Here is a 55408-nt window from a genome sequence, read left to right as displayed (position 1 = left end):
CCCAGCCATCGGGAGGCGCTCTGGGAGCTCGAGTCCGCCTTCGACCGCGGCGACCTGATCACCGTCTTCGGCGAGTGCAGCGTCGAGTACGAGGGTCGCGCGGCCTCGACGCTGGGACTTGGAAACCGGCTGCTCGTGCTCAAGCCGGACGGGTCGGCGCTCGTTCACACCGACGAGAAGCGCACGCCGGTCAACTGGCAGCCGCCGGGGTCGACCCACCACGCCGCCGTCCGCGATGGGCGGTTGCGGGTTCGATCGGAGCGAACCTCGCCCGACGAGACGCTCACGGTTCGGTTCACGGCGGTCCACCAGCTCTCGGCGATGGGCGTGACCGGCGGCCGCGACCTCGAGGTGACCGGCAGCGAGGCCGACCTCCGGCGGCGGATCCTCGAAGATCCCGACCTCGTCGAGCCCGGCTTCGAGCCGACCGCGGTCGAACGGGACAGCGCCGCCGGTCCGATGGACGTCTTCGGCGTCGACGCGTCGGGGACGGCCGTCGTGCTCGAGTTGAAACGCCGGCGCGTCGGGCCGAGCGCCGTGAGCCAACTCGCCAGATACGTGGATGCGGTTGCCGAGGAGCCGGACCGCGACCCGGACGCGGCGGTCCGCGGGATCCTCGTCGCGCCGTCGATCACCGACCGCGCGGCCGAGCTGCTCGCCGACCGCGGGTTCGAACACGTCGCGCTCGAGCCTCCGGAACCGGAGACGCCGGGAGCGGAAACGAAAGCGACGGATTCGGCGGAGGCGGCGGAGCCGAAGGCCGAAACGACGGAGCCGGAGGAGCCGAAGGCCGAAACGACGGAGCCGGAGGCCGAAACGCTGGGAACGGAGACGGCGTCCGATGACGACGAACCCATCGAGGCCGACGCTCCGGAGCCGTCCGGCTCGGCGAGCCGAGAATCGCAGCAGTGACGCGCTCCGCCGGGCCACGCCCTTTCGGTCCGGACGGCGCCGAACCGGCCGTGGGACCGCCTGACGGGGCGATATCCGGCGGTCCTTTCGAAGGGTTTATTCGCGCAGCGGCGGGTATACTCGACAAGTAACCATGTCAGACAAGCCGGCCTCCATGTACCGGACGATCAGCAAGCCCTCGTACACGCGCCGCGAGTACATCACGGGCATTCCGGGTTCGAAGATCGCACAGCACAATATGGGAGACCTTCAGGCGGACCCCGACGACTACGAGGTCGAGATCAGCCTCCGCGTCGAGGAGAAGCTCCAGATCCGCCACGGATCCCTCGAGAGCGCCCGCCTCTCCGCCAACCGCCACCTCCTCAAGGAGATCGGCGAGGGCGAGTACAAGATGGTCCTCCGGAAGTTCCCCCACCAGGTCATCCGGGAGAACAAGCAGGCGACCGGCGCCGGGGCCGACCGCGTCTCCGACGGGATGCGGCAGGCGTTCGGCAAGCCGGTCGGGACCGCGGCGCGGATCAACGACGGCGAGGCCGTCTTCACCGCCTACTGCGACCCCGAGGACGCCCCCGCGGTCAAGGAGGCGTTCCGTCGCGCGTACAACAAGATGTCTCCCTCCTGCCGGATCACCGTCGAGCGCGGCGAGAAGCTGCTCGTCTCGTAAGGCCGGCGCCCCGTCCCGACAACGTCCGGGTTGGATCGGCGTTTCGACGCGAGGCCCGTTTCTCCGAGGTCGCCGTCCGTGACCCCCGCAGCCGCCGCCATCGTCGCGAGGCTTATCCCCCTCGGCCCGCTCGTGCGGATCGATGCTTCGGCTCGCGATGACAACCCGGTCGGAGACCTTCGAGCGCGTCCGTGATCCCCTCGCCGAGCGCGGGATCGAGGTGGTTCATCTCCGTGCGAAGGGACGCACGATCCGACTCACCGGCAGCCCCGATGCGCCCGCGGACCCGGTCGATCCCGCCCCGGAGACGGTCGACGTGGGGTTCGTCTACCCGACGCGGCTGATGGAGGGGGCGGCGCTCGACGCCCGCCTCGGGGTGCCGTGGGTGAACGACCGCGACGCCGTCCTCACCTCGCGCAACAAGGGCGGCGTCACGAGCGCGCTCGACGCGGCCGGGATCCCGGTGCCGCGGAGCGTGATGGTTTCGAATCCGGTCAACGAGGCGACGATCCACGAGGCGGTCGCCGACGCGGGCCTGTCGTACCCGCTCGTGATCAAGCCGAACTCCACGACCCGCGGCGTCGGCGTCGCCAAGGCGGTCGACCCGGACGACCTCTCGGGGACGATCGACTATCTCGATCTGGTTCACGACTTCCGCGCGACCGGCGACAAGTCCTACCTGATCCAGGAGTTCCTCCCCGACGCACGCGACCACCGGCTGATGGTGGTCGACGGCGACTGCCTGGGCGCGGTCGAGCGCCGACTGCCGGGAGCCGAGGCCGACGATGACGACACGGAAGGCGGCGGACACGCCGGCACCGAGGGGGGCAGCGGCGAGCACGCCGGCGGCCGCTGGAAACACAACGTCCATCGCGGCGCGAGCGCGGTTCCGGTCGACCCGCCGGATCGGCACCGCGAGCTGGCCGAACGCACCGCCGCCACGCTGGGGATCGACTACCTCGGCGTCGACCTGCTCGAGACGGACGACCGGCTCGTGGTGACCGAGACCAACGCGCGGCCCACGATCGACGCCGCCGAGAAGTACGAGGCGACGTTCTACGACCGGCTGGCGGCGCTCATTCGCCGGACGGCCGAGGAGTGAGCTCGACGGCCGACCCGCTTTGACGGAACCGGCGTCCTCGCGGGGATCGACCCCCGACCGCCGCCCGATCTACAGGAGGTGCGCCTCGACGACGTCGTCGTCCAGTTCGATCCCGAGCCCCGGCTCCTCGGGGACCGCGATGGTCCCGTCCCGGATCAGCGGTTCCGACCGTGTGTGGAGGTCGTCCCACCAGTCCACCTCGAGGGCGTGGTATTCGAGGAGGTCGAAGTTGGGGATCACCGCGCCGAGGTGGACGCAAGCCATCGTACCGACCGGGCTGCAGACGTTGTGCGGCGAGATCGGCATGTACTCCTCCTCGGCACGGTCGGCGACCCGGATCGTCTCGGCGAGCCCGCCCACGGTCGTCGGGTCGGGCGTGATGACGTCGACGCCGTGTTCGTCGATCAGCTCGGAGAGCTCGTGTACCTGGAAGCGGTTCTCGCCGGTGGCGATCGGCGTGCGGGTGTCGCGGGTCACCTCGATCTGTGCACCCATGTTCTCGGGCGGGATCGGGTCCTCGAGCCACATGAGGTCGTACGGCTCCAACGCGTGGGCGAGCCGTTTCGCGCTCTCGACCGAGTAGTCCCAGTGGCAGTCGAAGGCGAGGTCGACGTCGTGGCCGATCTCGTCCCGGACGGCCGCGACGATCCGGCGTTTCTCCTCGATGGCGTCGTTGGTCAACCGACCGTTCGTCCGGTCGGGATGCGTGTCGGACGGGAGGTCGAGATCGAACTTCAGCGCCGAAAAGCCGAGATCCCGAACGCGGGCGGCCTCCCGCGCGTACGCCTCCGGGGAGTAGGCGTCGGCATCGGCGTAGGCCGTCGCGCCGTCCTCGAGTTCGTAGGCCTCCCCGGCGTGGCAGTCACAGTAGATCCGGACCTCGTCGCGATACTTCGAACCGAGGAGCTCATAGACCGGCACGCCGAGGATCTTGCCCGCGAGGTCCCACAGCGCGACCTCGATGCCCGAGGCCGCCGTGACGACCTTCCCGGTCGTCCCGCCGTGGCCCGACATCTCCTGGACGATCCGCCGGACGATCCGCTCCGGATCGAGGGGGTTCTCCCCGATGAGGAACCGCTTCGTGTACTCGACGATCTCGGGGACTCCGCCGCCCCGATACGCCTCGCCGATCCCGGTGATGCCGGCGTCCGTCTCGATCGTGATGAGGTTCCACTCGAAGTTCCCGGCGACGACGCGGACGTCGATGTCAGTGATCTCGACGGTTCGATCGGCGCTTCGCGACGCGTGGTTGCCGTAGTCCCTCATACCCTGAACTCCCGAAGCGCGTTCCCGTCCAGTTCGACCCCGTGTCCGGGGGTATCGGGCAGCTCGATCCGACCCTCGCCGTTCGGCGAGAGGGGATCCGTAACCACGTCGTCGAACACCTTGACGTCCATGTCCCGATAAAAGTACTCGACCCAGAGACCGTTCTCGATCGCGCCGAGCAGCGATGCGTGGAGGTTCCAGTTGTAGTGGGGCGCGATCGGGACGTCGTAGGCCGCCGCGTGGTCGGCGATCCGGAGCCACTCCGTGATTCCCCCGCAGACGGTCGCATCGGGTTGCAGGACGCTCGCCGCGCCGGCGTCGTACAGCGACGCGAAGTTGTGACGGGTACCCTCCAGCTCGCCGGTCGCGACCGGATACTCGAGGGCCTCGTTGACCTGGCTCATCGTCTCGACCCGGTCGATCAGCACCGGCTCCTCGATGAAGTACGGGTCGTACGGTTCGAAGGCGCGACAGGCCCGGATCGCCTCCGGCGCGGACGACCACACGCCGTTGGCGTCGAGCAACAGCGTTCGGTCGGGGCCGATCGTCTCACGAACCGCGGCGACGCGGTCGACCTCCTCGTGGACGGGCCGACGGCCGACCTTCATCTTCACGACGTCGTGTCCCGCCTCGAGGTACCGTTCGATCTCCGAGCGGAGCCCGTCGTGGCCCTTCTCCTCGCGGTAGTAGCCGCCGCTGGCGTACGCGGGGACGGCCTCGGCGTAGCCGCCGAGCAGTTTGTGAAGGGGTTGGTCGGCCGCCTTCGCCTTCAGGTCCCACAGCGCGATGTCCACCGTGGAGATCGCCCGCAGGAAGAGCCCGGTTCGGCCGATCTGGACGTTTCCTTCGTACATCTCGTGCCACAGGCGGGTCGTGTCCCGCGGATCCTCGCCGGTCACCGTCGGGGCGAGCATCGACTCGACCGCGTCCGCGATCAGTTCCGCGCCCTCGTATCCCAGCGAGTAGCCGACGCCCTCCAGCCCGCTCTCGGTGCGAACGCGCGTGATCGCGTGGTCCCGATAGCGGATCGTTCGGTTCGAGAAGGAGACCGGCTCGGCCAGCGGGATCTCGATCGGGAACGATTCGACCGCAGTGATCTCCATAGCGGGGCGGGAATCCAGACCAACAAATAGCCGAAGATACCGGCAAATAGAACCGCATCGTGCGAAGGACGATCGTTCGGCGAGTTGAGATAAGAGATCCCTTTCGATATACCCATTTATTTCGTGTATATAGGAATGAATATATAAATTACATTATTAAACGTTCCAGCCGATCCTCCGAACGGCTATGTCCAGAGGAAACAACGATCGCCGGAGCATCGTCAGCCGCCGACGGTTCGTCGAGCTGGCCGGCGTTTCGGGCGCCGTCTCGATCGCCGGGTGTACCGGCAACGGCGGCGGCAATGGAAACGGCAACGGCGGTGGCAACGGCAACGGCGGTGGCAACGGCAACGGTGGCGGCAATGGTGACGGTAACGGCGGCGGCAACGGCGATGGCAACGGGGACGGAAATGGAGACGGCAACGGCGACCAACAGCTGCAGCTCCGCGTCGGAACGTCCGCCGGCGGGACGCGATCCGTCGGACTCGCCGTGGAGCGTGCCGTCAGCCAGCACAGCGACACCCTCGACTACGCGACCATCGAGAGCCCGGGATACATCGGAACGGTCCGGCGGATGGACCAGGGCCAGTTCCCCGCTGGGATCACCGACAACAACACGCTGGTCAAGGCGATGAACGATCGGGGGACGTTCGCCGACCAGGGGGTCGACAGCGTCCCGTGGTACGGGTTCTACGCGTTCCCGTACTCCATCTACGTCGTCGCCCGGGACGGAACCGGCATCGAGACGTTCGACGACCTCGCGGGCGCGAACGTCTATCCGGCGGAGCCGGGCTACTCGACGCGCGCGACGACGCTGGACGTCTGGTCACAGGACCCGACGGCCGACGTATACGACCAGATGAACATCCAGAACATGGCCGTCGACGATGCCCCCGGCGCGCTCGAGGAGGGCCAGATCGACGCCGCGATCGCCTACGGAACTCCCGGCGTTCGCTACACCGGGTGGGTACAGGAGTACTCCTCGCGCGTGGACGTCCACTACGTCGAACCCACCGACGCGCTGCGCGAGTCGGCGGAGTCGTACGGCGGGGCCGGAACCGGAACGACCGCCTACGACGAGTGGGGGATGGGCCAGGACATCGGCACCGACGAGGTGTTCCACTGGGACCTCCAGGTGAACTACATGTTCAATCCCGCGGCCGAGGACGCCGCCGTCCGGGAGCTGTGTCGCGTCGTCTACGAGCACAACGACACCGTCAACGAAGCCGAGGCCCAGATGAACGACTTCGAGGAGGGCGTTTCGGCGATGCACGCCTCGGCGATCCCGGACATCCCGGTCCATCCGGGTGCCGCCCAGTTCTACCAGGACAACGACGCCTGGAACGACGAGCTGACGGTCGGCGAACGGTAGTCGCCCGGCGGGCGTCCCCGTGACGCCCGTTCGCGGCCGCCGACGGCACCCCGATCCCGGACGATGGATGTGACGTATGAGTGATTCGGCGAAGCCAATGGTACCTAACGAATGAGCACACGAACGGATCGGAACGGACTGGCTGAGACGATACGAGGCGGTCTCGACGTGAGCGTCACGGTCGCGGCCGTCGTGTTCTGGCTGATCGTCCTGGTGTGGGCGCACGCGCAACGGATCCCTCTCGTCGGGAGCGCCGGACGCGTCCAGTTCGGCGTCGTCTTCGTCGGCGGGATCATGACGGTGTACGCGCTCGACCAGACGCGGCAGTCCCTCCAGGACGGAAACCGGATCGACGGCGCCGTGCTGTTGGCGTCGTCGATCGTTCTCATCACGTCGGCGCTGTACTTCGCGCTGAACTTCGAGCTCGTGTATCTCCAGCGCCAGGGGTACGCCACCCCCCACGAGTACATGCTCGCCCGGCTGGTCATCGTCTCGATACTGTACCTGACCTGGCGGGAGTTCGGCAACCTGTTTCTGGGCGTGGTCGGCGGGATGATCATCTACGGCGTGTTCGGAAACCACGTCTCCGGCGTCCTCGGCCACGCGGGGATGCAGGAGCTGACGCTGTTGCAGGTGCTCGTGACCGACCTGTACGGCTTCTACGGGAGCCTCACCCAGTTGACGGCCGCCTGGATCGCGCCGTTCCTGCTGTACGCGGGGCTGTTGTTCGGATACGGCGCCTTCGATCTGATCCTGCGGGTCGCCATCGTCACCTCGAGCTACATCAAGTCCGGGGTGGCACAGACGGCCGTCCTCTCGTCGGCCGTGATCGGATCGATCAACGGCTCCTACACAGCCAACGCGGCCATGACCGGCTCGTTCACCATCCCGACGATGCGGGAAAGCGGCATGGCGAACCACCGTGCGGGCGCCATCGAGGCGGTCGCCTCCACGTCGGGCCAGGTGCTCCCGCCGGTTATGGGCGCCTCGGCGTTCGTCATGGCCTCCTATCTCGGCGTGCAGTACCTCAACATCATCGTCGCCGGCCTGGTGCCGGCAGCGATCCTCGTCGCCAGCATCGGGATCGCCGTCCACTACACGGCGATCAGCGACGCGAGCACGCAGGACATGCAGTTCTCCGAGTTCTTCGAGGAGACGCTCTCCCGGCGCGAGAAGGCGTTCGAAGGGCTTCGATTCGGGATCCCGTTCGTCATACTGGTCTACCTGCTGGGCATCGTCCAGTGGACCGTGATGACCGCCGCGCTGTGGACGATCGTGGCGATGGTCATCACGGGCATCACGTTCCCGGTCATCCAGCGCGGGATCGAGGAGTCCGCCGGCGACGCGGTCGAGGAGTTCGTCACACAGTTCTGGGACACGGTCACGGGGTTCCGACGCGGCGCGATCATCCTCGCGCCCATCGCCATCATTCTCGTCTCGATCAACGGCGTCATCAACATCCTCTCCACCACCGGCGTTCCGAACAAGATCGCGCTGCTCCTGATCGACCTCTCGGGCGGCGTCCTGCTGTACGCGGTGCTGCTGGGAATGGCCGTGGCGATCCTGATGGGGATGGGAATGCCGACGGTGGCGTCCTACGTCATCGTCGCCATCCTGATCGCGCCGACGTTCGTCGCCGACTTCGGCGTCCCCGAGATCGTGGCCCACTACACCGTGTTCTACGCCGCCATCCTGGCCGGGATCACGCCGCCGGTCGCGACCGCGGCCGTGGTCGCCGCGGGCATCGCGGAGGCGAACTTCTGGCGGACCTGCGGCGTGGCGATCAAGATCGCGGCGCCGCTTTTCGTCCTCCCGATCGCCTTCGTCTACAACCCCGGCCTCGTGACGATGGCTCCGACGCTGAGCACGTTGTTCACCGGCGTGCTGGTGCTCGTGGGAGCGGTCGCCATGATCTACGGCCTGAACTATCCGTTCCGGACGTCAGCCGGCCGCCGCGTCCTGATCCGCGGAGCGTTGTTCGCGCTCGGTCTGCTCGTGATGGTGTACCCCGGTCGGTTCCTGAAGGTCGCCGGGATCGTCGCGTTCGGCGCGGTCTTCGCCGCCGAAAAGGTCCTCGAACGCGGCGCGAAACTCCCCTTCCGTCGGGGGGTGGAACGATGAGCGCCTCCGACGACGAGTCGAGCACGATGTCCACCCAGGAGACGGCCGAGCAGCCGATAGACACGGAAAGCGTCAGCGGACTCGGCGAGATCCTGCCGGAGCCGCTCCAGCCGCTGTGGCGACCCGTCGAGCGCGTCCAGCGGTTCCGCCGGACCCACGGGGAGACGTACATCACGGTGTTGGAGGCGATCGTCGCCGTCATGCTCGCCGCGGGGTACGTCTGGTGGGCGTATCTCTACGTCACGGGGTGACGGCCCGTTTCGCCAGACGGAGGACGAAGGCGTGGCGGTCGCTCGCGGGGCGAGAAAATCGAAAACGCGGCCGTGTGCCGATGCGTCAGTGAGATCGCCGAGAACCTTACAGGCGGGTAAGGTTCGTCGCGCGCGGGCCCTTGGGGGCGTCCTCGATCTCGAATTCGACCTCCTGTCCCTCCTCAAGATCGGGGCCGCCGATGTCCTCCATGTGGAAGAAGACGTCGTCGTCCGCGTCCTCAGTCGAGATGAAGCCGTAGCCGCCAGTGTCGTTGAAGAAGTCGACCGTTCCGGTAGACATTGCACCCGTAGGGAGGACGGTAGTCGGCATAAGGATTGTGCATTCGACGCCGCCGCCGGAACGGCCGTGATGGGCCGTCTCGGCGGCTCAGGACCCGCAGTCCTACACGTACTGTCGCTGGAACTCCTCGTCCGACTTGGTGAGATATAAGATTCCCTCAATGAAGCCGATGATGGCCGGGATGAACGTCCAGGAGAAACAGAGGTACAACAGTCCCATCCCGGTCTCGCCGAGATAGAACTTGTGAGCCCCGATCCCGCCAAGAAGGAGTGCGAGGATCCCGGCGGTGGTTCGGTCCTTACTGCTTCCGGCTGCTCCAGGGGCACCGCCCGCTCCACCGGGTGCGCCGGCGCCGCCCGCGGCGCCGCCGCCCTGCCGGACGCCACACTCCGGACAGATCTCGGCCTGTTTCTTGATGATCGTCCCGCAGCTCGAACAGAACTGCTCGTTGGGGGCCGGGCTTTGTCCGCCGCCCCGATCGGGTGCAGCTCCGCCGGCAGCTTCGCTCGTCCCGGCTCCGCCGGCGGCGCCGCCCGCACCGGCTCGGTCGTCGGGATCGGCTCCGCCGGCGTCGGTCGGCTCGCCGGTACGGTCGTCGGACTCCTCCCAGCCGGCGTCATCGGCGGCGCCGGTGCTCGGGGAGGAGCGATCGTCGTCGGTCGATTCCTCGGAGCGTGACCGTCGATCACGGTCCGTGTCGTCGTCGGTGGGACCTGCCATAGTTCCGAGGTGTTTCCGGGAGTATTTATAATTATGTGGCCGAGGTGCGATGCGAGCCACGTCCGAGCGGTATCGGGTGGCGGATCCGATGGCGACCGCGATCGAGCGTCGTCAGGATCCGACGGGCGAGCCGCGATGGGACCACAGCGCCACGGCGACGACCGCGGCGTACCCGAACCCGATCAGGAGGACGCGACGGTCGCCGCCGAGGAGGAGCCGATGGAGTCCGAGTCCGTAGGCGGTACCCAGAAGGAGCCCCGTCGCGGTTCGGACCCGGTTCGATCCGGCCTCGGGTCGACCCGCGGTGAGCGTCCAATCGACGAGCGCGGCGATCGGGAGGACGGCGATCGCGGCGAGTCCGAGGGTCCCTCCGAGCCACCCGCCGGTCCCCAGGACGATCCCCACCGCGATTCCGGGATGGACGCCGGAACAGCGGGCGCACAGATGGATGGTCCGGCTTCCGACACGAAGTCGGTGGCAGCGGTCGTACTCGGCCGGCTCGTGGTGTGAGAGGAGATACCGACGCGTCTCGGCGAGTCCGGCGCGCAGTTCCCGGCGGAGCACGTCGCGATCCACGCCGGATCGGAGGGCACGGGTCGGCAAAAGGTTGCGGGGGACGGACGACGATCGTCGAGACTCGAGGTCGAGTGACGCGACCGCCGATGCGGCGGGGGAGTGACGCTACCGCCGATGCGACGGGGGAGTGACGCTACCGCCGATGCGACGGGGGAGTGACGCTACCGCCGATACGCGGGGCGTCGATGGAAAGGTATACGACGGAGACGCCACCACGCGTCTATAAACAGATGACCGACGAGGGATACGACCACGCGGCGATCGAGCGCCGGTGGCAGGACGCGTGGGAGGCGGCGAACGCGTATCGGACGCCCGACGACGTCGCGGACCCGACGTACGTGCTCGGGATGTACCCGTACCCCTCGGGGAAGCTGCACATGGGGCACGTCCGGAACTACACGATCACGGACGCGTACGCGCGCTACCGTCGGCTGCGCGGCGACGACGTGCTCCACCCGATGGGATGGGACGCGTTCGGGCTGCCGGCCGAGAACGCCGCCAAGGAGCGCGACACGAACCCGCGCGACTGGACGTTCGACTGCATCGAGACGATGAAGGGCCAGATGAAGTCGATGGGGTTCGGCTACGACTGGGACCGGGAGATCACGACCTGTACGCCCGACTACTACCGGTGGAACCAGTGGCTGTTCACCCGCTTTCACGAGGAGGGCCTCGTCGAGCGCCGCGACGCCGCGGTGAACTGGTGTCCCTCCTGCGAGACCGTCCTCGCCGACGAGCAGGTCGAGGGCGAGGCGGAGCTGTGCTGGCGGTGTGACACGCCCGTCGAGACGCGGGACCTCGAGCAGTGGTTCCTGAAGATCACCGAGTACGCCGACGAGCTGCTCGACGCCATCGACGACCTCGAGGGGTGGCCCAACTCGGTCCGACAGATGCAGCGCAACTGGATCGGCCGCCAGTACGGGACGGAGCTGTCCTTCGAGGTCGAGGGGCACGGCGACGTCGAGGCGTTCACCACCCGGGTCGACACGATCCACGGCGCGACCTTCTTCGCGCTCGCGCCGGACCACCCGATCAGCGAGGAGCTCGCGGAGACGGACGCGGACGTCCGCCGGTTCATCGAGGAGGAGGCCGACCCGGACGGCGACGAGCCGAACGGCGTCGAGACGGGACTCACCGCGGAAAACCCGGTGACCGGCGAGGCGATCCCGGTCTACGTCGCCGACTTCGTCCTCTCGGAGGTCGGCACCGGCGCGCTGATGGCCGTTCCGGCCCACGACGAGCGCGACCACGCCTTCGCCGAGAAGAAGGGCATCGAGATCCGGCCGGTGATCGCCCCCGAACCGAAGGCGGCGGACGCGGAGGAGGCGGACGCCGAAGAAGCTGAACCCACGATCCCCGACGTCGAGGAGGCGGCGTTCACCGACGACGGCGTGCTCGTGAACTCGGGCGAGTACGACGGGCTCGACAGCGAGACGGCCCGCGAACGCCTCACGGAGGACATCGACGGAGCCTCGGAGGCGACGCAGTACCAGCTGCGCGACTGGGGAATCTCCCGCCAGCGCTACTGGGGAACGCCGATCCCGGTCGTCCACTGTCCGGACTGCGGCCCGGTGATGGTCCCCGAGGATGACCTCCCCGTGGAGCTCCCCGAGTTCATCAACACAACCGGCAACCCCCTCGATGCCGCCGAAGAGTGGAAGGAGACGACCTGTCCTGAGTGTGGCGGCCCCGCCGAGCGGGAGACCGACACGATGGACACCTTCGTCGACTCCTCGTGGTACCCCCTGCGGTACGTCTCCCCCGACCTCGAGGAGGCGCCCTTCGATCTCGAGCGGGCCAACGACTGGATGCCGGTCGACCAGTACGTCGGCGGGATCGAGCACGCGGTGATGCACCTGCTGTACTCGCGCTTTTTCACCAAGGTGCTGGCCGACCACGAGGGGCTCGAGCACCGCGAGCCGTTCGAGAACCTGCTGGCCCAGGGGATGGTCCAGCTCGAGGGGGAGAAGATGTCGAAGTCGAAGGGCAACGTCGTCTCCCCCCAGCGGATCGTCGAGGAGTACGGCGCCGACACGGCCCGGCTGTTCATGATGCAGGCGGCCCAGCCCGAACGCGACTTCGACTGGTCCGAGGAGGGCGTCCGCTCGACGAACCGCTTTTTGGGCCGGCTGCAGGCCCTCGTCGAGGAGCACGCGGACGCGATCGCGGCGGCGGACGCGGCGACGGCTGGATCGGGGGCCGCGGTCGACGTCTCCGTGGAGGACGATCCGATCGCCGCGTACGTGACCGACGAGGTCGACGCCGCGGTCGCGATCGCGACCGCGGAGTACGACGACCTCACGTTCAACGTCGCGCTGCGGGAGGCCCAGGAGCTCGTCCGCACGCTCCGGAGCTACGCCGACTACGTCGACGACCCCGACCCGGCGGTCCTCGGGCGCGGCCTCTCGGCAGCGGTCCGGCTGCTGGCGCCCGTGACGCCGCACCTCGCCGAGGAGCTGTACGCGCGGCTGCAGGGGATGGACCCGACCGACGACCCCGAATCCGCCGTCACGGAGGGCGTCGTGCTCGCGGCCGCGTGGCCCGAGGCCGCGGTCGACCGCGAGACCGTCCGGAAGCGGCGGCGGCTCGTGGAGAACACCCGCGAGGACGTCCGACAGATCGTCGACGTCGCCGGCATCGAGGACCCGGAGTCGATCGACGTGGTCGTCGCCCCCGACTGGAAGTACGACGCCCTCGAGATCGCGATCGACAGCGACGCCGACAACCTGATCGGCGAGCTGATGGCCGAGGACCACATCCGCGAGCGGGGCGACGCGGCGGCCGCCTACGGACAGGACCTCCAGGCGGAACGGGAGGCGCTCTCGATGACGCTCCGCGGCGACGCGGAGTACGAGGCGCTTCGGGCCGCAGCCTGGCTGATCGAGCGCGAGTTCGACGCGCCGGTCACCGTCGTCCGCGCCGAGGCGACGGCCGACGACGTCGCGCGCAACGCGGAGCCGGGCCGGCCCGCGATCGACATCGAGGAGTAGGACGGTACGGCGTCGGGTCCCGGTCGACCGCCCGTACACGATGGCCGGTGGGCGTCGTCATCGATGGTCGTCGATCCACTCACACCACGCGTGGAAGTCATCAGCGCCACACTGTTCCGCGATCCGTTGCAGCGTACCGATACGAACGCGATCGTGGAGCGGTACGGTGACCGTTCGTTTCGTTCCGGTCTCCGGATGAGTATACTTCAGGACGGCGTGGTCACCGTTCGTTCGATCGTGTCGGTAACCGAACGAACGGAGCACGGAAACGATATCGTCCCCTGAAAAGTCCCGCGAACCCATTTCAGTCCTCGAACCACGGAGCGTCCGGTTCGGGTGCTGCCGACTCGTCGCGTTGAGCCCGTTCGGTGAGTTCGACCGCATCATCGAGGTTTTCCAACGCCCGTTGGCGGGTTGGGCCCTGGCTCGCAACCCCCGTTCCCTCGTCGACCGCCACCCACCAACCGTCGTCCGCCTCGGAAAGGTGGATCTCACGTCCGGTGCTCATACATCCCGTTAGGTCGCCATCACTCATAAACGTTGGATGGGAACCAGCCGACATCCGCGACGAGACCCGGAATCGCCGCGCTCCGGCACGTTTTTCCACCCCGCCCGGCTACTCCGGACGATGAACGTTGTCACGCTGGGTCCCGCCGGCACCTACTCGCACCGCGCCGCGCGGGCCGTCGCAGACGACGTGTCGTTCCGCGAGTCGGTCACGGCGATCGTCGAGTCCGTCTCCGACGGGTCCTTCGACCGCGGCGTCGTCCCCATCGAGAACAGCATCGAGGGGTCCGTCACGGAGAGCCTCGACGCGCTGGCCGACGAGGAGGTCGCGGTCGTCCAGGAGATCGTGACGCCGATCCGGCACGCGCTGTTGGCGCAGGCGGAGGACTTCGACGTGGTCGCGAGCCACTCGCAGGCGCTCGCGCAGTGCCGCTCCTACCTCGAGCGGGAGTATCCCGACGTCGACCGGGAGGCGGTCGCCTCGACGGCCCGCGGGGTCGAACGCGCCCGCGAGGACGCCCGCGTCGCCGGGATCGGGCACCCGGACAACGCCGAGCCGCTCGACGGCGAGGGGACGAGCCTCCGGATCCTCGCCGAGGACATCCAGGACCGCTCCTCGAACGCGACCCGGTTCCTCGTCGTCGCGCCCGAGTCGGCCCGCAGCGAGGCCGGCGGGAAGACGACGCTCATCGTCTACCCCGACGCGAACTACCCCGGGCTGCTCCTCGAAATGCTGGAGGCGTTCGCCGACCGGGACGTCAACCTCTCGCGGGTCGAGTCGCGCCCGAGCGGGAACCGGCTCGGCGACTACCTGTTCCACTTCGACGTCGAGGCCGGCCTCTACGAGCCGCGCACGAAGGACGCCCTCGAGACGCTCGAGGAGATCGCGGCCGACGGCTGGGTGCGCGTGCTGGGGTCCTACGACACGACGCACGTGGTGTGACCACGCCGCGAGGTGGATCCCGCAGCATCGGACCACGGATGGCCGCCGACTGCGTCCGACGCCGCCGACCGCCGGCAACGTTCAAGTCGATCGGCGGCCTATGATCACGGTATGACACGTCGAGACCCCTTCGAGGAGATGGAACGGTTGTTCGAGCGGATGAGCCGCGAGTTCGAGCGGATCGGGGAGGACCTGGAAGCCGGCTTCGGCGACCTCGAGACGGGTCTCGGACGGGGGATCACCGTCGACGTCGCCGAGGACGAGTCGACGGTCACGGTCACCGCGGATCTACCCGGGTACGACCGCGACGACATCGACGTCACGGCGTCGGACCGAACGCTCACGATCGCGGCGGAACGCGACGAGTCGGTCGAAAGCGACGCCGGCGGGGACGACTCCCTCGAGTACCACCGGCGCGAACGGCGTCGCCGGTCCGTCTCCCGGCGGGTCCGGCTCCCGAGCGACGTCGACGAGACGGCCGCGGAGGCGACGTACGCCAACGGCGTGTTGACGATCGAGCTCCCGAAGACCGACGCCGACGGGGACGGCCACCGGATCGACGTCGAATAGCACCGGACCGGCGTCAAATAGCACCGGATCGGCGGTGAACGGCGTCGGATCGGCGGCGAGTTGTGGACGAGTCCGGAGGGGAGCCGAGCACCCGCCGAACCGTGCCGCATCGTTCCCTCGAATATATTTCGGAAACTGATCGAATGGGCGAAGTATATTCGTCGAAGTCAGCAGAAACCGTCGGCGACGGGACGCGACCGGACCGACGGCGGGCCGACGGCCTCGCGATCAGTACGGCGGGTCGTCGACCGCCATATTGACCGCCTTCGTCCGCCGGTGCTCCTCGATCGCCTGCTGGGCACACTCGCGGCCGAAGCCGGACTGCTTGAATCCGCCGAAGGGCGTGCCGGGGACGGTCCCGAAGTACCGGTTCACCCAGACGCTGCCGGCCTCCACGTCGGCGGCCGCGCGGTGGGCGACCGAGGGATTCCCGGTCGCGACGCCGGCGGTGAGGCCGTAGTCGACGTCGTTCGCGATCTCGATCGCCTCCTCGTACTCGGAGAAGGTGAAGAGGAACTGGACCGGCCCGAACACCTCCTCCCGGGCGATCCGCATTTCCGGATCGACGTCGTCGAACACCGTCGGGCGATAGTAGGCGCCGTCGGCGTACTCCCCGTCCTCGAGGGGACCGCCGCGGAGCAGGGTCGCTCCCTCCTCGCGGCCGAGGTCGACGTAGTCGTCGACGCTCTCGGCGTGGCCCGCGTACGCGAGCGGCCCCATCGTCGTGCCCTCGGCGAGCGGGTCACCGGGCTCCCACCCGTCGAGCTCGTCGAGGTAGGCCTCGCGGAACTCCTCCTCGACGTCCTCGTGGACCAGGATCCGGGTCGCGGAGTCACACGACTGGCCGGCGTTGTACATCCCGCCGGTCGCGACAGTGGCCGCCGCCTCCTCGACGTCGGCGTCGGGGAAGACGATGAAGGGGTTCTTCCCGCCCAGCTCCAGGGTCACCGGCGTCACCGTGTCCGCCGCGGTCCGCATGATCTCCTGGCCGACCGGAACCGACCCGGTGAAGGAGATTTTCCCGACGCGCCGGTGGTCGATGAGCGGATCGCCGACGGCCGAGCCCGAGCCGGGGACGACGTTCACCACGCCGTCCGGCAGGGTCTCGGCCGCGAGCTGGCCGGCCAGGATGACCGAGAGCGGCGCCGGGCTCGGGGGCTTCACGACCGCCGTGTTGCCGGCCGCGAGGGCGGCGCCGACCTTCCAGCCCATCAGCAGGATCGGGTAGTTCCACGGCAGGATCTGTCCGGTGACGCCGTAGGGCTCGTGGCGGACGTAGGCGTGGGAGTCGTCGCCGGTCGGGACGTGCTCGCCCGTCTCCGCGACCGCGACGCTGGCGTAGTACTCGAAGAAGTCGAGCCCGTTCTCGACGTCCGCGCGGGCGAACTCGAGCGGCTTTCCCACCTCGAGCGCGCCGAGGAGGGCGAACTCGTCGAGGTGGTCGCGCATCGCGGCGACCCACTCGCGGAGCAGGTCGCCGCGGTCGGTCGCGTCCATATCGCCCCAGTCCCCGGCCGCCGCGTCGGCGGCCTCGACCGCGGCGTTCACGTCGGCCTCGCCGCAGCTGGCGACCGTCGTGATCGGTTCGTTTACCGCGGGGTCGACCGGCTCGAACGTCTCGCCGGACGCCGCCGACCGCGTTTCGCCGTCGATGACGGCGCCGAAGTGCCGGTCGGCGATCTCCTCGCGGGCCTGTGCGTGATTCTCCCGTAGCGTGTCAGTGAACTGCATAGTGACCATGGAACGTCGATTGGTTCGTGTCGTGGTGTGGTTGGTCAGCGGGCGATGCCGTCCCGAGCGATCGGCGTCTCATTCGGTCAACACGACGCAGTTGTCGGCCGACCAGCCGAGGCGGACCGTATCGCCCGGGCTGAGCGTGGTGCCTCGGTCGCGGATCTGCATATCGACGGTCAGGGTGTCGCCGCTCTCCAGGGCAACCACGTACTTGCCGAGGTTGCCCTTGTAGATCTCGTCGACGATCTCGCCGGTGAGTTCGTTGTCGAGTCCCTCGGCGGCCGCGCCGACCCGGATCTTCTCGGGGCGGATGGCGAACGCGACCGACGATCCCGCGTCGGGATCGCGCGGGATCCGGAACGCGGTGCCGTTCCGCTCGACCACCGCGCCGTCGTCGGTCTCGCCGTAGTCGCCGCGGATCAGGTTCGTCTCGCCGATGAAGTCGGCGACGAACTCCGTCTCCGGCTCCTCGTAGATCTCCGTCGCCGTGCCGAGCTGTTCGATGCGCCCGTCGTTCATCACGGCGATCCGGTCGCTCATCGTCAGCGCCTCCTCCTGGTCGTGGGTGACGTAGACGAAGGTCGTCTCGAGCTCCTCCTGGAGGTTCTTCAGCTCGACCTGCATGTTCTGCCGGAGCTTCAGGTCCAGCGCGCCGAGGGGCTCGTCAAGCAGCAGGACGGTCGGCTCGGTGATGAGCGCCCGCGCCAGCGCGATCCGCTGTTGCTGGCCGCCGGAGAGTTCGCTCACGTCGCGGTCCTCCGTGCCGGGGAGCTCGACGAGTTCGAGCATCCGCGAGACTCGCGACTCGATCTCCTCGTTGGACTTTCGACGGAACAATCGCTTGAGCGAGCCGCCGATCCCCCCGCGGTCCGCGCCGCCGTCGGCGCTCATTCCCTGCATCTGGAGACCGAAGGCGACGTTCTCGCCGACGGTCATGTGCGGGAACAGGGCGTACGACTGGAAGACCATGCTCGTGTCCCGTTCGAACGGCGGGACGTACGTCACGTCCTCGTCCTGGATGTACACCGTCCCCTCCGTCGGCGTCTCGAACCCGTCGATACACCGCAGCAGGGTCGTCTTGCCGCAGCCGCTCGGACCGAGGAGGGTCAGGAACTGGCCGGACTCGACCGACAGGTCGACGTCGTCGACGGCGACGACGTCGTCGAACCGTTTCGTTACCCCGTCCATCCGGACGTCGTACGTGGTCATCGATTAGGCCGTCTTGATCTCCTGCCAGGCCTCGTCGTACAGCGTCGTGGCCTGGCCGATGTTCTCGATGTACTCGAGCTTGTTCATCGTCTCCTCGGGCGGGTAGATCGACTCGTTCTCGAGGATCTCGTCGAGGATGTACTCCTCGGCCGCCTCGTTCGGGCTGCCGTAGTACGTGTAGTTGGTGAGCTCCGCGCCGACCTCGGCGTCGAGGAAGTAGTTGATGAACGCGTGTGCCGCGTTGACGTGTTCAGCCTCGGCGGTGATCGCGGCGGTGTCCACCCAGACGACACCCCCTTCCTCGGGGATCACGTAGTTGATCGGCGACCCCGCGTCCTCCTCGTAGGTCTCCCAGTAGGCCTGGAAGGCCCCGCCGGACCAGGCGTGGACCGGGCTGAGCTGTTCGTTGATCAGGTTCGTCGTGAAGTTCGTCGAGTCGTACGTCGAGAGGAGCTCCTTCTGCTCGATGAGCAGCTCCTTGGCCTCCTCGATCTCGCTCTCGTCGGTCGTGTTGAGCGAGTACCCGAGATACTTCAGGGCCGCACCCATCGTCTCGCGGACGTCGTCGAGCATCGACATCTGGCCCGCGAACTCCTCGCTCCACATCGTCTCCCAGGAGGTCACATCGAGGTCGCCCACCATCTCCTCGTTGTAGGCGATCCCGGAGGTGCCCCACTGATAGGGCGCCGAATACCGCCGTTCGCCGGGGTCGTACGGCGCCTCCCGGAACATCTCCGAGAGGTTCTCGAAGTTGGGGATCGCCTCCAGGTTCAGCGGCTGGATCATGTCCTGGTCCTGCAGCACGTTGACCATGTAGTCGCTGGGGAAGATCAGGTCGTACTGCCCCGTGCCGCCGGCCTGGAGCGCGTTGAACATCTCCTCGTTGGAGGCGAAGTTCGAGACGGAAACGGAGACGTCGTACTCCTCCTCGAAGCTGCTGATGAACCCGTTGGGCCAGTAGTCCGTCCACTGGAAAATGATGAGTTCGTCCTCGAGATCGCCGCCGCCGTTGCCGTTTCCGCCATCGTTGCCATTGCCGCCGTTTCCGCCGCCGTTACCGTTTCCATCCCCGTTGCCATTGCCGCCGCCGTTACCGTTCCCGCCGCCGTTGCCGCCGGAACAGCCGGCCAGTCCGGCGAGCGCGCCGGCCGAGAGGGCGCCGGTGGCCCGGAGGAACGTTCGTCGATCGCTTTTCGATTGTCGTGTCATCGGTTATCACCGTCTCTTTTTTCTAAATCACCGTAGAGAGTCATAAATATTTCGTCTATATAGGAATATACTCGATTAAATTTTGAATCACGGGCGGTGAGACCGCGCGGGCGTCACCAGGTCGGCCCCTGGAACCACTGGGCGATCCCGACGACGAGCATCGTAGCCAGGATGATGAGGGCGGCGACGACGTTGACGCCGGGTGAGATCCCCTGTCGCACCATTCCGAAGAAGTAGATCGGGAGGGTGTTCTCCTGGCCGATGATGAAGAACGTCACGACGTAGTCGTCGAAGCTCATCGCGAAGGCCAGTAGGGCGCCCGCGAGCACGCCCGGCCTGATGACCGGCAGCGTGACGTAGCGGAACGTCTCGAGCTCGTTGGCGCCGAGGTCCATCGCCGCCTCCTCAAGGGTTTGATCGAAGTTCTGGAGCCGCGCAGCCACGACGACCGCGACGAAGCTGATGCCGAAGGCGACGTGGCCGATGATCGCGGTCCGGATGCCCAGCTGCATTCCGACGATGTTGAAAAACAGCAACAGCGAGATGCCCATCACGATGCTCGGGATGATGATCGGCATGAAGACGACGCCGGTGAACAGGCGTTTGCCGGGGAACTCGTGCCGGTCGAGCGCGAACGCGAGCATCGTCCCGAAGACGGTGCTGAGGATCACGCTGGCGATCGCGATCTCGACGGAGTTCGAGAGCGCCGCCCAGGCGGCCGAGGGGTCGACGCGTGCGACCGTCTCCCCGCGCAACAGGGCCGCGTACCACTCCGTGGTAAAGCCCTGCCAGACGACCGCGTACCGCGAGTCGTTGAACGAGAGCGCGATGACGACGGCGATCGGAACGTAGAGGAACAGATAGACCAGCGCGGTCTGCGCCAACAGAACTCCGGTTCCGCGTTTAAATACCGCCGACCGAAGCCGACCGAGGGCACCGCTCACGCGAGCTCACCCCCGCCGCGCTGGTAGGCGGCAATGCTCAGCAGCATCACGCCCATCAGGACGAACGAGGCCGCCGCCCCGAGCGGCCAGTTGCCGGCCGAGCCGAACTGGTCGGCGATCAGGTTGCCGATCATCTGGCTGTCGGTCCCGCCGAGCAGCTCCGGGATCACGTACGCGCCCGCGCTCGGGATGAACACGAGGACGCTGCCGGCCATCACGCCGGGCTTCGAGAGGGGAAAGATCACGTGGACGAACGCCTCCAGCCGGTCGGCGCCGAGATCCATCGCCGCCTCCCGATAGGTGAAGTCGATCTCCTCGATGCTGGCGTACACCGGGAGGATCATGAAGGGAATCCAGATGTACACGAGCCCCAAGAGCACGGCGAACCGGGAGTTCATCAGCGAGAGATCGGCGCCGATCCCCGGCAGCACCGCGAGCGCGTTCGTCAAGACGCTGTTTGCCGACAGCAACAGCTGGATCGCGTAGATCCGAACGAGGAACGAGGCCCAGAACGGGAGGATGACGAGCACCACGAGCAGGTTCTGGTAGCGCTCGGGGGCGAGATGGCCGAGGTAGTAGGCCATCGGATAGCCGACCACGAAGGAGACCACGGTCGCGACGACCCCGTAGCCGATGCTCTTGAAGAGGAGCCGAACGTACGGGGTCGCCTGCCCCGACGTCAGCGAGACCTCGAACGGCAGGGCCCATTCGACCACCCAGGCGATCGTGACCCAGAGGCCGCCGAGCAGCGAGTGCTCGTCCGGCAGGAAGAACTCTCGATACTGCTGGAGGCCGATGTGCTCCGGCGCGAGCAACACCTCGCCGAACGCCCCGCGCTGGCCGAAGCTGAAGACCAACATCACCGCGAGCGGGGCGAGAAAGAAGACGCCGAGCCAGAAGGCGCTCGGCGCCAGGTTCACGACCGCGCCGGTCCACCGGTTCCGGCGGATCCGGCGCACCAGATGGGCGTCGACTCCCGACGCCTCCCGAGTGGTATCACGTCCCATTGTCTCGTGGGGTATACCGGGTAATGGGTGAAATACCTTTTGTATACGACGAGTATATCGGATATATCTACGACTATCCTCCCGTTTGAGGAAATATTATGTTCCCGGGGGACGTTCATCGGAACGGATACCGTGGCGTCAAGCAAAACACCTAGGGGGGACGCGGCTGGACCGACTCACATGGACCTCGACGAGGTTGACCGAAAGATCCTCGCCATCCTCCAGGCGGACGGCCGTGCTGCGCTCTCGGAGATCGCCAGACGGCTCGACATGGGAACGGCGACGATCCACGAACGAACGAACGCGCTGGAGGAGGAGGGCTACATCCGCGAGTACCGCGCGGTGCTGGATCCCGACCTGCTCGGCCGCAACGAGGTCGGATTCGTGCGGGTGACCACGATCGCCGGCCGCTCCTCGGAGGTCGCCGAGCGGCTCGTCGAGGTCACGGCCATTCAGGAGATCCACGAGCTGACCGGGGACGCCGATCTCCTGTTGAAGGTCCGCGTCGCCGACCGACAGGAGCTCACCGAGCTGCTCCGGGAGGTCGGCCAGTACGACGGCGTCGAGGACACCGCGACCGACGTCGCGTTGCGCAGCGTGAAGGAGGAACACACCCTCCGGGTCAACCACGAATGAGCGACGTCTGGGACCTGGAACCGTCGGTACGGTCGGAGTACGGCCGGCTCGAGCGCGTGCTCGTCCACGAGCCGGGCGCGGAGTTCAACACCGTCGTCGACCCGGACGCGTGGAACTGGGACGGCCTGCCGCGCCAGGAGCGGGCCGCCAAGGAACACCGCGCGCTCGTCGAGACGCTCGAAGACCGCGGCGTCGAGGTCCATCACCTGACGGAGGCGTTCGACCACCTCGCGGAGTCGCTGTTCGTCCGGGACGTCGGCTTCGCGATCGGGGGCGGGATCGTGGTCGGCAAGATGGTCGAGGAGACGCGCCACGGCGAGGAACGGCGGCTCAGCGAACGGGTCATCGAGCTCGGAACACCGATCTACCACAGCGTCCACGGCGACGGGGGGTTCGAGGCCGGGAATATGGTGTGGATCGACGAGGGGACCGTCGCGATCGGTCGGTCCCGGACGACGAACGCGGCCGGGATCCGACAGGTCCGGACGGTGCTCGAGACGTTCGGGATCGACGTCATCGAGGTCCCGATCTTCGGGAGCACTGAGAGCACCGGACAGACGCATTTGGCGCTGGTGTTCAGTATGGTGGCGCCGGACCTGGCGCTCGTCTACTCGGAGGCCGTCCCGCCGGAGTTCCTCGACACGCTCCACGACCGCGGGATCGACACGATCCCCGTTCCGATGCGCGAACAGCGGAACCGGGCGACGAGCACGATCGTCGTCGAGCCGGGGACGATCGTGCTCTCCTCGGGCAACCACGAGGTGCGTGCGGCCCTCGAGACGCGGGGTTTCGAGGTCGTCGAGCTGGCGATGCAGGAGATCCGGAAGGCCGGCGGCGGTCCGAAGGGGCTCGTCCTGCCGCTCGAACGAACGCCGGTCGAGGAGTGAGCCGCTTCGGACGAGAGGTTTCGAGCCGTCGGATTCGAACTGTTGACGACTTGTCGAGTATCTTCCCGTACGACTTTCGGATATAGAGGAGTTTTGGCAAAGATTTATTTCACCACCGGCCATCGATTGTGACAATGAGTCTCGGAGACAACGAGCACGATCACGCGAAGCGGTTGCGCGAACGGACGTCGAACAGCCGGTCGTTCCACGAGCGCGCGTCGTCGGTGACGCCGCTGGGCGTCGAGTCGAACGTCCGGTCGTTCGACCCGTACCCGTTTTACGTCGAGGAGACGGACGGCTCCTACGTCACCGACATGGACGGGAACGACTACCTCGACTTCCTGCTGGCGCTCGGACCGATCATCCTCGGCCACGGCCATCCGGAGGTGCGGGAGGCGGTGAAACGGCAGGTCGACACGAGCGACCTGACGGCGACGCCCCAGCCGGTCGCGATCGAGTTCATGGAGGCGGTGACGGAGATGACCCCGTCGATCGAGCGCGTCAGGATGGCCAACAGCGGGACCGAGGCGACGATGCACGCGATGCGCGTCGCCCGCTCGTACACGGGCAAGGAGAAGGTCGCGAAGCCGGAGGGCGGCTACGCCGGCGCACACGACTACGCGCTCCAGAGCGTCTACGCCAGCGAGGAGGCGCTGGGGCCCGCCGAGGAACCGAACACCGTCCCCTACGGGACCGGGATCCCGGACGCGGTGAGCGAGACGATGGTCGCCATCCCGTTCAACGACAAGGAGGCGACCGAGCGGATCCTGCGCAAGCACGCCGACGACATAGCCGCCGTGATCATCGAGCCGGTGATGTTCTCCTGCGGCTGCCTGAAGCCCCGTGACGGCTACCACGAGTTCCTCCGGGACCTCACCGAGGAGCTCGGCATCGTCCTGATCTGGGACGAGGTGATGACCGGCTTCCGGCTCGGCCCCGGCTCGGCACAGGGCCGGTTCGGGATCACGCCGGACATGACGACGTTCGCGAAGGCCGCGGGCGGCGGCTACCAGGTCGCCGGGTTCGGCGGGCGCGCCGACATCATGGAGGAGATCGTTCCGCCGCGAAAGGAGGAGGCCTCGAAGTGGAACTCCTCGGCGTTCCACGGCGGCACGTACAACGGACATCCCGTCGCGGCCGCGGCCGGGCTCAAGACGCTCGAGATCCTCCGGGACCGGGACGTCTACGAGCACATCGACCGGCTCGGCGACCGGCTGTTCACCGGGCTCCAGGAGGTCGCCGACGACGTCGGACTCCCGGTGAACGTCCAGCACATCGGCTCGATGGGGCAGGTATACATGACCGACCACGAGATCGCGTCCTACCGCGACACCTGGCACGCGAACGGGGACCGGTTCGCCGACTGGTGGCTCGAGGCGGCCGCCGACGGCGTCCTCTTCGGAAATCCGATGCAGGGCGAGCGGTTCTTCACGACCTACACCCACACCGACGAGCAGATCGACCACGCCCTCGAGGTCGCCGAGGACGCCTTCCGCGCGGTCGACCACGAGTACGAATGAGTTCGGATTCGGACGGAACGGCAGCGATCGGGTTCGAGGAGGTCGGTGCGGGAGAGAGCGGTGCGGGAGAGGTCGATGAGGGAGAGGTCGGTGAGAGTGACGATCGTCCGCGAGTCGTCGTGATCGGCGGCGGGATCATCGGCTGTATGGTCGCCAGGGAACTCGCCGACACGCACCGCGTCCTCGTCCTCGAGCGCGACGGGATCGCCCAGGGCGCGACCGCGCGAGCGGCCGGCGAGATCACGATGATCCCCTCCTACCCGGACTACCCGTCGATCGCGACCCACGGGCTCGATTTCTTCCGAGCCTACGACGGCACCGGCGCCTTCGAGTTCACGGAGATCCCGAGCGTCGAGCTGGTGACGCCGGACCGGGAGGAGACCGTCCGTGCCCGCGTCGAGCGGCAACGGGCGGACGACGTCGACGTCGCGTTCCTCGAGGCCGACGCCGCACGGAAGCAGTGGCCGGGGATCAGGATGGACGACTACGTGGGCGTCGCCCGCTATCGCGGCACCGGACACGTGGACCCCTACACCCTGGCGACCACGGTCCAGTCCGAGGCGACCGAGGCGGGCGTGCGGTTCGAGACCGGCGTGACCGTGACCGATATCGCCGTCTCGGATGCCGGCGCAGGAGCGGAGACCGCCGGAACCGTAACCGGCGTCGAGACCGCCGATCAGGGGACCATCGAGTGCGATCACGTGGTCGCGGCGGCGGGATGGCGAACGCGCGACCTGCTCGCCGACCACCTTCGGCTGCCGATGCGACCGTACCGGACCCAGTGCATCGTCCTGCGACCGCCCGAGGACCTCGACGAGACCTTTCCGATGGGATGGATCCCGGGGGAACACGTCTACTTCCGGCCGGAGGCGAACGGCGACCTCCTCGTCGGCGGCTGGTCGTTCGCCGAGGACGACCCCGCGGGCGCGAGCCGGTCGGCCGACGAGGCGTTCCGCGACCACGTGGCCGACCTCGTGCCGCGGTTCGTCGACGCGCCGGGACCGATGCGGCTCGTCGACGGCTGGGCCGGGGTCGACGGCGCGACGCCCGACACCCGCCCTATCATCGATGCGCCCGCGGACGCGCCGGACGGGCTGATCGTCGCGACGGGCTTTCACGGCCGCGGGATCATGACCTCGCCGATCGCCGCGACGCTCGTTCGGTGTCTCCTCGAGGGGAGCGATCCGCCGTTCCCGCGCGATCCGTTCCTGCTCGACCGGTTCGACGACCGGACGGCCGACTTCGAGTTCTTCTCGATCAGCGCCGGCAACTGACGCCCGCCCGGTCACGCCGCGCGGATCGGCGATCGCGGCAATGGTTTCAGGTCGGATCGGCCGATCGCGGCAGTGGTTTTTTGCCGGTCGATCGATAACGTCAACGCGTATGGGTTTCGGAAGTTACGACGAGTCCGAACAGGAGAACCAGGACCTGGACGCCGACTTCGAGGACGATGACGGGGTCCGCACCGCCGAGAACGACCACCAGGGACGGGTGGAATACGAGATCGGCGCCTCCAGCGACGAGCTGTTGGATCGACTCCAGGACATCAAAAACCGGGGCGAGTAGCGGGAGTCCGTGAAGCCAGGGAGCCGGTCGCTCGGGATCGCCTTCTCCGACGGGGACGATCGGAGCTGGGTCGCGGGCGCGCTCGTCCGGACGAACGGGCGCGTCGACGACCTCGTCGGCGGCACGTGCACCGTCGGCGGCACCGACGCGACCGCCGCGGTCGTCGAGCTCGTCGACCGGCTCGACCGAGAGGACGCGCGCCGGCTCGTGATCGCCGGGATCGCGCCCGCGTGGTTCAACCTGATCGATCTCGAGGCGGTCCACGAGGCGGTCGACCGCCCCGTGATCGCCGTTTCCTTCGAGGCGAGCCCGGGGTTGGAGTCGGCCCTGCGGGAGCAGTTCGACGGCGACGCGCTCGGGGAGCGGCTCGCAACGTACCGGTCGCTGCCGGACCGGCACGGATCGACCGCGCCGTTCGTGCGCGCGGTCGGCATCGACCCGGAACGCGCAGTCGAGATCGTGGCTGAACTGACGATCGACGACGACCGACCGGAGCCGGTCCGCGTGGCGAAGCAAGCCGCGCGGGCGTTTCGACGGTTCTCGACCGGACCGACGTGAACGACGACGAGAACGGCGACGCCGGATCGGAGAAGCGGATCGGGACGCGATCGAGCCCGACCGAACCCGATCGGGTTTTTGTCCCTCCCGGTCGCCCGATCGGTATGAACGGCGACGACGGATCACCGGCGGCGACCGCGGCGCTCGGTGACGACCTCCAGGTGACCGACTGTGAGCGGTGCCCGGCGCTGGTCGACTCGCGGTCACGGATCGTGAACGGGGTCGGGCCGACGGACGCGGATCTCGTGTTTCTTGGCGAGGCGCCGGGCGCCGACGAGGACGAGCAGGGAGAGCCGTTCGTCGGACGGTCGGGCGACGTCCTCGACGAGGCGCTGCAGGCGGCCGGCCTGGTCCGGGCGGACGTTCGGATCACCAACTGCGTCCGGTGTCGGCCGCCGGAGAACCGCGATCCGACCGCCGAGGAGCTATCGAACTGCCGCGGCTACCTGGCGGCCGAGCTCGACCGGGTCGATCCCGAGCTGCTCGTCACCCTCGGAAAGGTCCCGAGCCAGCACGTCCTCGATCGGGACGTGGCGATCACCGCGGAGGCCGGATCGGTCGTCGACGCGCGGATCGGCGAGTCGTCCCGGCGCGTGCTCCTGTCGGTCCACCCGGCCGCGACGCTGTACGACCGGAGCCAACGCGAGGGGTTCTTTGAGGCGATCGCGGAGGCGGCCCGGATCGCGGGGATCGGAGGGGCGGACTCCGACGGCGATGAAAGCGGCAGCGGCAACGTCGGGACTGATGGAAGCGGCCAGTCACGGCTCGGCGAGTTCTGAGACGGCGCTCCGCGAACGGCGAGTCCCGGGGAAGCCGGTTCCGAGGGAAACCGACTTGACGACGGCCCGCGGAGGGAGCGTATGAGCATACCGGAGCCGCCGGACGAAGCGCTGGCCGAGGTCGCGATCGTCGATTACGGGCTCGGGAACCTGCGGTCGGCCACGCGCGGGCTCGAGCGCGCCGGCGCGTCCGTGACGATCACGGACGACCCCGAGACGTTCGCCGACGCCGACGGCGTCGTCCTCCCCGGCGTGGGCGCGTTCCGCGAGGGGATGGAGAACGCGGGCCCGTACCGGGACGCGCTCGTCGAGCACGCCGAGGCGGGGCGACCGCTGTTCGGCATCTGTCTCGGGATGCAGATGCTGCTCACCTCGAGCGAGGAGGCCGACCACGCCGGCCAGGGCGAGGTTCGCGGTCTGGATCTGATCCCGGGGACGAACGTTCGGTTCGACGTCGACGAGAAGGTCCCACATATGGGATGGAACGACCTCGCCGTCGATCGTGATCACCCCATCGCCGCCGGCGTGGACGGGAAGTACGCCTACTTCGTCCACTCCTATTACGCCGAGCCCGCGGACCCGGATGCGGTGGTCGCCACGAGCCGCCACGGCGTCGAGTTCCCGGCGATCGTCGCCAACGAGGCGGGCAACGTGTTCGGCACGCAGTTCCACCCCGAAAAGAGCGGAGAGACCGGGCTGCGGATCCTGCGGAACTTCGTGGAGTACTGCGCGGACCAGTAGCCGGCCGACGCCACCCCGTCGCGGCCGACACCCCGTCGTCGGGCGACCGCGGCAGCGACCGTCCCGTCGCATCCCGACCGAGTCCGATCTCGTGTCCCGACCGTCCCGTCGCATCCCGACCGTTTCCGGTGGAGTTACGCCGCCGCTGAGCGAACGGCCGCGTATGAACGCGCTTGCCGTGACCGGCGGTCGGGTGCTCCATCCCGACGGCCGCGTGAGCGAGGCGGACGTACTGATCGACGCGGACGCGGGCCGGATCGAGGCGGTCGGCGAGGACGTCACCGCGGGCCGGGAGATCGCCCGGACGCTGGACGCCGAGGGCGGGCTCGTGATGCCCGGCCTCGTCAACGGCCACACGCACGTTTCGATGACGCTGTTGCGCGGCTACGCCGACGACAAGCCGCTCGAGTCGTGGCTGCGGGAGGACATCTGGCCGGTCGAGGCCGAGCTCACCGACGACGACATCGCCGCCGGCGCGGAGCTGGGGATCCTCGAGATGATCCGGTCGGGGACGACCACGTTCGCGGACATGTACTTCTCGATGGACCGCGTCGCCGAGGTCGTCGAGCGAGCGGGCGTTCGCGCCCGGCTCGGCCGCGGCGTCGTCGCGGTCGGCAAGGAGGAGGCCGAAGCACGCGCGGACCTCGAGGGCAGCCTGGAGTTCGCGCGGACCTACGACGGGGCCGCCGACGGCCGGATCCGGACCGCGTTCATGCCCCACTCGCTGACGACGGTTCCGGAGAACCTGCTCACGGAGGGGATCGAACTGGCCGCGGAGGACGACCTGTGGGTCCACCTCCACGCCAACGAGACGACGGACGAGGTGGAGCCGATCGTCGAGAAGCACGGCGTTCGTCCGCTGGAGTACGCGGCCGACCGGGGCGCGCTCGGGCCGGACCGGTTCCTCGCACACGGCGTGCACGTCGACGGGACCGAGACGGAGCTGCTCGCGGAGACGGACACGTCGGTGATCCACTGTCCCGCCTCGAACATGAAGCTCGCCTCCGGGATCGCTCCGGTCCAGCGCCTGCGGGAGGCGGGCGTCACCGTCGGGATCGGCACCGACGGCGCCGCCTCGAACAACGACCTCGACCTCTTCGACGAGCTGCGCGACGCCGCGATGGTCGGCAAGATCGGCGCCGACGACGCGTCGGCAGTGCCGGCCGCGGCCGTCGTGGAGATGGCGACGAGCGACGGCGCCGACGCGATCGGTCTCCCCGGGGGACGGATCGAGACGGGCGCCGCGGCGGACCTGATCGTGGTCGACCTCGAGGCCCCACATCTGACGCCCGCCCACGACGTCGTGTCGCACCTCGCGTACGCGGTCCGTGGCTCGGACGTCCGCCACACGGTCTGTGACGGGACGGTCCTGATGCGCGACCGGGAGGTCACCACCCTCGACGCCGCGACCGTGATGGACCGGGCGGCCGAACACGCGGCGGACCTGGTCGCGCGCGCCGAGGAGTGATCCGGCCCGGCCGGTCCACGTGGTCCCCAGTCCGACCGGTCCACGTGGTCCGGCTGGTCCACTCGAAGTGGCCGGCGGATCGACGTCAGGAACGATCCCGATCGTTTCGACCGTTTACGCGAGATCCGGCGGTATAAACGGTCGTAAACGGTTTCCACGGTTCGAACGGCGAGGGGGATTTATTCTTCTCACCCTCCTCGGACCGAGTGCGGGCGACGCGGGGAGAGGCACACGATGGGGGGTTTCCCACGACCCATCCGTTCGGATGGACACCCACACCACTCACCACACCACTCACCACTTCACCGTGGGAATCCCCCGGACTACCCACCACCCACCACACCACTCACCACTGCCGCCCTCCCCGATCACCCACCGTCGTCGTCCGTCGACTCGACTACTCGGCAGCGAGGCGTGTCGATGGAACCGCTCGGCAGCGAGGCGTGTCGATGGAACCGCTCGGCAGCGAGGCGTGTCGGTAGGGTTTTCTAGCGGGCTCGACCAGTATCCGCCATGAGCGACCACTACTCACCGGTCGTCGAGCACCTCGCGGACCCGGAGACGGCACGCGAGGAGGGACGCCGGAAGATGGACTGGGCCCTCCAGCACATGCCGATCCTCTCGGAGCTGCGCGAGTCGTTCCTCGCGGACCGGCCCCTCGAGGGCGAGGTCATCGCGATGGCGATGCACGTGGAGGCGAAGACCGCGAACCTCGTCGAGCTGCTGGCCGACGGCGGCGCCGAGGTCGCGATCACCGGCTGTAATCCGCTGTCGACCCACGACGACGTCTCGGCCGCGCTGAACGCACACGAGAACATCACCTCCTACGCCGTGCGCGGCGTCGACGACGAGGCGTACTACGACGCGATGCACGCGGTCGTCGCCCACGACCCGACGATCACCGTCGACGACGGGATGGACATGGTGAAGCTCGTCCACGAGGAGTACCCCGAGCTGATCGACTCGATCGTCGGCGGAGCCGAGGAGACGACGACGGGCGTGCACCGCCTGCGGGCGATGGACGCGGACGGCGAGCTCCGCTATCCGGTCTTCGCGGTCAACGACACGCCGATGAAGCGGCTGTTCGACAACGTCCACGGCACCGGCGAGTCGTCGCTGGCGACCATCGCGATGACGACCAACCTCTCGTTCGCGGGCAAGAACGTCGTCGTCGGCGGCTACGGTTACTGCGGGAAGGGCGTCGCGAAGAAGGCGGCCGGCCAGAACGCGAACGTCATCGTGACCGAGGTCGAGCCCCGGCGCGCCCTGGAGGCGCACATGGAGGGCTACGACGTGCTGCCGATGGACGAGGCCGCCGCGGAGGGCGACGTCTTCATCACGACCACGGGCAACCGTGACGTGATCACCAAAGAGCACTTCGAGGTCATGAAGGACGGCGTCCTCCTGGCGAACGCCGGCCACTTCGACGTCGAGGTGAACCTCGAGGACCTCGACGAGCTCGCGGTCGACCGGTTCGAGGCCCGAGAGGGCGTGGAAGCCTACGAGATGCCCGACGGTCGCGAGCTGAACGTGATCGCCGAAGGGCGGCTCGTCAACCTCGCCGCGCCGATCGCGCTGGGCCATCCGGTCGAGGTGATGGACCAGAGCTTCGGGATCCAGGCGGTCTGCGTCCGCGAGCTCGTCGAGAACGGCGACGACTACGAGGCGGGCGTCCACGACGTCCCCGACGACCTCGACCGCGAGGTCGCCGAGATCAAGCTCGCCGCCGAGGGGGTCGAGTACGACTCGCTGTCGGCCGAACAGCGCGAGTATATGGACAGCTGGGAACACGGGACCTAGATCCGGCCGAGCGACACCGGGTCGATCGCGAACCGACGTGGGGCGTCGCGTTTTTACCGGCGAGCACGAAACGGGTCGTATGACCGACGCACGCGACCACGACCGACCCGCCGTACCGGGGGCGACCGATGTCCGCTAACCGGAAGGGCGACCGCCGCGAGCGCGAGCTCGTCAACGCCCTCGACGAGGCCGGGTTCGCGGTGATGCGTGCGCCCGCAAGCGGGAGCGCGACCGAGCGCGAGCTGCCGGACGTGCTCGCGGGTAACGGCGAGCGGTTCTACGCGATCGAGGCCAAATCCAGCGCCGGCGACCCGATCTACCTCGACGGCGAGGAGGTGGAGGCGCTGCTGTTCTTCTCGCGGAACTTCGGCGCGAAGGCCCGCATCGCCGTCCGGTTCGACCGGGAGGATTGGTACTTCTTCCATCCGGGAGACCTCTACACGACCGACGGCGGCAACTACCGGGTGAAAAAGGAGACCGCGCTCGCGGACGGAACCGACTTCGCGGAGTTCGTCGGCGACTCCGAACGGACGACCCTCGACGACCTCTGATCGTCGGTTCGACATGCTTTTGGCCCGGCCGTCCGGAATCGGGCGTATGGACATCGACGCGGAGCTTCGTCGCCAGATCGTCGTCTCCCTCGCCGCGGTTCTCGTCTTCGTCGTCGGTCTCGTCGCGGTCGGAAGCCGATACGGAACCGGGACCGGGTCCTCCGGGGAGATCTCGCTGGCGCCCGCGGGCGGGATCGCCCTGGTCGGCCTTCTCGGCGGATTCGTGCTGTTGATGGCGCTGGTTGGCGTCTACCTGATGCGGGCGAACGACACGGACGGATCGATCTGAGCCGACGAACCGATCCGAGCCGACGAACCGATCCGAGCCGACGAACCGATCCGAGCCGACGAATCACTCCGAGACACGACGACGGGGCGACTGGCGGGAAGAACACCGAACGCCGTCCACCCGAGCCCGACGATCGGCCGGTCCCGACTTACGTCGCCTCGGCGACGTCGTTTCGGTCCCGCCAGTCGACCACGTCCTCGGCGTCCGCCAGCCGGGCCTCGTAGTAGGCCAGCGGGTCGCCGGCGACCTGCCAGTGGTCGTCCTCGTTGTGGCAGATCCCGTACGCGGAGAGCGTCTCGCAGGTCGGCGGCGGGTACTGGGCGCCGGCCTCGTCGCGGAGGTACTCGGTCTGATAGCGGATCCCCTCGGCGTCGAGGCTCGTGTCGGCGCAGAAGGCGACGATCTCGTCGGGGGACATCCCGATCGCCGTCAGGAACGCCATCAGCGCGAGACTCTCGGGGGGTGACAGCGCCGCCTCCCGTTCGGCCTTGTCGATCAGGTTGCGCATACACGGCGGGAACAGCTCGGGGACGACGACGTCGAACCCGCCGACCGTCGCCCGCTCGTCGAGGAGCCGGCGGAGGTCCGCGACGTGTGCCTCGAGGTCGCTGCCGATCCCGTCGTCGGCCGCGAACTCGAAGGGCAGTCCCTCCAGCACCCGGGAGCGAACCGCCCGCTCGAGGCACCGCTCGAGGTCCGCCCGGTCGATCCGAACCGCGCCGTCCCGGAGCTCGCGGTTGACGAGCCGCCACCGGTCGCCCCAATCGGGATCGGACAGCCGAAGATAGGGAGCGACGTCGATCCGGAACCACTCGGGATCCCGTGCGGATCGTGACGCGCGGGGACCGGCCGGCCCCGGCCCACCATCCCTCGACCCGCCACCCGCCGCGGGGACGGCGGGCCGAACCGCGTCGTCGAGGTCGAACTCCCGAAGGACGTCGGAGAGCTCGAGCGAGACCTCGTCGGTCGACCGGAGGGTGTCCTCCCGGTCGAGGTCCGCGCGGATCCGATCGGCGGCGGTGGCGGCCTCCGCGCTCGCGTACTTCTCGACGGCGGCGTTCGATTCGAGGAGGGAGACGAGGATCCGGGCGATCGGGTACGAGAGGAGCTCCGCTTTCGCGTCGTAGGCATCAGGGGTCTCGCTCGCGGTCGTTCCCGAGCGGAGCGCGCGCTCCACGCGCTCGCGGCCGCGCTCGACCGCCGGCGCGTCCGCGGCGACGAGCGCGGGCAACGAGACGTCGGCGCCCGCGACGGCCTCGCGGGCCGCCTCGAAGAACGGGTACCGCGCGTACAGCGAGTCCATCGTGACCCGGGGTTGGACGGGGGAGCGAATAAGCGGTGTGGTTGGTGTGGAAAAAGGATGGATCGCGTCGGCGAGCCGGCCTCAGCGCCGAACGGTCGTCTCGAGCGCGCCGATCCCCTCGATCTCGACGACGACCTCGTCGCCGTCCGCAAGCGGGCTGACGCCAGCGGGGGTTCCGGTCGCGATCACGTCGCCGGGCTCGAGGGTGATGAGATCGGTGACCTCGGCGATCAGCTCCGCGGGCGAGAAGCTGAGGGCGTCGATGCTGGAGGACTGTCGCGTCTCGCCGTTCACGCGGCACTCGATGGTCGCGTCGTCGGGAACCAGATCGGGGTCGGCCACGACCGGGCCGATCGGGGCGGCGTTGTCGAACGCCTTCCCGCGGACCCAGTTTTGCTCCCGGCGCTGGTCGTCGCGGTTGGAGAGGTCGTTCACGCACGTGTAGCCCGCGATGGCGTCCGCGGCGTCCGCCGCGTCGACGTTGCGACACTGCTGGCCGATCACGACGCCCAGCTCGGCCTCGTGGTCGATCCGGTCCGGGCCCGTCGGCAGCGTGACCGTGTCGCCGTGCGCCGACAGCGTGTTCGGCGGTTTCAAGAACAGCAGCGGCCGGTCCGGCACCTCGTTACCGGATTCGGCCGCGTGGTCGGCGTAGTTCAACCCGACGCAGACGATCTTGCTCGGGGAGACGGGCGGGAGGAACTCGACCGCGTCGACGTCGTACGTCTCGCCCGCGGCGAGGAGACCGTCGTCGGTCCACTCGCCGGTTCGAACGGTGCCGGCCGGATCGCGGAAGCGTGCGGTGCGCATCGTGCAACGGTATCGCGGATCGGGGCGATAAGGATTCCCCTTCATCGCGGCGGCGAGGGCGCCCGATTCGGCGGTCGAGCGCGGGCCAGCGGGTGCGACCGAGCCAGCGGCAGCGACCGGTTCAACGTGTTTATGTCGGCCGGGTGCCACCGCATCGTCAATGAGCGACACCAGCGAGACGGACGACTCCGTCGACGGAATCGGGCGGACCGACGCCGACGGGGACGAGCCGACCGTTCCGATCCGGTGTTCGGCCTGCGAGACGACGACGCGCGTCCCGCTGTCGTCGCTGGCCGACGCGATCGACCGCCATAACCGAAACCGCCACGACGGCAAGGAGATCGCCGAGGTCGCGCCGGGCATCGCCGACCGGCTGGCGGACCTCGTGGCGCGCGATATGGGCCTTCTCGAGGAGGAGTGAGCGGTCGCACGCCGACGAACGCGTGGGCCATCGCTCCTCGTTCGTCGACGTAGAAAGGACTCGCTCCGCTCGCTCGTCCTCGGATCCAAATCCCTTCGCACGCGCGCTCAACGATGACGTGAATCGCCTCGGGGTCAAGCCCCGGGGTATTCTCCTTGACCGCCGATAAAACGGCTCCTCAGCTCGCCGTGTCGTTCGTCGAAAAACGCCCGGAGCGGGATTTGAACCCGCGTCACGACCGTGACAGGGTCGTATGATGGGCCACTACACCATCCGGGCAGCCGGGTGGTCGCGTCGGTTGCAGCGGGAGCGCCCGGAGCGGGATTTGAACCCGCGTCACGACCGTGACAGGGTCGTATGATGGGCCACTACACCATCCGGGCCTGCTGCACTCTCGGGTAGCCGAGTAGCACAAATAAGGCTTGTCATCCGGCGCAGGCGTGTCGATCGCTCCCATTCGATCGGTCGGTCTCGGCCGACGCTCGGGCCTCGATCGGGGCGATTCGATCCGGGAGCGGCGTCACCCTTTTATGCCGACCGGCCGTGTGTTCGCGTATCACTCGCCCGCCGCCGGGAGCGGCGCTACCCGCCTCGGTTGGCAACTCTTATGAGCGTGGGGAGAATAACGACCTGTAGTATCTCGTGATAGCTTCTTCCCCCATCACCCATGGTAAACGTAACTGACCACGAACTCGTTCCGGACCACGAGCTCCTCGACGACCCGGAGGCGGTCGAGGAGGTGCTCGCGGAGTACAACGTATCGAAAACCGACCTGCCGCGGATCAAACGCACCGACCCGGCGCTGCCCGACGAGGCGGAGCCGGGCGACGTCGTCAAGATCGTCCGGGAGTCGCGGACGACCGACCAAGCGATCGTATATCGACTCGTGATCTCATGAACAGGGAAGACCGACGCGTCGTTTCGCGCGAATACTTCTCGGACGAACGGCTCGCAGAACACCACTTCCGCTCGTTCAACAACTTCCTGAACCGCGGGATGCAGGACGTCGTCGACGAGAAGGAGACGATCGAGACCGACATCGGCGACAAGGAGGGGCAAGAGCCCGTTTACGTCGAGCTCGGCGACGTCCGGATGGTCACCCCGCGCGTTCGCGAGGCCGACGGCTCCGAGGAGTTGCTGTATCCCCAGGAGGCCCGCCTTCGGAACATCACCTACTCCGCGCCGGTGTTCATGGAGATGTCCATCGTGCGCGGCGGCGAGGAGGAGCCGGAGACGGTCGTCGACTCCACCGAGACGAAGGTCGGCCGGATGCCGATCATGGTCGGCTCCGAGAAGTGCAACATGGCCGGCTTCTCCGACGAGGAACTGATCGACATCGGCGAGGACCCGGTTGACCCCGGCGGCTACTTCATCGTCAACGGCTCCGAGCGCGTGCTGATGACCTCGGAGGACCTGGCGCCGAACAAGATCCTCGCGGAGTACGACACGAAGTACGGCGACGAGATCCAGGTCGCCAAGACCTTCTCCCAGCGGCGCGGGTACCGCGCGCTGGTGCTGTGCGAGCGCAACCGCGAGGGGCTGCTCGAGGTCTCGTTCCCGTCCGTCTCGGGGTCGATCGACTTCGTCACGCTCGTGCGCGCGCTCGGGCTCGAGTCGGACGAGGAGATCGTCCATCGCGTCTCGGACGACCCGGAGATCGTGAAGTACATGCTCGAGAACCTCGAGGAGGCGTCCGTCCAGACCGAGGAGGAGGCCATCGAGGAGCTCGGCAAGCGCGTCGCCAGCGGCCAGGGGAAGAACTACCAGCTGAAGCGGGCCAACTACGTGATCGACCGCTACCTCCTGCCGCACCTCCACGAGGAGGGCGTCGAGGAGGAGGACGTGCGGATCAACAAGGCCTACTACCTCTGCCGGATGGCGGAGGCGTGCTTCGAGCTGGCGCTTGGGCGCCGCGAGTCCGACGACAAGGACCACTACGCGAACAAGCGACTCAAGGTCTCCGGCGACCTGATGAAGGACCTCTTCCGGACGGCGCTGAACAAGCTGGCGCGTGACGTGAAGTACCAGCTCGAGCGGGCGAACATGCGGAACCGCGAGCTCACCGTCAACACGGTCGTTCGCTCGGACGTGTTGACCGAGCGGCTCGAACATCCGATCGCGACGGGCAACTGGGTCGGCGGCCGGTCGGGCGTCTCCCAGCTCGTCGACCGGACGGACTACATGGGCGTGCTTTCGCACCTCCGTCGGCTCCGGTCGCCGCTGTCGCGCTCGCAGCCGCACTTCGAGGCGCGGGACCTGCACGCGACCCAGTGGGGTCGCATCTGTCCCTCCGAGACGCCGGAGGGGCCCAACTGTGGGCTCGTGAAGAACTTCGCGCAGGCGATGGAGCTGTCACAGGACGTCGAGGACGAACAGGGACTCAAACGCGAACTGGCGTCGATGGGTGTCGAGGGGATCCCCGGCATCGAGGGCGTCGACCGAACGACGGCGGACGATTGATATGGCATCATCAGAACGCGAAGCGAAAGTCTACGTCAACGGGAGCCTCGTCGGGACGCATCCGGACCCGGACGAGCTCGCCGAACAGATCCGAGAGGCACGGCGCCGCGGCGACGTCTCCGAGATGGTCAACGTCTCGGTGAAGGACCGCACGCGGGAAGTGATCGTGAACGCGGACGCGGGGCGGGCCCGCCGGCCGCTGATCGTCGTCGAGGACGGCGAGCCGCTGCTGTCCGACGAGGAGATCGACGCGCTCGAGGACGAGGACCTCGAGTTTCAGGACCTCGTCGACCGCGGCTACGTCGAGTTCATCGACGCCGAGGAGGAGGAGGACGTCTACGTCGCCGTCGACGAGGACGAGGTCACCGAGGAACACACCCATCTCGAGATCGATCCGCAGCTCATCTTCGGGATCGGCGCCGGGATGATCCCGTATCCCGAACACAACGCCAGCCCGCGGATCACGATGGGCGCGGGGATGATGAAGCAGTCGCTCGGACTGCCCTCCGCGAACTACCGGATCCGCCCGGACACCCGACAGCACCTGATGCATTACCCGCAGCTGTCGATGGTGAAGACCCAGACGACCGAGCAGATCAACTTCGACGACCGACCGGCGGCACAGAACTTCGTCGTCGCCGTGATGTCCTACGAGGGGTTCAACATCGAGGACGCGCTCGTGATGAACCAGGGCTCGGTCGACCGCGCGCTCGCGCGCTCGCACTTCTTCCGGACCTACGAGGGCGAGGAGCGCCGGTACCCCGGCGGCCAGGAGGACCGCTTCGAGATCCCGAGCCAGGACGTTCGCGGCGCGCGCGGCGAGGACGCGTACACGCATCTCGACGAGGACGGCCTCGTCAATCCCGAGACCAAGGTCGACGAGTCCTCGGTCCTGCTCGGCAAGACGAGCCCGCCCCGGTTCCTCGAGGAGCCGGACGACATGGGCGGCCTCTCGCCGCAGAAGCGGCGCGAGACGTCCGTCACGATGCGGTCCGGCGAGGACGGCGTCGTCGACACGGTCACCCTGATGGAGGGCGAGGACGGATCCAAGCTCTCGAAGGTGAAGGTCCGCGACGAGCGGATCCCGGAGCTGGGCGACAAGTTCGCGTCCCGACACGGCCAGAAGGGCGTCGTCGGCCACCTGGCGCCCCAGGAGGACATGCCCTTCACCGAGGAGGGGCTCGTTCCGGACCTCGTGTTGAACCCGCACGCGCTGCCCTCGCGGATGACCGTCGGCCACGTGCTCGAGATGCTCGGCGGCAAGGTCGGATCGCTGCGCGGCGAGCGCGTCGACGGGACGCCGTTCCAGGGCGAGGACGAGGAGGAACTCCGCGGCTCCCTCGAGGAGAACGGCTTCAAGTCCTCCGGCAAGGAGGTTATGTACTCCGGCGTCACCGGCGAGAAGATCGAGGCGGAGATCTTCGTCGGCACCATCTTCTACCACAAGCTCTACCACATGGTGTCGAACAAGCTGCACGCCCGCTCGCGCGGCCCCGTGCAGGTGCTCACCCGCCAGCCGACCGAGGGGCGCGCCCGCGAGGGCGGCCTGCGCGTCGGCGAGATGGAGCGGGACACCGTCATCGGCCACGGCGCCGCGATGGTGCTCAACGAGCGGCTGCTCGAGTCCTCGGACGCCGAGCAGGTGTACATCTCCGCGGAGACGGGGCTGGTCGCGGTCGAGGACCGCGAACAGCGCCGCGTGTACGACCCGGTCACCGGCGACGAGGACGACATCCACGAGCTGGAGGTCAGCTACGCGTTCAAGCTCCTGCTCGACGAGATGATCGCGCTCGGCATTCGCCCGAAGCTCGAACTGGAGGACGCGGTCTAGGAGACCACACACATGTCAATGCAAACACCGAAACAACTCGGCGGTATCTCCTTCGGGCTGATGGACCCGGAGACGTATCGGGACATGTCCGCCACGAAGGTCATCACGGCGGACACCTACGACGACGACGGCTACCCCATCGATATGGGGCTGATGGACCCCCGGCTCGGCGTCATCGATCCGGGGCTGGAGTGTCGAACCTGCGGCTCCCACTCGGGGTCGTGTAACGGCCACTTCGGCCACATCGAGCTGGCGGCGCCGGTCATCCACGTCGGCTTCACGAAGCTCATCCGGCGGCTGCTCCGGTCGACGTGCCGGGAGTGCGGCCGGCTCGCGCTCGAGGAACACGAACGCGAGGAGTTCAGCGACCGCTACGAGCGGGCACGCGAGCTCGGCGACGACCAGACGGACGTGCTGAAGGCGGCCGTCCGGCAGGCCCGAAAGGCATCGACGTGTCCCTTCTGCGGGGAGCCGCAGGCCGACATCAAACACGAGAAGCCGACGACCTACTACGAGGTGCAGGACGTCCTCTCCGGGGAGTACTCCGAGCGCATCGCCGAGGCGATGCAGCCCGACCCCGACGACGAGGACGACACCGGGACGACGCCGTCGGAGCTGGCCGACGAGACGGGGATCGCGCTCGACCGGATCAACGACATCATGGCGGGGGAATTCCGCCCCCGCGACGAGGACCGGCGGGCGATCGAGCGCGCGCTCGACGTCGACCTGACCGAGGAGGACATGAACAAGCTCATGCCCTCCGACGTGCGCGATTGGTTCGAGGACATCCCCGACGGGGACCTGGAGGTGCTCGGGATCGACGCCGAGAACTCCCGTCCGGAGTGGATGATCCTGACCGTCCTCCCGGTTCCGCCGGTGACCACCCGTCCGTCGATCACCCTCGACAACGGCCAGCGGTCGGAGGACGACCTCACCCACAAGCTCGTTGATATCATCCGCATCAACCAGCGGTTCATGGAGAACCGCGAGGCTGGCGCGCCACAGCTCATCATCGAGGACCTCTGGGAGCTGCTGCAGTACCACGTCACCACGTTCATCGACAACGAGATCTCCGGAACGCCGCCGGCGCGGCACCGCTCCGGTCGACCGCTGAAGACGCTCTCACAGCGGCTGAAGGGCAAGGAAGGGCGCTTCCGCGGGTCGCTGTCGGGCAAGCGCGTGAACTTCTCGGCCCGGACCGTCATCTCGCCGGACCCGACCCTCTCGCTCAACGAGGTCGGCGTCCCCGACCGGGTCGCCACCGAGATGACCCAGACGCTGAACGTCACCGAACGCAACGTCGAGGAGGCACGCCAGTACGTCCACAACGGTCCCGAGGCACATCCGGGCGCGAACTACGTGCGCCGGCCCGACGGCCGCCGGCTCAAGGTGACCGAGAAGAACTGCGAGGAGCTCGCCGAGAAGGTCGAGGAGGGCTGGGAGGTCAACCGCCACCTGATCGACGGCGACATCGTGATCTTCAACCGACAGCCGTCGCTACACCGGATGTCGATCATGGCCCACGAGGTCGTGGTGATGCCGTACAAGACGTTCCGGCTGAACACCACGGTCTGTCCGCCGTACAACGCCGACTTCGACGGCGACGAGATGAACATGCACGCCCTCCAGAACGAGGAGGCGCGGGCGGAGGCGCGCGTGCTGATGCGCGTCCAGGAGCAGATCCTCTCGCCGCGGTTCGGCGAGAACATCATCGGCGCCATCCAGGACCACATCTCCGGCACCTACCTGCTCACCCACACCAACCCCGAGTTCACCGAGACGCAGGCGCTCGACCTGCTCCGGGCGACGCGGGTCGACGAGCTGCCCGAGCCGGACGGGATCGACGACGACGGCACGGAGTACTGGACGGGACGCTCGCTGTTCTCGGAGCTGCTTCCGGACGACCTCGAGCTCGAGTTCACCTCCTCGACCGGCGACGACGTCGTCATCGAGAACGGCCAGCTCGTGGAGGGGACGATCGATGAGGACGCCGTCGGTGCCTTCGGCGGCGACGTCGTCGACACGATCACCAAGGTCTACAGCGAGACGCGCGCCCGCGTGTTCATCAACGAGGTCGCGGCGCTGGCGATGCGGGCGATCATGCACTTCGGCTTCTCGATCGGGATCGACGACGAGTCGATCCCGCCCGAGGCCGAGGAGCAGGTCGACGAGGCGATCGACAACGCCTACGACCACATCGAGGAACTGATCGAGACCTACGAGGCGGGCGAGCTCGAAAGCCTGCCCGGTCGGACGGTCGACGAGACCCTCGAGATGAAGATCATGCAGACGCTCGGGAAGGCCCGGGACTCGGCCGGCGAGATCGCCGACCAGCACTTCGGCGACGACAACCCGGCGGTCGTGATGGCACGCTCCGGCGCGCGTGGGTCGATGCTGAACCTCACGCAGATGGCCGGCTGCGTCGGCCAGCAGGCGGTTCGCGGCGAGCGGATCAACCGCGGCTACGAGGACCGGACGCTGTCGCACTACCAGCCGAACGACCTCTCGGCGGAGGCGCACGGCTTCGTCGAGAACTCCTATCGCGCCGGCCTGACGCCGCGTGAGTTCTTCTTCCACGCGATGGGCGGCCGCGAGGGGCTCGTCGACACGGCGGTCCGGACCTCCAAGTCCGGCTACCTCCAGCGCCGGCTCATCAACGCGCTCTCCGAACTGGAGGCGCAGTACGACGGCTCGGTCCGGGACACCTCCGGAACGGTCGTCCAGTTCGAGTTCGGCGAGGACGGCACCTCCCCGATCAAGGTCTCCTCCTCCGAGGACAACGACATCGAGGTCGACCGGATCGCCGACCGCGTGCTCACGGCCGAGTTCGAGGACGACGCCGAGAAGGAGGAGTTCCTCGGCCGCAAGCAGCGTCCGACGAACATCTCCGAACACGCCGGGCCCGGCCTGAACAAGGCGCAGGGCCTGGGGGTGGACTCCGATGACTGAGACCGACGCATACGACCACGTCACCGACGACATCGCGGCGCTGATCGAGGACACCGAGCTCTCGCGGCGGCTGAAGGAGCGCGTCTACGAGACGATCGAGGAGAAGGCCGACGAACACGGCGGGATCACGACCGAGCAGGCCGCCGACATCATCACCGGCGTCGAGAACCGGTATCTCGAGACCCGAATCGAGCCGCTCGACCCCGTCGGCACCGTCTCCGCGCAGTCGATCGGTGAGCCCGGAACGCAGATGACCATGAACACCTTCCACTACGCGGGCGTCGCGGAGATCGACGTCACGCAGGGGCTCCCCCGGCTCATCGAGCTGGTGGACGCCCGGAAGACGCCGGACACGCCGATGATGACGGTCCACCTCGAGGGCGAGTACGCGACCGACCGCGAGAAGGCCCACGAGGTCGTCTGGTCGATCGAGTCGACGAGGATCCTCGCGCTCGGGGACGTCTCGACGAACGTCGCCGACATGCTCGTCCGGATCGACCTGAACGACGAGACGCTGCTGGAGCGGTGGCCGACCCACTCGGACCCGACCGAGGTGGCGGGGATCATCAGCGAGACGATCGAGGACGCGCTCGGCGTCGACACCCGACAGGCCGGAACGGTCATCGAGTTCGGCCCGAACCAGCCGAGCTACCGCGAGCTGCTCCAGCTCGTCGAGCAGCTCCGGGACGTCGTCTTCAAGGGCATCGAGGAGGTCGAACGCGTCGTCATCCGGAAGGAGCAACTCGAGGACGGCGAGGAGTTCGTCCTCTACACGGAGGGGTCGGCCTTCGGCGACGTGCTCTCGATCGAGGGCGTCGACGACACCCGAACCACGTGTAACAACATCCACGAGATCTACCGCAACCTGGGCGTCGAGGCGGCCCGGGAGGCGATCATCGACGAGACGATGAACACCCTCGAGGAGCAGGGCCTCGACGACGTGAACATCCGCCACCTGATGTTGGTCGCCGACATTATGACGAACAACGGCGAGATCGAGTCGATCGGTCGCCACGGCATCTCCGGCTCGAAGGACTCGGTGCTCGCGCGGGCGGCCTTCGAGGTGACGGTCAACCACCTGCTGGACGCGGCGGTCCACGGCGAGTACGACGAGCTCGACGGGGTCATCGAGAACGTCATCGCCGGCAAGCCGGTCTCCATCGGCACCGGCGACGTCGACCTCCGGATGGGGTCGCGAGCGAGCGGCTCCGGTCCGGCGGACGACTGATGCGGGTGGAGCTCTCCGACGAGGCTCGGCGGTACATCGCCCGGTTCGACGAGGTGACCGGCGTGACCCCGACGGACTGCCTCGTGGAGGGCGACCGGCTGGTGTTCGTGGTTCCCGCCGGGGAGATGGCGGCCGCGATCGGCCAGGGCGGCGAGACCGTCAAGCGCGCCGAGGAGCGGATCGGCAAGTCGATCGAGCTCGTCGAGGACGCCGACACGGCGGCGGCGTTCGTCGCGAGCGCGCTCGCGCCGGCGGCGGTCCGGGCGGTGACCATCTCCGAGCAGAACGACCGGGTCGCCTACGTCGAGGTCGCGGAGGCCGACCGCGGCGTGGCGATCGGCGAGGACGGGACGGCGATCGAGACCGCGCGGACGCTCGCGAAGCGCCACTTCGACGTCGACGACGTCCAGCTGACCTGACCGGACAAGATTTGACCCGACCGAACCGGATCCGATCCGACTGGACCGGATCCGAAACGACCGGGCCAGATCCGACCGAATCGGATCCGAAACGACCGGCCACCCGGATATCGGCGACGACTATTCCACGCTCGAACGGCTAGCCGTCGGCATGGAGATCGACCTCATCGCGGCGGTGGACCGCGACGGCGCGATCGGGACCGGCGAGGACGTTCCCTGGGAGTACCCCGAGGACATCGACCAGTACCGCGCCCGAATCGGCGACCGGCCGGCGATCATAGGGAGACGGACGTTCGACCAGATGAGCGACCCACCGGGCGATCCGGTGATCGTGTTGACGCGGGACGCCACGCGCCAAACGGCGGATCCCGGCGTCAGCTTCGTCACCGACCCGGCCGCGGCGATCGACCGGGCGGAGGAGACTGACGCCGATCGAGTATTCGTCAACGGCGGCGAGGCGATCTACCGGGTATACGTCCCCTACGCCACCGGCGCGTACGTCTCCGAGATCCCGGAGCGAAGCGGCGGCGACGCGCACTTCCCGTATCTCGGAGCGGGATGGGAGGTGGCGGAGACGGTCGCGTACGACCGGTTCGACCTCCTTCGGTACCGAAACCGCGATCCGGCGCCGACGGCGGCGCTCCGAGGTGGGTAGGGCGGACCCCGTCGGAACGTCGGCCTCACGCAAAGAAGGGCCGTCGGAGGTCGGCGACACGCGGCATCGGGGTCGGTCCGATCCGGCCGAGCGTCACGCTGCGTCCGGGTCGGCCGGTGTGTGGTCGACGAGGGCGATCCGGTCGGTCGGACCGTCGTCGGCCACGCGGATGCGGGTCACCGACCCGTTCGCGAACGACTGGTCGGTGAGCGCGTCGACGACGTCGAGCCCCCTGACTCGACCGCAGACCAGCCGGATCGGGTTGTGGTGGGTCACGGCGACGATCGGGGCGTCGTTCGCCGGCGCGCGCCCGCGGAGGTCCGCGAACGCGGCGTGAACGCGCTCGCGGACGTCGACCCAGCTCTCGCCGCTGTCGGGGGTGTAGGTCGTTGCATCGGACCCCTCGGCGAGGAGGTCGAGCTCGGGAAACCGCTCGAAGAGCCCCTCGGCGTCGAGCCCCTGATAGCGGCCGAAGTCCCGCTCGCGGAGGCGCGGGTCGGTCGTCGGCTCGACGCCGAGCGCGTCGGCGATCGGCGCGGCCGTCTCGCGGGCACGGGCGAGATCGGAGGTGACGAGGGCGGCGTCGGCCGTCCCGATCTCGTCCGCGAGATGCTCCGCGAGGCGACTGGCCTGTCGTCTGCCGGCGGCGTTCAGGCCGACCGGCGCCCAGCCCTGCACGCGGTCGGCGGCGTTCCAGGCGGTCTCGCCGTGACGAACGAACAGGATCTCGGACACGGGTTGGTTTTGGCGGATCGTGACTAAAGGGATTCGCCCTCGTGTGGGCGGGTGTGGGGAGGTGTGGAGGGATGTGGAGTGGAGAAGCGATGAACGCGGTGATCGCGACACGTTATTGTCGGCCGGGTGCCTAGCGGCGTCGAACGATGTCGCCGAGCGACGAGGCGTTGCCGTCCGCCCTTCGAGAGGCGGTCGCCGCCACCGTCAGTCGGATGCGGACGGCAAGGCGGGAGGCGCTCGCGGCGTCCGCCGCCGAGAATCGGCGGTGGGAGTACGGCGGCCGGACGTGGTACTGGCCGGGCGGGGAGGAGCTGCCGTACTTCTTCGAGCTGTGTGAGGGCGAGGACGCGGCGCTCTCGGCGTTGGAGGAGCGGTTCGGCCTCTCCCGGCTCGGGGTGGGAACGGGACGCGTCGTGCTCACCGGCGCGATCGCGGCCGACGCGGTCGGCGATCGGGAGGACGATGTGGTCGGCGATCGGGAGGACGATGCGGTCGATGATCGGGGGGTTGGCGACGACCGGATCGTAGACGCCGCGGCCGGCGACGGCAGTCGAGCGATCAAGCTGGCCCGATACGGTCCGAGCGCGGAGATGGGGGACGGTCGGCGGCAGAACCGCCGGGAGCGGGAGCTCTCCGCCGCGATCGACGGCCACCCCTTCCTCCCGGTTCTGAACTGGGACCCCGACGATGACTGGGTCGTGATGCCGCGGGCCCGGGTGCCGGACGCGGACGGACCGGACACCGAGCGCGTTCTGGAGTCGGTCCGGTCCGCGCTGGAGCCGTACGCCGACCGCGTGCACTTCGACGAAGTAAAGCCCGAAAACGTCGGTCGCTGGAACGGTCGGGTGTGGCTCCTCGACTACGGGCGACCACCGGGGGACCGACCGCCGGAATCGGGAGCCGACCGATTTTAGGTGGATAAGGTGATAATAGGACTCGTGAGCATCGATACGATCCTACTGGGCGTCGGAACGGACGGCGAGGAACAGGTGCGTCGACTGGCGGAGGAGACGGTCGACGTCGCGGGACCGTGTGAAGCCGAGGTCGTGTTGACCCACGTCTTCACCGAGGAAGCCCTCGAGGAGAGTCGAAAGCGGCTGAACATCGAACCGGGAAGCGAGGACGCGACGCCGGACGGGGTCGCGAAGCGTCACGCCACGATCCGCGATCTGGCCGACGTGATGGAGGACGCCGGCGTCGACTACCGCGTTCGCGGCGCGGTCGGCGAGCACGGCCAGGCGATCGCGGACCTCGCGGAGGAGGTGACCGCCGACCGGGTGGTCGTCGGCGGACGAAAGCGGTCGCCGACGGGGAAGGCCGTCTTCGGGAGCGTGGCCCAGACGGTGATGCTCTCCTCGCCGTGTCCCGTGACGTTCGTCCGCGAGGACACGCGGTGAGGAGCCCGGATCGACCGCAAGGTTCCAAAGGCTCCGGCCCGAAGGGCGAGTGATGAGCGACTCCCTGGCGGACCGGATCGAGACGTGGATGGTCGGGCAGATGCCGATCATCCGGATGCACGGCGGCACGAGCGTCGTCCGCGAGGCGGACCCCGAGACCGGCGAGGTCGTCGTCGAGCTCGGCGGCACCTGTTCGGGCTGCGGGATCTCGAACGTGACCGCGACGAACATCAAACGCGACCTGCTCGCGGACTTCGAGGAGGTCACCGACGTGACGGTTCGCGTCCCCTCCACCGGCGACCAGGGCGCATCGACCGTCGAAGGGGGTCGCGGCGGCGAGTTGCAACACGAGACCGACGCCGCCGACCACTTCTAGCCGCCCGGCAGGGCCCGCGCGGCCATACTTATACGGATCGACCGGCAACGAACGGATATGTCGCGACGCTCGGATCGCGGTCCGCCGGACCGGTCGCTGCGAGCCGAGGAGGTGTACTGCACCAGCTGCGGCGAGGCGATCAAGCGGGAGGCGGAACTGTGTCCCAACTGCGGCGTTCGCAACGAGGTCGCCGGCGGCGGGCGTGCCGGGGGTGCCGGCGGCGGAACTCGCGCGAGTGGCGCCAGCGGCCGTCGGTCGGGCCGCGGCGGGCCCGGTTCGACCGGCACCGCAGCAGCCGGGACGACAGCAGCCGGATCCGCGCCGGGCGGAACCGGAACGGCCGATGCGGCCGGAACGAGCGGGACGACGGTCTCCGACACGTGGTGGTACGGCGTCGCGGGCGCGACCGCGCTGTGGGCGGTGCTGCTCGTGGTATCGGGGGTGGGGGGCTCGCTCGGCGCCCTTGGGGGACTGTTGGTCCTCGTAGCGTGGATCGGGCTTCCGGCGTCGGCGTACTTCGATATGCAGTACGTCCGTGCCAACAGTGACTGGGACCCGAACACGGCCGTCTGGGTGCTGGTGCTCGCGATCTGGTTCGTCGGGATGATCGCGGGCGCGATCTATCTCTATCGGCGCCACGAAACGCTGGGAACGCCGTGAACAGCGAGTCCGATCCGAGCCTCGGGACCCGGAACTCCACCCTCAATCGTTCTCGAGGGCGACGCCGTCGTTCAACGCCGCGCCATCGTCGAGATCCGCACCCCCCGTGGCGGACGGCGCAGGAACGTCCGCGGACGCGTCGACCTGGGATGTGGACGACGGACCGGCGTTCGTCGTGTCGGTCGGCGCCTCCAGTCCGAGCCCGTGCTGGACCGCCAGCCACGCGAGGACGACCAGGACGACCACGTCGAAGTGGACCTGCGTCGTCGAGAGGTCGACGGCGGCGGTGAGCCCGGCGACCACGACCGCCGCGCTGTAGAGGTACGCCGGGACGGCGACGGCCGCGGCGACCAGTGACGGGGTCACGGTCCCGGCGGCAAGCGCCGCGCGGGCGCGGTCGAGCATCGGCTTGCCGGCGAACCGCAACACGATCCCCGAGAGGACGGCGACGTTCAGATAGAAGTTGAAGCCGCCGGTCGTCGCCAGCCCCGAGCGAAGGAGCGCGGCGATCTCGGGACCGAGCAGCCACTCGAACCGTATGGGGTAGACCACGCTCGCGTACGGCACGAGCGCCATCAGCCCGGCCAGCACGCCGGCGGCGAACCGCGCGCCGGCCCACTGGCGCGCACGGCGATTCCGGAAGGCGTCGTCGCGGCTCTCGACCGTCCGGCCGACGTCGGTGAGTCGGTCGACGAGGTCCGCGGGCGCGCGGACGTCCGCGTCGTAGTACACGCCCACCGTCCCGGTGCCGTAGCTCGCGGTCGCGCCGTGAACGCCCGCGAGCCGCTCGAGGGCCGCCTCGATCCGCGTGGGACAGTCGAGGCAGTCGAACCCGTCGACCTCGAAGACGACGTGGGCCGCGTCCTCGGGTGCGTAGGTTCTCGACGGCGCGGACGGGCCGACGGCGTCCTCCGGGTCCGCCCCGTCCCTGCAGCGTCGACAGCGGTGCTCGTGCGCGTGGGATCCCTGCGTCGGAGATCCCTCCGCGGTGGAGTCCGTCGTCGGTGATTCCTGCGTCGTGGTCGACATCGTGTTCCCGGCCTCTGCCCGAACTCGGCCGCCCGCGATCATCAATCCACCGATAGAATGCACCAGTATTTAAGTTGAATAAAAGTTGCGGCGGAACACGTATGGGGCAAGCGGCCGGATCGGCGGGCATCGCCGATGCGCTACTTCGAGGACTTTCCCGTGGGAGAGACGGCCGCGTTCGGGAGCCGAACGCTGACGCGGTCGGAGATCGTCGAGTTCGCGGGGGAGTACGACCCGCAGCCGTTCCACACCGACGCCGAGCGCGCGTGCGAGTCACGCTACGACGGGCTCATCGCGAGCGGACTCCACACCTTCGCGGTGACGATCCGGCTGATGGCCGAGCATCTCACCGCCGACGCCGCGTTCGTCGGCGCGGTCGGGATCGACGAGCTGCGGTGGCCCGCGCCGGTGCGGCCCGGCGAGACGCTCGCGGTCGAAACGCGGGTCGCCCGGACGGAGGAGCGGTCCCCGCGGACCGGACTGGTCGAGTTCGACGTGACGGTCCACGGGGACGACGAGCCCGTGTTGCGGATGCACCCGTTGTTGCTGTTCGAACGGCGCGAGGCCGACCCGGAGGTGTGAACGCTCGGGGACCGGAGACGGACCGGGGCTGAGCGCTCCGGATCCGGGTCGCTCGGGAGTCCGAAAGCTCGAGGGTCGATCCGCTCGGGACGACGCCGTCGGGAGCCACCGAGCCGACCTCGTTTCGGGATGGGGCAGGCTACCTCGAGCTCACGTGGGAACTTATCGGGATCCGTCGAGAGGGATCGGATATGACCGACCCATTCGTCGTCATCGGCGGCGACGCCGCGGGGCTGAGCGCCGCAAGCAAGCTGAAACGGGAGCGGCCGGACCGGGACGTGATCGTCTTCGAGAAGGGAACGTGGGTGTCCTACGCGCAGTGCGGGATGCCCTACTACGTGAAAGGCGAGGTCGACTCCCTGCGTGACCTCCTCTCGTTGACCCCCGAGGCGGTCGCCGACCGCGGGATCGACCTTCGACGCCGCCACGAGGTCGTTGGGGTGAACGTCGCGGACCGAACCGTGACCGTCGAGGGTGAGTCGGGCCGGTTCGAGCGGCCGTACGGCGATCTCCTCGTTGCGACCGGCGCACACGCGGTCGCGGATCCCATCGCGGGATCCGACCTGACCGGCGCGTTCACGATACACAGTATGGACGCCGCCGCGGCGCTGCGGGCGTTTCTCACGCCACCGAGCGAGAGCGACGGCGGCGGTGATGGAGATGGCGGCGATGGCGGCGATGACGGCGGTCGAACCGCGATCCCGGACGTCGAGTACGTCGACGCCGAGCGAGTCGAGCGGTACGCCGCGATGGAGCCGCCGACGAGCGCCGCGATCGTCGGGGGCGGGTACGTCGGCGTCGAGATGGCCGAGGCGCTCAGCGCGCACGACCTCGACGTACATCTCTTCCAGCGACCCGACCGGCTGCTGCCGGAGTTCGGCGACGCGGTCGGCGAGACGGTCGCGGCGACGCTCGCCGACCACGACGTCGACGTCCGGACCGGGACCGAGGTCGAACGGCTGGCCGGGACGGACCGGGTCGAGGCCGTCGTCACCGCGGACGAACGGGTGCCGGTGGATCTCGCGCTGATCGGGATCGGCGTGCGGCCGAACGCGGGGATCGTCGACGGCACCCCGATCGAACGCGGCGCGTCGGGCGCGATCGCGACCGACGAGTACGGCCGAACGACGGCGGACCGGGTGTTCGCCGCCGGCGACTGCGCGGAGATGCGGCACGCGGTGACCGGCGAGCCCGACTGGGTGCCGCTCGGACTGACGGCCAACCGGGCCGGGCGGGCGATCGGGAACACGGTCGCCGGGACGCCGACGCCGGTCGGCGAGATCGCGGGTACGGCGGCCGTGAAGGCCTTCGAGCAGGAGTGTGGCCGGACGGGAATCATCGACCACGGTCGGGCACGGGAGGCCGGCTTCGATCCCGTCTCGGAGACCGTCACGGCCGGCTCCCGGTCAGGGTACTACCCCGGCGCCGCCGAAACGACGGTGACGCTCACCGCCGACCGCGAGACCGGGCGGCTGCTGGGCGGCAGCATCGTCGGGACCGACCGCGCCGCGATCCGGATCGACACGCTCGCGACGGCGCTCGAATCCGACCTCACCGTGCCGGAGCTCGAGCGGCTCGACCTCGCCTACGCGCCGCCGTTCAGCCCGGTCTGGGACCCGGTTCTGGTCGCGGCGAAGGTGTTGAACGGCCGGCTCCCGGACGCCGAGTGAGTCGAACGAGCGACGTCGATCGCGCGTCGGCGCCCTCGCGTCGACGGGGACCCGCCGACGTTCCGCCACGCCACGTCACATCCGATCCGGCCCCGTCGGCCGATCCCGCGTCATAACGATCCCGCTGACCAGCATCAACAGAGCCAGGGCGACCATCCCCGCATCCCAGCCCATTCCGGCGGTCATCCCGCTCCCGCCCATCATCCCGCTCCCGTCCATCATTCCGCTCCCGCCCATCATCCCGCTCCCGTCCATCATTCCGCCGCCGCTCGTTCCGCCGGCCAGGAGGCCGATTCCGTACAGAGCTTGAAGGAGGAGCATCACGGCCGCGTAGCCGACCATCAACGGTCCGCTGACGTCGCCGAGCCGGGTGGCGGCGTCCGTGAGCAACGCGACGCCGTGGACGATCACGACGACGCCGAGCGATCCCATGATCCAACCGCCGACCCCCGTTCGTGACCCCGTCGTGGCGCTCGCGACGGAGTACAGGCCGGACGTGACGGCGATCGCGGCGCCGTACAGGCGCGTGTTCGAGACCATACCCGTGGATACGGGGACGACTCGTATAGAAACACGGGGGGAACCGTCACGACACCGCGGTCCGGAGGGTTCCGAAGAGCCGGAGGATTATCACTACGGGGTCCGTTGGGACGATGATGAGCTTCGACGCCGAACGCGTGCGGACGGTAACCTTCGACTCGTACAGTACGCTCGTGGACGTGGACGCGGCCGAGTCCGCCCTCGCCGACCGCGTGGCCGACCCGGAGCCGGTCTCGAAGCTCTGGCGGGCGCGGTCGATCGAGTACACCTTCGTCGCGAACCATCTCGACGCGTACCAGCCCTTTTATGAGATGAACCGGGACGCGCTCCAGTACGCCCTCGACGCCCACGGCGTCGACCTCCCGCGGGAGGAACGCGACGAGATCCTCGCGGTCTACCACGAGCTCGACGTCTTCGCGGACGTCCGCGAGGGGATCGAGCGGCTCCGGGACGCCGGCTACGACTGTTACGTCGTCTCCAACGGAAACCCGGAAATGCTGGCCTCGATGGTCGACCACGCCGACATCGGCGACCTCGTGGCGGACACGATCAGCGCCGACGAGGTCCGGACGTTCAAACCCGCCGCCGAGATCTACCGCCACGCGGCGGCGCGAACCGGGACGCCGATCGACGCGATCGCCCACGTGACGGCCGGCTGGTTCGACGTCCAGGGGGCGAAACACGCCGGTATGCAGGGCGTCTGGGTCGACCGGAAGGGGTCGCCGTGGGAACCGTTCGGTTCCGATCCGGACCTGATCGTGGAATCGCTCCACGAGCTGGCCGACGCGCTGGACGGGGCGTAGCGCGGGGTCGATCCGGCGCTCGGTCACACCAGCGCGGGGTCGATCACACCAGCGTGGGGTCGATCCGGCGGCCGACGAGGAGGAGCCCGGCGACGAGCAACACGACGGCGACCGGCACCAACAGCTGGAACGCCGCGACGATCGCCGCGCTCGCCTGGACTCCGATGACGAGCAGGATCGTCGGGCCACAGCAGGCGGCGCCGGACAGCAGCGCCGGAACGCCGGCCAGAAGCCCGGTCGAGGATTCGAGCCCGCAGGCGCGCGGTTGGACCACGCCCAGATACGCGAGCGCGGCGTTCGCCCCGACCAGGAGCGCGAGGACCGTCCCGACCAGCACGTTGAGGGGAGCGAACAGGTACGTGACCGGGCCGACGGAGACGACGGCGATCGCGCCGAACCGAAGGAACCCGAGGCGGGCGACCGCTCGCGAGAGGTCCGCCGCGGTCCGGATCGAGACCGTTTCCGCGTCCCGGCCGACCAGCGAGAGGTCGCCGACGGTGACCAGATACAGGCAGAGATACCCGACGGCGACGCCGAAAAGGAGGCTCCCGGAGTCGCGCCGCTCGAGAGCGACCGCGAGGGCGACGCGAGTCCGAGCGAGGACGCCGGCGTCGGCGTGGTCGGCGTGGTCGGCGTGGTCGGCGTGATCGGCGTGGTCGGCGGGGCTGGCGGCCGACGGATCGGGCTCAGTCATACAGGGTCGTCTCGGGGTAGAACCCGCGCCAGGCGAACCACATCGCGTCGAACGCGAGGAGCCGTTCGAGCGGGAGGTCCGCCGGCGGATGCGTCCCGCCGTCCGGTCCGTGGACCCGGCCCCGCCGGTAGTCGAATGGACGGGCGTCGGGGTTCGAAAACACGTAGCCCGTATCCAGGTTCGGATCGTAGGTCGCCACGACGGAAGTGCCGGCGAGGTCGCCGTGGACGAGCTTCGCGTCCCGGAGGCGGTTCTTCTCGACGGCGAACGCGCCCGCGGTCGTCCGCGCGCCGATGACGACGCGTTTGGGCTCGAGTCGCTCGTCGGAGGCGAGCGGCGGGAACATCGGCGAGGATTCGGGCTCGTAATACCCGAGACGTGGGTTGTACGTCCCGTACGGGTCCGTATCGTAGTTCCGCGCGAAGCCCGTCTCTCGCGAGAGAACCCGCGTGTCGGGGTGCCGATCCACCCACCGCTCCCACGTCGTCCAGATCAGCCGGAACTCCCGGAGCGACCGCGTCGCCGGCGATTCGTTCCACGGCCCGGGGATCGCGGTCGCGAGCACCTGCGGCCACCACGTTTCGGTGGCCCGGTCGTACATAATCAGGTTGTTGTTCACCAGGCGGCCGGAGACGCCGAAGGTCGTGTCGCCGCGTTCGAACCCCATCGCGGTTCCGGTCAGCGGACAGTAGGTGACGCTGACCGGAACGCCGTCGACGACGTCGTTGCAGATCTCGTGGGAGACGAGTATCGACTGCGGGTAGGCCTTGATCGCGTCCCCCCTGACGAGGCCGAACACCGGGTCGCCGGGGTTCAACCGCTCGGCGGCCGCCGCGGCGGTGACGAACTGCGGGTCGTCGATCGCGGGGATCCCGTCCTTTGGCGGCCCGCCGGAGATCGCACGGTTCCGGAGCGACGACGCGTCCATCGGGAGCGGCAGCGTCTCGTCCCGCGTTGGCGGTCCGGAGCGCTCAGTGGCCGACCGATCGGACGACCCGTCGCCCTCGTTCGGGGAGTCGGTCGGGGACGCGGAGCCGGCGCTCCCGATCCCTCGGTCGCCGAGACATCCGGAGAGGGCCGTGACTCCGGCGCCGGCACTGACGAGGGCGGCCCGTCGCGTCACGCCATTTGTCATACGTTACCGTACGGCTTCCGGAGGCAAAAGGACGTCCTAACCCGGACGTAACCGCGGTTCGCGCCCATATCTGCGTGGAACGACGTTCTTCGGCGGAACGGAAGGGAACGGACCTCGACCCGTGGCCAGTCGGGCGGCCCGCGGCTAGTTGGGCGGAGCCAAATGCTGGACGCCCCAATCCCGCATCGAATAGATCACCGGTTCGAGGGACCGACCGTGGTCGGTCAGCGAGTACTGCACGCGAAACGGCTTCTCGCTGATGATCTCACGCTCGACGAGCCGGTTTTCCTGCAGGTCCTCGAGGCTGTCGGAGAGCACCTTGCTCGAGATGCCGTCGACGGCGTCCTGGAGCTCGTTGAACCCGCTGGGACCGTGCTCGAGAAGCCGGTGGATGATGACCGGGTGCCACTTCTTGCCGATGAGCGTCGCGGTGGTGGTGACCGGACACCAGTCCTCGCCGGCACACCAGACCTCCAGGCGTTCGACGGCGTCGTCCGGATCGACGGCGTCGGCCGAATCGACGTCGTGATCGTTGCCGTCGCCGTCGTCCGAATCGGGTGGATCGCCGGGGGGAGACGGGTCGGACATACCGGATCGTTGGGCCGCATCCTGCATAACGATTCCCTCGGAAAAGTCGGTTGAGAGTGGCTGTCGAGTCGGACGGACGAGGTCTCACCACGCCAGCAACGGACGCAGCAGTCGGACGGTGGGCGGCGTCACCGGAGGTACTCGACCGGCGGATCCTCGCGATCGAACTCGCCGATCGATCGGGTGCCGAGCCACCAGACGCTCGTCCCGAGAACGGCCCCCCAGAGGACGTGCCCGACGAATCCGAGCGCCGAGAGGTTCGGGAGCGCGGTGGGCAGCCCGACCAGCGAGAGCCGGACGGGCATGATCGGGCCGGCGGCGACAAGCCGGAGGACGATTCCCCAAAGCACGCCGGCGGTTCCGACCGAGACCGGGTTTCAGGCGTGTCGACGGAGTCGCGACCACGAGCAGCCCGCGGCGAAGAACCGAGTGATCGCGAACCCGAGCAGCGCGACGACGAAGCCACGATACCGTATCCAGGTCGGGAAGCCCATAGGTCACCGTCGGCCGATGGTGTACGCAGACACCCCGACCACATCAATGCGCGGGCGGCGTGGACGGTGCGGTCGCGAACCGCGCTCGGTCAGCCGAACAGCCGCTCGAGGATCGACCGGTCGCCGGGGCGTTCGGTCAACAGCACGGAGCAGTCGACGCGATGGATCACGTCCATGTGTAGCGAGTCGGTCAACAGCCGCGAGAGCAGCCCCTTCTCGGTCGCGCCGATGAGCAGGAGCGTGCTGTCGCTCGCCTCGCGCTCGATGGCGGCCTCGACGTCGCCGGAGTCGTCGACGATCGTCTCCGCGTCCGTCAGTCCGTGGTCGAGGGCC

Annotated in this window: 57 protein-coding genes, 2 tRNA genes and 1 pseudogene (2 of these 60 running past the window's edge); 36 read left to right on the top strand and 24 right to left on the bottom strand. The window is 68.5% G+C overall.

Annotated elements, in window-relative coordinates:
* The 3 genes and pseudogenes from nucS to BLV25_RS03825 form a co-directional block, all read left to right on the top strand.
* Window positions 1-705, top strand: a pseudogene (gene nucS, locus BLV25_RS03835) (endonuclease NucS) (its annotated part extends 24 nt beyond the left edge of the window); the annotation flags it as partial.
* Between the two features lie 340 nt (window positions 706-1045).
* Complete coding sequence (locus BLV25_RS03830) at window positions 1046-1576, top strand: 50S ribosomal protein L16 (protein ID WP_021075108.1); 531 nt, start codon at window positions 1046-1048, stop codon at window positions 1574-1576.
* 142 nt (window positions 1577-1718) lie between these two features.
* Window positions 1719-2678, top strand: a complete 960-nt coding sequence (locus BLV25_RS03825) for an ATP-grasp domain-containing protein (protein ID WP_092730971.1) — start codon at window positions 1719-1721, stop codon at window positions 2676-2678.
* A gap of 69 nt (window positions 2679-2747) precedes the next feature.
* Here the strand turns inward: BLV25_RS03825 and BLV25_RS03820 are convergent, their stop codons facing one another.
* Together BLV25_RS03820 and BLV25_RS03815 are read right to left on the bottom strand one after the other, a co-directional pair.
* Window positions 2748-3944, bottom strand: coding sequence for a mandelate racemase/muconate lactonizing enzyme family protein (locus BLV25_RS03820; RefSeq protein WP_092730969.1), 1197 nt, complete (start codon window positions 3942-3944; stop codon window positions 2748-2750).
* The gene (locus BLV25_RS03815; RefSeq protein WP_021075111.1) at window positions 3941-5047 is read right to left on the bottom strand and encodes a mandelate racemase/muconate lactonizing enzyme family protein; all 1107 of its coding nucleotides are present in this window, start codon (window positions 5045-5047) and stop codon (window positions 3941-3943) included. Before BLV25_RS03815 ends, BLV25_RS03820 begins: the two co-directional genes overlap by 4 nt.
* A 187-nt stretch (window positions 5048-5234) precedes the next feature.
* On the opposite strand from BLV25_RS03815, the gene BLV25_RS03810 reads away from it, so the two are divergent.
* The 3 genes from BLV25_RS03810 (at window position 5235) to BLV25_RS03800 (ending at window position 8791) form a co-directional block, all read left to right on the top strand.
* Entirely contained in the window at window positions 5235-6419 is a 1185-nt protein-coding gene (locus BLV25_RS03810) for a TAXI family TRAP transporter solute-binding subunit (RefSeq protein WP_092730967.1), read from the top strand.
* Window positions 6420-6530: 111 nt separating this feature from the next.
* A complete protein-coding gene (locus BLV25_RS03805) occupies window positions 6531-8540 on the top strand; it encodes a TRAP transporter permease (RefSeq protein WP_092730965.1) in 2010 nt (669 codons plus the stop codon).
* Window positions 8537-8791 carry a hypothetical protein gene (locus BLV25_RS03800; protein WP_021075114.1) on the top strand — a complete coding sequence of 85 codons (255 nt, stop codon included), beginning with the start codon at window positions 8537-8539 and terminating at the stop codon, window positions 8789-8791. Before BLV25_RS03805 ends, BLV25_RS03800 begins: the two co-directional genes overlap by 4 nt.
* A 106-nt stretch (window positions 8792-8897) precedes the next feature.
* On the opposite strand, the gene BLV25_RS03795 is transcribed toward BLV25_RS03800, so the two are convergent.
* From BLV25_RS03795 to BLV25_RS03785, 3 genes are all read right to left on the bottom strand, one after another.
* Entirely contained in the window at window positions 8898-9092 is a 195-nt protein-coding gene (locus tag BLV25_RS03795) for a cold-shock protein (protein WP_021075115.1), read from the bottom strand.
* A 102-nt stretch (window positions 9093-9194) separates the two neighbouring features.
* Window positions 9195-9812 carry a TM2 domain-containing protein gene (locus BLV25_RS17640; protein ID WP_092730963.1) on the bottom strand — a complete coding sequence of 206 codons (618 nt, stop codon included), beginning with the start codon at window positions 9810-9812 and terminating at the stop codon, window positions 9195-9197.
* A 111-nt stretch (window positions 9813-9923) separates the two neighbouring features.
* Window positions 9924-10388: a DUF2085 domain-containing protein gene (locus tag BLV25_RS03785; protein WP_021075117.1), complete on the bottom strand. Its 465-nt coding sequence runs from the start codon at window positions 10386-10388 to the stop codon at window positions 9924-9926.
* A 230-nt stretch (window positions 10389-10618) separates the two neighbouring features.
* Here BLV25_RS03785 and leuS point away from each other — a divergent pair, with 230 nt between their 5' ends.
* Window positions 10619-13378: a leucine--tRNA ligase gene (gene leuS, locus BLV25_RS03780; protein ID WP_092730962.1), complete on the top strand. Its 2760-nt coding sequence runs from the start codon at window positions 10619-10621 to the stop codon at window positions 13376-13378.
* Between the two features lie 57 nt (window positions 13379-13435).
* Here the strand turns inward: leuS and BLV25_RS03775 are convergent, their stop codons facing one another.
* Complete coding sequence (locus BLV25_RS03775; RefSeq protein WP_092730960.1) at window positions 13436-13681, bottom strand: type II toxin-antitoxin system HicA family toxin; 246 nt, start codon at window positions 13679-13681, stop codon at window positions 13436-13438.
* Between the two features lies 1 nt (window position 13682).
* A complete protein-coding gene (locus tag BLV25_RS03770; protein WP_092730958.1) occupies window positions 13683-13886 on the bottom strand; it encodes a type II toxin-antitoxin system HicB family antitoxin in 204 nt (67 codons plus the stop codon).
* Between the two features lie 120 nt (window positions 13887-14006).
* Between BLV25_RS03770 and pheA the strand changes: the two genes are divergently transcribed.
* Window positions 14007-14828, top strand: coding sequence for a prephenate dehydratase (gene pheA, locus BLV25_RS03765; RefSeq protein ID WP_021075119.1), 822 nt, complete (start codon window positions 14007-14009; stop codon window positions 14826-14828).
* A 111-nt stretch (window positions 14829-14939) separates the two neighbouring features.
* Window positions 14940-15398: an Hsp20/alpha crystallin family protein gene (locus BLV25_RS03760; RefSeq protein WP_092730956.1), complete on the top strand. Its 459-nt coding sequence runs from the start codon at window positions 14940-14942 to the stop codon at window positions 15396-15398.
* Window positions 15399-15626: 228 nt separating this feature from the next.
* Here BLV25_RS03760 and BLV25_RS03755 read toward each other — a convergent pair whose 3' ends face one another.
* The 5 genes from BLV25_RS03755 to BLV25_RS03735 all read right to left on the bottom strand — a co-directional run bounded on the left by BLV25_RS03755 (window position 15627) and on the right by BLV25_RS03735 (window position 21501).
* Window positions 15627-17129 (bottom strand): aldehyde dehydrogenase family protein, encoded by a 1503-nt coding sequence (locus BLV25_RS03755; RefSeq protein ID WP_092730954.1) that lies wholly within the window; start codon window positions 17127-17129, stop codon window positions 15627-15629.
* 78 nt (window positions 17130-17207) lie between these two features.
* Entirely contained in the window at window positions 17208-18341 is a 1134-nt protein-coding gene (locus tag BLV25_RS03750) for an ABC transporter ATP-binding protein (protein ID WP_092730952.1), read from the bottom strand.
* 3 nt (window positions 18342-18344) lie between these two features.
* Window positions 18345-19550, bottom strand: a complete 1206-nt coding sequence (locus BLV25_RS03745) for an extracellular solute-binding protein (protein ID WP_092730950.1) — start codon at window positions 19548-19550, stop codon at window positions 18345-18347.
* A 113-nt stretch (window positions 19551-19663) separates the two neighbouring features.
* Window positions 19664-20434, bottom strand: coding sequence for an ABC transporter permease (locus BLV25_RS03740; protein ID WP_021075163.1), 771 nt, complete (start codon window positions 20432-20434; stop codon window positions 19664-19666).
* Between the two features lie 56 nt (window positions 20435-20490).
* Window positions 20491-21501, bottom strand: a complete 1011-nt coding sequence (locus BLV25_RS03735; protein WP_021075164.1) for an ABC transporter permease — start codon at window positions 21499-21501, stop codon at window positions 20491-20493.
* A 180-nt stretch (window positions 21502-21681) separates the two neighbouring features.
* Between BLV25_RS03735 and BLV25_RS03730 the strand changes: the two genes are divergently transcribed.
* The 12 genes from BLV25_RS03730 (at window position 21682) to BLV25_RS03675 (ending at window position 32296) form a co-directional block, all read left to right on the top strand.
* The gene (locus tag BLV25_RS03730; RefSeq protein ID WP_021075165.1) at window positions 21682-22137 is read left to right on the top strand and encodes an Lrp/AsnC family transcriptional regulator; all 456 of its coding nucleotides are present in this window, start codon (window positions 21682-21684) and stop codon (window positions 22135-22137) included.
* Window positions 22134-23024, top strand: coding sequence for a dimethylarginine dimethylaminohydrolase family protein (locus tag BLV25_RS03725; protein WP_021075166.1), 891 nt, complete (start codon window positions 22134-22136; stop codon window positions 23022-23024). The genes BLV25_RS03730 and BLV25_RS03725 overlap by 4 nt, the downstream gene beginning before the upstream one ends.
* 134 nt (window positions 23025-23158) lie before the next feature.
* Window positions 23159-24544, top strand: a complete 1386-nt coding sequence (locus BLV25_RS03720) for an aspartate aminotransferase family protein (RefSeq protein ID WP_092730948.1) — start codon at window positions 23159-23161, stop codon at window positions 24542-24544.
* The gene (locus tag BLV25_RS03715; protein WP_092730946.1) at window positions 24541-25818 is read left to right on the top strand and encodes an NAD(P)/FAD-dependent oxidoreductase; all 1278 of its coding nucleotides are present in this window, start codon (window positions 24541-24543) and stop codon (window positions 25816-25818) included. The genes BLV25_RS03720 and BLV25_RS03715 overlap by 4 nt, the downstream gene beginning before the upstream one ends.
* 109 nt (window positions 25819-25927) lie before the next feature.
* On the top strand, window positions 25928-26110 hold the full coding sequence (locus BLV25_RS03710; RefSeq protein WP_021075169.1) for a DUF5786 family protein: 183 nt from the start codon (window positions 25928-25930) through the stop codon (window positions 26108-26110).
* A 9-nt stretch (window positions 26111-26119) separates the two neighbouring features.
* Window positions 26120-26668: an endonuclease dU gene (locus tag BLV25_RS03705; protein WP_092730944.1), complete on the top strand. Its 549-nt coding sequence runs from the start codon at window positions 26120-26122 to the stop codon at window positions 26666-26668.
* Between the two features lie 104 nt (window positions 26669-26772).
* Window positions 26773-27447 (top strand): uracil-DNA glycosylase, encoded by a 675-nt coding sequence (locus tag BLV25_RS03700; RefSeq protein ID WP_049817682.1) that lies wholly within the window; start codon window positions 26773-26775, stop codon window positions 27445-27447.
* An 81-nt stretch (window positions 27448-27528) separates the two neighbouring features.
* Window positions 27529-28188: an imidazole glycerol phosphate synthase subunit HisH gene (gene hisH / locus BLV25_RS03695; protein ID WP_021075172.1), complete on the top strand. Its 660-nt coding sequence runs from the start codon at window positions 27529-27531 to the stop codon at window positions 28186-28188.
* 163 nt (window positions 28189-28351) lie between these two features.
* Window positions 28352-29656 (top strand): amidohydrolase, encoded by a 1305-nt coding sequence (locus BLV25_RS03690; protein ID WP_092730942.1) that lies wholly within the window; start codon window positions 28352-28354, stop codon window positions 29654-29656.
* A 513-nt stretch (window positions 29657-30169) separates the two neighbouring features.
* Window positions 30170-31456, top strand: a complete 1287-nt coding sequence (locus BLV25_RS03685; protein WP_021075174.1) for an adenosylhomocysteinase — start codon at window positions 30170-30172, stop codon at window positions 31454-31456.
* 128 nt (window positions 31457-31584) lie between these two features.
* Window positions 31585-32007: a Holliday junction resolvase Hjc gene (hjc, locus tag BLV25_RS03680; RefSeq protein ID WP_021075175.1), complete on the top strand. Its 423-nt coding sequence runs from the start codon at window positions 31585-31587 to the stop codon at window positions 32005-32007.
* A gap of 46 nt (window positions 32008-32053) precedes the next feature.
* Window positions 32054-32296, top strand: coding sequence for a DUF7472 family protein (locus BLV25_RS03675; protein WP_021075176.1), 243 nt, complete (start codon window positions 32054-32056; stop codon window positions 32294-32296).
* Between the two features lie 148 nt (window positions 32297-32444).
* Here the strand turns inward: BLV25_RS03675 and BLV25_RS03670 are convergent, their stop codons facing one another.
* Both BLV25_RS03670 and BLV25_RS03665 read right to left on the bottom strand, forming a co-directional pair.
* Window positions 32445-33599, bottom strand: a complete 1155-nt coding sequence (locus BLV25_RS03670; RefSeq protein WP_092730940.1) for a DNA primase — start codon at window positions 33597-33599, stop codon at window positions 32445-32447.
* A gap of 81 nt (window positions 33600-33680) precedes the next feature.
* A complete protein-coding gene (locus BLV25_RS03665) occupies window positions 33681-34409 on the bottom strand; it encodes a fumarylacetoacetate hydrolase family protein (protein WP_092730938.1) in 729 nt (242 codons plus the stop codon).
* 160 nt (window positions 34410-34569) lie between these two features.
* On the opposite strand from BLV25_RS03665, the gene BLV25_RS03660 reads away from it, so the two are divergent.
* Window positions 34570-34830 (top strand): hypothetical protein, encoded by a 261-nt coding sequence (locus tag BLV25_RS03660; protein WP_256335644.1) that lies wholly within the window; start codon window positions 34570-34572, stop codon window positions 34828-34830.
* Window positions 34831-35036: 206 nt separating this feature from the next.
* Here BLV25_RS03660 and BLV25_RS03655 read toward each other — a convergent pair.
* A tRNA-Asp gene (locus tag BLV25_RS03655) sits at window positions 35037-35109 on the bottom strand.
* A gap of 31 nt (window positions 35110-35140) precedes the next feature.
* A tRNA-Asp gene (locus BLV25_RS03650) sits at window positions 35141-35213 on the bottom strand.
* A 284-nt stretch (window positions 35214-35497) separates the two neighbouring features.
* On the opposite strand from BLV25_RS03650, the gene BLV25_RS03645 reads away from it, so the two are divergent.
* The 7 genes from BLV25_RS03645 (at window position 35498) to BLV25_RS03615 (ending at window position 44372) form a co-directional block, all read left to right on the top strand.
* Complete coding sequence (locus BLV25_RS03645) at window positions 35498-35728, top strand: DNA-directed RNA polymerase subunit H (RefSeq protein WP_021075284.1); 231 nt, start codon at window positions 35498-35500, stop codon at window positions 35726-35728.
* Window positions 35725-37290: a DNA-directed RNA polymerase subunit B'' gene (locus tag BLV25_RS03640; protein ID WP_021075283.1), complete on the top strand. Its 1566-nt coding sequence runs from the start codon at window positions 35725-35727 to the stop codon at window positions 37288-37290. The genes BLV25_RS03645 and BLV25_RS03640 overlap by 4 nt, the downstream gene beginning before the upstream one ends.
* Window position 37291: 1 nt before the next feature.
* On the top strand, window positions 37292-39121 hold the full coding sequence (gene rpoB, locus BLV25_RS03635) for a DNA-directed RNA polymerase subunit B (protein WP_021075282.1): 1830 nt from the start codon (window positions 37292-37294) through the stop codon (window positions 39119-39121).
* A gap of 18 nt (window positions 39122-39139) precedes the next feature.
* Window positions 39140-42070, top strand: a complete 2931-nt coding sequence (locus tag BLV25_RS03630) for a DNA-directed RNA polymerase subunit A' (protein WP_092730936.1) — start codon at window positions 39140-39142, stop codon at window positions 42068-42070.
* Window positions 42063-43298, top strand: a complete 1236-nt coding sequence (gene rpoA2 / locus BLV25_RS03625) for a DNA-directed RNA polymerase subunit A'' (protein ID WP_021075280.1) — start codon at window positions 42063-42065, stop codon at window positions 43296-43298. Before BLV25_RS03630 ends, rpoA2 begins: the two co-directional genes overlap by 8 nt.
* Window positions 43298-43717, top strand: a complete 420-nt coding sequence (locus BLV25_RS03620; protein ID WP_092730934.1) for a NusA-like transcription termination signal-binding factor — start codon at window positions 43298-43300, stop codon at window positions 43715-43717. Before rpoA2 ends, BLV25_RS03620 begins: the two co-directional genes overlap by 1 nt.
* A gap of 151 nt (window positions 43718-43868) precedes the next feature.
* Window positions 43869-44372: a dihydrofolate reductase gene (locus tag BLV25_RS03615; RefSeq protein ID WP_092730932.1), complete on the top strand. Its 504-nt coding sequence runs from the start codon at window positions 43869-43871 to the stop codon at window positions 44370-44372.
* A gap of 93 nt (window positions 44373-44465) precedes the next feature.
* On the opposite strand, the gene BLV25_RS03610 is transcribed toward BLV25_RS03615, so the two are convergent.
* The gene (locus BLV25_RS03610) at window positions 44466-45107 is read right to left on the bottom strand and encodes a histidine phosphatase family protein (protein ID WP_218128600.1); all 642 of its coding nucleotides are present in this window, start codon (window positions 45105-45107) and stop codon (window positions 44466-44468) included.
* 146 nt (window positions 45108-45253) lie between these two features.
* On the opposite strand from BLV25_RS03610, the gene BLV25_RS03605 reads away from it, so the two are divergent.
* The 4 genes from BLV25_RS03605 to BLV25_RS03590 are packed head-to-tail and all read left to right on the top strand — an operon-like array spanning window position 45254 to window position 47540.
* Window positions 45254-46021: a hypothetical protein gene (locus tag BLV25_RS03605; RefSeq protein ID WP_092730930.1), complete on the top strand. Its 768-nt coding sequence runs from the start codon at window positions 45254-45256 to the stop codon at window positions 46019-46021.
* A 24-nt stretch (window positions 46022-46045) separates the two neighbouring features.
* Complete coding sequence (locus tag BLV25_RS03600) at window positions 46046-46504, top strand: universal stress protein (RefSeq protein WP_021075275.1); 459 nt, start codon at window positions 46046-46048, stop codon at window positions 46502-46504.
* A 52-nt stretch (window positions 46505-46556) separates the two neighbouring features.
* Window positions 46557-46880: a NifU family protein gene (locus BLV25_RS03595; RefSeq protein WP_021075274.1), complete on the top strand. Its 324-nt coding sequence runs from the start codon at window positions 46557-46559 to the stop codon at window positions 46878-46880.
* A 57-nt stretch (window positions 46881-46937) separates the two neighbouring features.
* Window positions 46938-47540 carry a zinc ribbon domain-containing protein gene (locus tag BLV25_RS03590; protein ID WP_092730928.1) on the top strand — a complete coding sequence of 201 codons (603 nt, stop codon included), beginning with the start codon at window positions 46938-46940 and terminating at the stop codon, window positions 47538-47540.
* A 42-nt stretch (window positions 47541-47582) separates the two neighbouring features.
* Here the strand turns inward: BLV25_RS03590 and BLV25_RS03585 are convergent, their stop codons facing one another.
* Complete coding sequence (locus tag BLV25_RS03585) at window positions 47583-48569, bottom strand: cation transporter (protein ID WP_176819433.1); 987 nt, start codon at window positions 48567-48569, stop codon at window positions 47583-47585.
* A 135-nt stretch (window positions 48570-48704) separates the two neighbouring features.
* On the opposite strand from BLV25_RS03585, the gene BLV25_RS03580 reads away from it, so the two are divergent.
* Both BLV25_RS03580 and BLV25_RS03575 read left to right on the top strand, forming a co-directional pair.
* Window positions 48705-49151 carry a MaoC/PaaZ C-terminal domain-containing protein gene (locus BLV25_RS03580; RefSeq protein ID WP_092730925.1) on the top strand — a complete coding sequence of 149 codons (447 nt, stop codon included), beginning with the start codon at window positions 48705-48707 and terminating at the stop codon, window positions 49149-49151.
* Between the two features lie 191 nt (window positions 49152-49342).
* A complete protein-coding gene (locus tag BLV25_RS03575; protein ID WP_092730923.1) occupies window positions 49343-50821 on the top strand; it encodes an FAD-dependent oxidoreductase in 1479 nt (492 codons plus the stop codon).
* 75 nt (window positions 50822-50896) lie between these two features.
* Here BLV25_RS03575 and BLV25_RS03570 read toward each other — a convergent pair whose 3' ends face one another.
* The gene (locus BLV25_RS03570) at window positions 50897-51361 is read right to left on the bottom strand and encodes a hypothetical protein (protein WP_092730921.1); all 465 of its coding nucleotides are present in this window, start codon (window positions 51359-51361) and stop codon (window positions 50897-50899) included.
* A 116-nt stretch (window positions 51362-51477) separates the two neighbouring features.
* Between BLV25_RS03570 and BLV25_RS03565 the strand changes: the two genes are divergently transcribed.
* Window positions 51478-52164 (top strand): haloacid dehalogenase type II, encoded by a 687-nt coding sequence (locus tag BLV25_RS03565; RefSeq protein ID WP_021075268.1) that lies wholly within the window; start codon window positions 51478-51480, stop codon window positions 52162-52164.
* Window positions 52165-52207: 43 nt separating this feature from the next.
* On the opposite strand, the gene BLV25_RS03560 is transcribed toward BLV25_RS03565, so the two are convergent.
* The 5 genes from BLV25_RS03560 to BLV25_RS03545 form a co-directional block, all read right to left on the bottom strand.
* Window positions 52208-52858: a hypothetical protein gene (locus tag BLV25_RS03560; RefSeq protein WP_176819432.1), complete on the bottom strand. Its 651-nt coding sequence runs from the start codon at window positions 52856-52858 to the stop codon at window positions 52208-52210.
* Window positions 52851-53993: a DUF3179 domain-containing (seleno)protein gene (locus BLV25_RS03555; protein WP_092730919.1), complete on the bottom strand. Its 1143-nt coding sequence runs from the start codon at window positions 53991-53993 to the stop codon at window positions 52851-52853. Before BLV25_RS03555 ends, BLV25_RS03560 begins: the two co-directional genes overlap by 8 nt.
* Window positions 53994-54137: 144 nt before the next feature.
* Window positions 54138-54581, bottom strand: a complete 444-nt coding sequence (locus tag BLV25_RS03550; RefSeq protein WP_021075265.1) for a winged helix-turn-helix transcriptional regulator — start codon at window positions 54579-54581, stop codon at window positions 54138-54140.
* Window positions 54582-54709: 128 nt separating this feature from the next.
* Window positions 54710-54931 carry a hypothetical protein gene (locus BLV25_RS16655; RefSeq protein WP_143114381.1) on the bottom strand — a complete coding sequence of 74 codons (222 nt, stop codon included), beginning with the start codon at window positions 54929-54931 and terminating at the stop codon, window positions 54710-54712.
* A gap of 233 nt (window positions 54932-55164) precedes the next feature.
* Window positions 55165-55408, bottom strand: the 3' portion of a protein-coding gene (locus BLV25_RS03545; RefSeq protein ID WP_021075262.1) for a formate/nitrite transporter family protein. 1640 nt of this gene lie beyond the right edge of the window; the window shows 244 of its 1884 coding nt (coding positions 1641-1884); its start codon lies beyond the right edge, outside the window; it ends in the stop codon at window positions 55165-55167.

The sequence above is a fragment of the Halopenitus persicus genome (assembly GCF_900107205.1).
GTDB lineage: Archaea > Halobacteriota > Halobacteria > Halobacteriales > Haloferacaceae > Halopenitus > Halopenitus persicus.
The sequence above is the reverse complement of the archived record's forward strand: the minus strand, read 5'-3'. Positions and strand labels throughout refer to the sequence as shown.

Excerpts from the sequence above, each read along its gene's own strand:
- BLV25_RS03595 (WP_021075274.1), top strand. The coding sequence starts at position 46,557 with ATGAGCGACTCCCTGGCGGACCGGATCGAGACGTGGATGGTCGGGCAG.
- BLV25_RS03710 (WP_021075169.1), top strand. The coding sequence starts at position 25,928 with ATGGGTTTCGGAAGTTACGACGAGTCCGAACAGGAGAACCAGGACCTG.
- BLV25_RS03800 (WP_021075114.1), top strand. The coding sequence starts at position 8,537 with ATGAGCGCCTCCGACGACGAGTCGAGCACGATGTCCACCCAGGAGACG.
- BLV25_RS03700 (WP_049817682.1), top strand. The coding sequence starts at position 26,773 with ATGAACGGCGACGACGGATCACCGGCGGCGACCGCGGCGCTCGGTGAC.
- rpoA2 (WP_021075280.1), top strand. The coding sequence starts at position 42,063 with ATGACTGAGACCGACGCATACGACCACGTCACCGACGACATCGCGGCG.
- BLV25_RS03770 (WP_092730958.1), bottom strand. The coding sequence starts at position 13,886 with ATGAGCACCGGACGTGAGATCCACCTTTCCGAGGCGGACGACGGTTGG.
- BLV25_RS03775 (WP_092730960.1), bottom strand. The coding sequence starts at position 13,681 with ATGGGTTCGCGGGACTTTTCAGGGGACGATATCGTTTCCGTGCTCCGT.
- BLV25_RS03580 (WP_092730925.1), top strand. The coding sequence starts at position 48,705 with ATGCGCTACTTCGAGGACTTTCCCGTGGGAGAGACGGCCGCGTTCGGG.
- rpoB (WP_021075282.1), top strand. The coding sequence starts at position 37,292 with ATGGCATCATCAGAACGCGAAGCGAAAGTCTACGTCAACGGGAGCCTC.
- BLV25_RS03735 (WP_021075164.1), bottom strand. The coding sequence starts at position 21,501 with ATGGGACGTGATACCACTCGGGAGGCGTCGGGAGTCGACGCCCATCTG.
- BLV25_RS03720 (WP_092730948.1), top strand. The coding sequence starts at position 23,159 with ATGAGTCTCGGAGACAACGAGCACGATCACGCGAAGCGGTTGCGCGAA.
- BLV25_RS03645 (WP_021075284.1), top strand. The coding sequence starts at position 35,498 with ATGGTAAACGTAACTGACCACGAACTCGTTCCGGACCACGAGCTCCTC.
- BLV25_RS03755 (WP_092730954.1), bottom strand. The coding sequence starts at position 17,129 with ATGCAGTTCACTGACACGCTACGGGAGAATCACGCACAGGCCCGCGAG.
- hjc (WP_021075175.1), top strand. The coding sequence starts at position 31,585 with ATGTCCGCTAACCGGAAGGGCGACCGCCGCGAGCGCGAGCTCGTCAAC.
- BLV25_RS03730 (WP_021075165.1), top strand. The coding sequence starts at position 21,682 with ATGGACCTCGACGAGGTTGACCGAAAGATCCTCGCCATCCTCCAGGCG.
- BLV25_RS03815 (WP_021075111.1), bottom strand. The coding sequence starts at position 5,047 with ATGGAGATCACTGCGGTCGAATCGTTCCCGATCGAGATCCCGCTGGCC.
- BLV25_RS03715 (WP_092730946.1), top strand. The coding sequence starts at position 24,541 with ATGAGTTCGGATTCGGACGGAACGGCAGCGATCGGGTTCGAGGAGGTC.
- BLV25_RS03830 (WP_021075108.1), top strand. The coding sequence starts at position 1,046 with ATGTCAGACAAGCCGGCCTCCATGTACCGGACGATCAGCAAGCCCTCG.
- BLV25_RS03555 (WP_092730919.1), bottom strand. The coding sequence starts at position 53,993 with ATGACAAATGGCGTGACGCGACGGGCCGCCCTCGTCAGTGCCGGCGCC.
- BLV25_RS17640 (WP_092730963.1), bottom strand. The coding sequence starts at position 9,812 with ATGGCAGGTCCCACCGACGACGACACGGACCGTGATCGACGGTCACGC.
- BLV25_RS03585 (WP_176819433.1), bottom strand. The coding sequence starts at position 48,569 with ATGTCGACCACGACGCAGGAATCACCGACGACGGACTCCACCGCGGAG.
- BLV25_RS03745 (WP_092730950.1), bottom strand. The coding sequence starts at position 19,550 with ATGACACGACAATCGAAAAGCGATCGACGAACGTTCCTCCGGGCCACC.
- BLV25_RS03805 (WP_092730965.1), top strand. The coding sequence starts at position 6,531 with ATGAGCACACGAACGGATCGGAACGGACTGGCTGAGACGATACGAGGC.
- BLV25_RS03550 (WP_021075265.1), bottom strand. The coding sequence starts at position 54,581 with ATGTCCGACCCGTCTCCCCCCGGCGATCCACCCGATTCGGACGACGGC.
- BLV25_RS03690 (WP_092730942.1), top strand. The coding sequence starts at position 28,352 with ATGAACGCGCTTGCCGTGACCGGCGGTCGGGTGCTCCATCCCGACGGC.
- BLV25_RS03590 (WP_092730928.1), top strand. The coding sequence starts at position 46,938 with ATGTCGCGACGCTCGGATCGCGGTCCGCCGGACCGGTCGCTGCGAGCC.
- BLV25_RS03620 (WP_092730934.1), top strand. The coding sequence starts at position 43,298 with ATGCGGGTGGAGCTCTCCGACGAGGCTCGGCGGTACATCGCCCGGTTC.
- BLV25_RS03605 (WP_092730930.1), top strand. The coding sequence starts at position 45,254 with ATGTCGCCGAGCGACGAGGCGTTGCCGTCCGCCCTTCGAGAGGCGGTC.
- BLV25_RS03675 (WP_021075176.1), top strand. The coding sequence starts at position 32,054 with ATGGACATCGACGCGGAGCTTCGTCGCCAGATCGTCGTCTCCCTCGCC.
- BLV25_RS03685 (WP_021075174.1), top strand. The coding sequence starts at position 30,170 with ATGAGCGACCACTACTCACCGGTCGTCGAGCACCTCGCGGACCCGGAG.
- BLV25_RS03575 (WP_092730923.1), top strand. The coding sequence starts at position 49,343 with ATGACCGACCCATTCGTCGTCATCGGCGGCGACGCCGCGGGGCTGAGC.
- BLV25_RS03560 (WP_176819432.1), bottom strand. The coding sequence starts at position 52,858 with ATGACTGAGCCCGATCCGTCGGCCGCCAGCCCCGCCGACCACGCCGAT.
- BLV25_RS03760 (WP_092730956.1), top strand. The coding sequence starts at position 14,940 with ATGACACGTCGAGACCCCTTCGAGGAGATGGAACGGTTGTTCGAGCGG.
- BLV25_RS03810 (WP_092730967.1), top strand. The coding sequence starts at position 5,235 with ATGTCCAGAGGAAACAACGATCGCCGGAGCATCGTCAGCCGCCGACGG.
- BLV25_RS03665 (WP_092730938.1), bottom strand. The coding sequence starts at position 34,409 with ATGCGCACCGCACGCTTCCGCGATCCGGCCGGCACCGTTCGAACCGGC.
- BLV25_RS03725 (WP_021075166.1), top strand. The coding sequence starts at position 22,134 with ATGAGCGACGTCTGGGACCTGGAACCGTCGGTACGGTCGGAGTACGGC.
- BLV25_RS03565 (WP_021075268.1), top strand. The coding sequence starts at position 51,478 with ATGAGCTTCGACGCCGAACGCGTGCGGACGGTAACCTTCGACTCGTAC.
- BLV25_RS03750 (WP_092730952.1), bottom strand. The coding sequence starts at position 18,341 with ATGACCACGTACGACGTCCGGATGGACGGGGTAACGAAACGGTTCGAC.
- BLV25_RS03825 (WP_092730971.1), top strand. The coding sequence starts at position 1,719 with ATGCTTCGGCTCGCGATGACAACCCGGTCGGAGACCTTCGAGCGCGTC.
- hisH (WP_021075172.1), top strand. The coding sequence starts at position 27,529 with ATGAGCATACCGGAGCCGCCGGACGAAGCGCTGGCCGAGGTCGCGATC.
- BLV25_RS03570 (WP_092730921.1), bottom strand. The coding sequence starts at position 51,361 with ATGGTCTCGAACACGCGCCTGTACGGCGCCGCGATCGCCGTCACGTCC.
- pheA (WP_021075119.1), top strand. The coding sequence starts at position 14,007 with ATGAACGTTGTCACGCTGGGTCCCGCCGGCACCTACTCGCACCGCGCC.
- BLV25_RS03640 (WP_021075283.1), top strand. The coding sequence starts at position 35,725 with ATGAACAGGGAAGACCGACGCGTCGTTTCGCGCGAATACTTCTCGGAC.
- BLV25_RS03795 (WP_021075115.1), bottom strand. The coding sequence starts at position 9,092 with ATGTCTACCGGAACGGTCGACTTCTTCAACGACACTGGCGGCTACGGC.
- BLV25_RS03630 (WP_092730936.1), top strand. The coding sequence starts at position 39,140 with ATGCAAACACCGAAACAACTCGGCGGTATCTCCTTCGGGCTGATGGAC.
- BLV25_RS03660 (WP_256335644.1), top strand. The coding sequence starts at position 34,570 with ATGAGCGACACCAGCGAGACGGACGACTCCGTCGACGGAATCGGGCGG.
- BLV25_RS03670 (WP_092730940.1), bottom strand. The coding sequence starts at position 33,599 with ATGGACTCGCTGTACGCGCGGTACCCGTTCTTCGAGGCGGCCCGCGAG.
- BLV25_RS03615 (WP_092730932.1), top strand. The coding sequence starts at position 43,869 with ATGGAGATCGACCTCATCGCGGCGGTGGACCGCGACGGCGCGATCGGG.
- leuS (WP_092730962.1), top strand. The coding sequence starts at position 10,619 with ATGACCGACGAGGGATACGACCACGCGGCGATCGAGCGCCGGTGGCAG.
- BLV25_RS03820 (WP_092730969.1), bottom strand. The coding sequence starts at position 3,944 with ATGAGGGACTACGGCAACCACGCGTCGCGAAGCGCCGATCGAACCGTC.